Genomic DNA, 47294 nt, shown 5'->3' on the forward strand with positions numbered 1-47294 from the left:
ATGGCTAGACATGGTACTCTGGGATTGGGTCATGAAGGCACCTACTCTCTTATTTTCTTGGCGATTATAAGAATAGGTCTTCATGGCCTTTTTGTCTATAGTTGGTCTAGTTCATTGGGTGTTGCACTTCAATTGTAAACTCGGCTAAATATAATGTTCGCATTTTTTACTCCTATTACAGAATTAAGATTATTTATTGGCCAAGTGCACTAATAAATTTTTGATGCTTACAAATGATTGATCATACTAGCCGAATAAGCAGCACCAAACCCATTATCCACATTGACCACCGTGATCCCAGAAGCGCAACTATTCAACATGGTCAATAATGCGGTCAGTCCTTGAAAATTAGTCCCATAGCCAATACTCGTCGGTACGGCGATCAATGGTTTATCGATCAAGCCACCAACCACACTGGCTAAGGCCCCTTCCATACCGGCGATCACGATCACCACTTTGGCACCGCGGATCACATCAAGTCGGTTAAATAAACGCTGAATACCGGCCACACCAACATCATAGATTCGTTCCACCCGGTTACCATAAGTTTCCGCCGTAACGGCGGCTTCCTCGGCAACTGGTATATCAGACGTTCCAGCCGTCACCACCGCAATATAGCTATCACTTGCTGGTAGCGCCGTACCAATAACGGCACAACGGGCTTCCGGATAGTAAGTTGCCGCTGGTAATGCCGCCTGCACCGCATTAAACTTTTCTACTGACAAGCGGGTGATCAGAATCGGCTGATTTTGCTGTTGCAAGGTTTGCGCAATCCCAATGATCTGCGCTGCCGTTTTACCAGCACCATAGATCACTTCGGGAAAGCCATTGCGTTGCTGCCGACCGAGATCGACTTGGGCATAACCAATATCAGCGATCGGTGACTGACTTAATTGCGCGCCAGCAGCTGTTGGCGTGACTTGGCCGCTAGCGACTTGCTGCAACAATGCCTGCATCTCTGTTTGTTCCATGTTATTGCACGATCACGCCGAGGCCATCAGGGATGACCACAACTTTAGCCGCTTGACCTTCGCGTTTGTAGGCACTAGCTAAGGCCGCATCCAACGAAGTGGCAAGTTCCATATGCATATCGGTGATCAATTGTGGGTCAACTAAGTCAGAAACAAAAATCACGTGATGATGCACTAAAATTCGGGCAAAAATCTGTGCGGTCCATTGATCGGGAATTGTTTTTAACCGTGGCGTGTTGATGGCCTGCTCCAAAAAGTCTTTCGGATCAGCAACATCAGCTAAATTATGATAAAAGCCTTCGCCACCATGACCGTCACGAGAACCAGCGACCATAATGATCGTGCCGCCCTCTTTGTTTGTTGCTTCAGCAGCTGTCATTCCTTTGACCGCCTGATAAATATTTTGATCTAACGGAAAGCCACCATTAGTCGAAATCGCGATATCGCAAGGAATTTTTTTAACGCTGGATAACTTTTTAACAAAATCGCAGCCAACTTTATGGGCAGCTTCCATGTCGCCAGCAAAGGAGCCAATAATTTTTTTATCTTCGTCCAAAACTACATTGATGATAAAAGCTAAATTAGCAGTCCGGGCAGCGTACACCATGTCTTTATGGATCGGATTGTGCATTAAATTACCCGTCCGCGCTTTATTTGAATTAATAAATTCGCCAGAATGGTTGGCCATGATTGTTTTATATGACGCAACCCCTGGTAAAACTGACTTACGACCGCCAGAAAAACCAGCAAAGAAATGTGATTCGATGAAGCCTTCAGAAATCAATAAATCAGCTTCAGCAGCGACTTTATTGATCAGACAATCGCCACCAGATGGGAGTTGACCTATTTTGACCACTGAACTGTCATCAGTGGAAATGTGCATAACGATTTCTTCGTTGGCCACAATATCCGCACCGTATTTGTTAACTAATTCTTCATGCGTTGATGGTCGATGGAAACCAGTGGCCACCAAAATGCGGATCTGTGCGTCTGGCGCAACGCTGCGCAACCGGCGTAACAGGATCGGCGTAATGATATGTGAGGGCACTGGCCGCGTGTGATCCGAACTAATGATAACAATATTTTTCTTACCCTGAGCTAGTTCTTCCAGGCTCGCCGAACCAATTGGGTGGTCTAACGACTTTTCGACGGTCTCCTTTTCGGTAAAGTCGTTATGATATGTTGCCGCCTCTGAAACTAATTTACCAGCAAAATTTTCCGCAGCAATGTTGGCGGTAATTGTTTTTTTATCATATGGTAAGTCAATAGCTACCATTGATGACATCCTCTTCCTCTTATGTGTTTTTATACGCACTCTCAGTTATACGCATCTTTTTTCGGCTTGTCTGCTACGTTTAGCATTTTCAAAGTGGGTTAACAAATGTATACTTTAAATGCTGACGCTAATTTTTGCCAAAAGACTATGATACGTTAAGTAATTGTAATTTTGAGGCGACCATAGCTTAACTTGCATGAAAGCGCGTTCCATTTCTACCTATATAAAGGCCGATTCGACGCTCTCAAAACTTACATGAAAGAAATGAAGACGATATGGTATTGACCGATATTGAATATTTAATTAGTTATCTTGAAGCCCAACACGTTCCGGAGATTCACAAAAAGCGACATACGTATCTCACTTATCACGGGCTTTCTGAGCATTACACCTACATTTTGAAACAAGGGATCATCAAAAACAGTATTATTTTACAGGACGGTCGTGAATTCAACTTATCCTATATTGCCAAGCCTGATGTCATTTCTTTATTGCGCGACGAAGTTTCTAAATTCACATCACAACCGTTTAATGTTCGTGTCGAATCAGATGAAGCCACTTTCTACCAAATTGATCGCGTCACGTTTTGGAAATACGTTAATGCTAATCCTGAATTACAAAATTACATTAAAAATTATTACCGCAAAAAGTTGTCAGAAAATATTTTTCGATTACAACGTATGGTGATGAACGGAAAAAAAGGCGCATTGTGCGCTTTTATTTACAGCTTGATCGATTTATTTGGTCGCCAAATTTCCGAAGGTATTTTGATCGATTTTAGCGTTACTAATGATGATATTGCTGGTTTCTGCGGTATCAGTTCACGTAGTAGCGTTAATCGGATGCTGAACGAGTTGAAACAAGATGGCGCTCTGACCACGAAAAATCGTAAATTCATCATCACCGATATCAGTTATTTGATCGATCATATTGCCAATTAAAACAGTGTTAAGGAGCGAGTTACTTGCATATTCCAGATAATTATTTAAGTCCTGCCACTTGCGGCGTGATGCTCACGGCGATGGCGCCGATTTGGACTGTATCAGTCCTTAAAGTGAAAGCCCAGATCAAAGAAAAAAAAGAGACCGTGCCGTTGATCGGTGTTGCCGCTGCGCTAGCTTTTTTGATCATGATGTTTAATCTGCCGATTCCTGGTGGCACCACTGCCCATGCGGTGGGTGGCACTTTACTGGCGGTACTGTTAGGTCCGTGGGCAGCTTGTTTGGCTTTGTCGCTCACCCTATTACTGCAGGCGTTGCTATTTGGCGACGGCGGTATACTGACGTTCGGCGCCAATGCATTCAATATGGCGGTGATCATGCCCTTTGTTGGCTATGCCTGCTATCAAATCGGCCGCCGGTTGCATCATGAAAAAATCGGCTTAGCTATCGGCGCCTACGTGGGAATTAATTTGGCGGCGTTAACTGCCAGTATCGAGCTAGGCTTACAGCCATTATTAGCACATAGCAGTAATGGTACGCCGCTTTACTGTCCTTATGGGCTTAACATTACGATTCCCGCCATGTTGCTGGCTCATTTATTAGTTGCTGGTTGGGTGGAAGCGTTGTTCAGCGTTTTAGTTTATCAATTTATCAAAAAAGCGGCGCCAGATACGTTGTATCGAGCGCCGGCCACTGCAAAATCATTTAAAGCTTTTTACGGCTTATTAATTGGCTTGATCGTTCTTTCACCGCTGGGCTTACTGGCTTCTGGCACAGCCTGGGGTGAATGGAGTAATCAAGAATTGACGCACCGTTTACATACTGCGGCACCAGTCGGCATGACCCATGGTGTTCATTTCAATGCTTTATTCAGTGACTACGCGATCCACGGCTTAAATTTACCGTTGGGCTATATCTTATCCGCCTTAACTGCAGTTCTGATTTTTGCCGTCTTAATGCGAGTGTTGCAGCATGAGCACTAAGTTACCCAGCTGGTTGACCACCAACACGCCACTACCAACTGCCAGTAGTCGGCATCATTTTTTAGAGCAAAACAGTCACCGGTTAGAAGGTCTATTGGCGCGCTTTAGTCAAGCTGCCGAACAAGCACAACCAGCGTTAAAACATTACCTACCGCCACAAATCAAGTTATTAACCACCTTCGGCAGTGTTTTATTGCTATCGCTTAATCAGAATTTACTATTGTTGTGGCTAATTTTATTAGTTGATCTAGGCTTATTACTGACGCTGCCGCAGTTTTATTTGCGCCGCGTTTTACGCCAAACGCTGACCACCGCTGCGATGGCTTTATTACTGATTCTACCTAGCTTGTTATTAAATGCTAACGTCTGGCTATTCGCCAGTAAAACAGCGTTGATCCTGCTTAACCTCAATTACTACCGTACTACAACAACCTTTAGTCAAGTGATCCAGGCGCTACAGCAACTACACTGCCCCAATGGCTTGATTTTTGTGGTCGATATTACGCTGACTTATTTGAAAATGCTAGGCGAATTTTTGCTGGGCTTTTTGCAGGCGGTCACGCTGCGGACAGTTGGTCAAACTAAGCATCCCTACCGCACGATCGGCTTGCTTTTTGGCACGTTATACTTAAAAACTCGTGACTACGCTTTAGCACTGTATGCCGCCATGGAAGCGCGTGGTTTTATCGGTGAATACCCTAGAGTTCCCCGCACCCGCAAGCCGTGGCGCGATAATTTGTATATAATTCTTGATTTGGCTATTTTCGGCCTATTATTTCTATTTGGGAGGTGAGCGTCACGTTAAAATTAAAACAGCTTAGCTACGACTACCCTAATGGTACTGGATTAGCGAACATTAATTTAGAAATTACCGCTGGCGAATTTGTTTGCTTCATGGGGCCAAATGGTTCCGGAAAATCAACGTTGTTTAATATTTTAAGTGGCTTGAAGGTCGCCACCAGCGGGGCTTATTATTTCCAGCAAACACAGATCGACGCCTCCTATCTAAAAAAACCACAGCAACGGCAACGATTTCATCAGCAAATTGGTTTCGTTTTTCAAAATAGCGATGTGCAACTCTTTAATTTAACCGTTGCCGATGAAGTGGCCTTTGGCTTACGTCAACTGCCATTAAGCCCAGCTGAAATCACCCAGCGGGTCAACGATTGCCTAGAACTAACTGGCTGTAGCCAATTACGCGATCGCGTACCCTATCACTTATCCGGCGGTGAAAAAAAGCGGGTCGCCCTCGCCAGTGTGCTGGCGTTAAATCCCAGCGTACTGATCCTTGATGAACCGCTAAATGGCCTGACCCCCGCTGCACAGCAAGAAATACGCCATTTGCTGACTCAACTGCAGCAAGCTGGCAAAACAATTTTGATTGCTAGCCATGACTACGTGCAGATCAAAGCCACCGCACAGCGCTTTATTGTTTTCAATGAAGCACACCAAATTGCCTATGACGTTGATCAAGCAACACTCGCCGCTAAACCAGAGCTAGAGGCCGAATTAGCTTTACTGTAAAACAAACGTCATTAAAGCAAAATCGCTTAATGACGTTTGTTTACGTATAATCTATTTGTTATTTCGCTATTTTATTATACGATTTTAATAATTATCATTTAATTGGGGGTGGCAAATATGATTTTATTAGGGTCTTTGGTCAATAGCTTAGCAATCATTGGTGGTAGTCTACTCGGAACAGTATTACGAAATATTAGTGAACAAACTAAGGATACCGTGACTAAAGGCATCGGTATTGGTGTGGTTGCCCTTGGCTTACAAATGGCAGTAAAAACAAACGCCTTTACTTTGATCATCATTAGTCTCTGCCTAGGCGCCATGCTTGGTGAAGCGCTAAAAATTGAGGAACGAATGAATCATTTAGGACTTTTTTTGCAGAAACACTTTGCTAAAAATAACGGTAATTTTGCTGAAGGTTTTGTTACCAGTACATTGATTTTTGTCATTGGCTCAATGGGGATCATCGGTGCGATTCAAAGTGGCGTGTCTGGCGATAATCAAACGCTGTACACCAAAGCTGTCATGGACGGCTTTATGGCGATCATGCTAACCGCTTCGCTGGGGCTCGGCGTTCTATTCTCCAGCTTACCGGTTTTTATTTACCAAGGCTTGATCACCCTAGTTGCCAGTGTGCTGATCAGCTATGTCCCACACACGCTGATCACAATTTTAATGGCCGGCATCAGCCAGATCGGCGGCTTGTTGATCATCGCAATTGGCTTGAATGTTATGCGCCTAACCAAGATCCGCGTATCTAATTTTCTACCTAGTTTAGTGCTCATGGTTATTTTTCAGTCGCTTCAATATTTTTATTTCTAACTGTGCATAACACTGACCACCAACGATTTATTTAACTAAGTTTTCCACCTTAAACTCAACTTATCAACATTACTGCCGACTTATCCACCAATAAAAGTGACCACTATCCGTAAACGACAAAAAAAGCAAAGTTATTAACACTAAGTGTGCGTAACTTTGCTTTTTTAATTGTTATCCACAAGTTTAACCTTGCAGTAAGGTCACCACCAAAACCAAGACAGCGCCTAAAAACTGAATAAAATCAAACAAAAAGTGGGTCATAATATTTTGCCAAATATTATGCGACCAATAATAAATCAGCGCGTACCACGCACCCACCGCCATGTACGGCACCATTGCAATAATATTACCGTCAAAATTATTCCAGTGCACTAAACCAAACAAAACTGCAGAGAGAATAAACATTAGCCAAGTCAAGATTCCGCGTTGCTTCCATTGATAAAAAAGCGCATGCCGAAAAATAATTTCTTCGGTAAACGGTGCCAGCAATACGGTCAAGCTAGCTGCAAAACTAACCAATGCGGGTTGAATACTGAGCACATCTGGCCCGCTACCAACCGCTAATGGCTTCAACACCAAACGTACAGCCGCTAAAATAGCGTACGACACGAAGACACCGCCAATTGCCCATAGGCTGTTGCGCAACCAATGTCGTTTAAATCGTGGCCAGTCGGCTTTCAAAACCGAGCCATACAACCAAAGCGCACCGCAAAAACCGAGCAAGAACACGAGATCCATAATGATCACCCGCCCGAGCTGACCATGGACTAATTTGATTGCTAGCGGAACGATCAATAATTCTAACGGCGGAATTAAGCAAACTAACACCGTTTTCCAGGGATCGATCCACAGCCGTCGATTCGAATAATGTGGGCCAAACGATGGCTGATGCTCAGTCACGTGTCGCAATCCCGGCTGCAAACGATTTTTTCTTAACAGATAAACACCTAGTAGCACAAAAAATACGGCGTAAACGCTACTGGTTACTAAGCTTGTTCCAGCCGTATTGCTTAACGTGCCAAAAGCCAACTGATCAAAGCTATCGATCAGTGTGTGACCAATGATCGGTAGCCATAGATTCTTCGTGATCAAATAAATCACCGCAAAGAAGAAGCCGATGCCACAAGCGGCTAGTACCTGCGCCACAGTATTGATCAGGTCACCGTCACTTAGATTAGCGATATGCACAACGGCAAAGGTCAGCGCACTTAAGGTAGCAGTCAGTCCTGCACCCAAACGAAACTCCGTCGCTAAATAATTGACCAACAAACCGCGGAACACATACTCCTCCACCACTCCGATTGCTAGTCCAAGGCCCAGCGCCCATAAAATATGCGCCCAATCAAACGTGAAATGCGGCTTTAAGGTCGCGTCACCTAGCAAAACAACAATAACTGGTAAAACGAGATACCAACGTCTAAAACTAAACCGCCAACTAACCCGTTGCCGTAAATAAAAGTGATTCAGCCCTAACCAGAATAATAAAACAATGACTTCAGTAACGATTTGTTGCGCCGGGACCAATGAAACAGAAAATAAATTAAAAGTTAAATTAGTGATCACACCAGCAATCGTCAATATAAAAAGTGCTAGAAACACGGTACAACCAATAAATAATGGCACGTTTCGTTTCAATTAAATCACCCCACTAAAATTTGCCAATGCGAAAGCGTTCACACTGAACTATAGCAGAACAATTTTATCTTGCCAAATCTGAATAACCTAAATTTGCCTACTGATATTCGAGATTGATAATTTTAGCGACTTCTTTGAAGTTTTCCGCTTCACTCTTTTTTATTCTTCAGCTTATTATTCATGATCATTTCCACGGTTTGGTCCATGTTGGCGCGGTAATGATCATCCTTGAGTAGCATGGTAGTAATAATATCTAAAACATAAGTCAGTGCAAATTGCGAATTAACGAAGCGGCTATTATCAACAAAGTTACTATTTTTAACCACCAGCGCTAAATCGGACTGCTCGACCAACGGACTACGACTAAAACCAGTGATTGCAATAACTTGAGCACCGTTTTTTTTAGCTGCAGTTACTGCTTGGTTAACTTCACTGGTGTTCCCCGAAGTTGACAGCACCAAAATAACATCGCCGCGTTGCATAATGCCACTGGTAATATACATCATGTGGCTATCCGTCATGGCAAAAGCAGTAATGCCCATCCGGATCAAGCGCTGGGCCATTTCATTAGCGGTATAGCCAGAACTACCTAAGCCAAATAAATACAGACGTTGGCTGTGCTGCATTAATTGTACGACTTCAGTTAACGTTTTCGGATCCAATAGCTGCTGCGTCGCCTTCAACACTTTTTGATAAAAGTCATAAACGTCGTCCGCGATCGTCCCTTTGGTTGGAACAGCTGGTTCCGGCGATACACCCACCTTGGCTAATTGAATTTTAAATTCATAAAAATTGGCACACTTCATTTTTTTCACGAAACGTGTGATCGTTGCGTTGCTAACACCAACACTTTCGGCTAAATGGTTAATGCTTAATTGCTGGATTTTTTCTGGCTCTTGTAGCACCTTTAGCGCCACCTTACGCTCCTGCCGGGATAGCTCAACGTATTGCGCTTCCACTAATTGCATAATATTTTCATGTTCTACCATTATTTACCCCCTTGGGCTGTAACGCTGTTCCGCTTCCAAAAATTATTTTACCATATTTGTTGCCCATCGCCATGATACAAGTTGAGCCAGAAAATTTAATATAAAAAGCACTACGATTATTAAGTCACCTTAATAATTATAGTACTTCCTACAATAACTTTTGATCAAAGTGCCGCAATGAACCGACTAGCAATTTCTAATGGCCGCGTAATGGCGCCACCAACGACAACTGCTTGACAGCCAAGTTCCAAGCAACGCTTCATTTTTTCCGGTGTATCGATCTTACCTTCAGCGACTACCGGATGCTTAACTTGCTTCAATACTGCCTTTAAATATTCGAAATCATTATCAGCAACATTCGTGCCCTGCGACTTAGGCGTGTAGCCCCGCATGGTGGTACCGATAATATCAAAACCAAGTTCGTCCGCGATCAAGGCATTTTCCAGAATATCGGTATCCGCCATTAACAACGTATCCGGAAATTCCTGCTTAAATTGCGCCACAATATCCGCCAATTTTTCACCATTAGGCCGTGGTTCACCCGTCACCTGACAAGCAACTACTTCCACGCCAGTTGCTGCTACTGCGCGCATTTCTTTCATCGTCGGCGTGATATAAACTGGTGAATCAGGATAATCTGTTTTGGCAATACCGATCATCGGTAAGTCTGTTTCGTCCTGAATCGCTTGAATATCCACTACCGAATTAGCGCGAATCCCAACTGCGCCTGCCCTTTTAGCTGCCCGTGCCATTCGCGCCATAATAAACGAACTATGCAATGGCTCATCTGGTAGGGCCTGACAGGAAATAATCAATTTTCCTTTTACTGTCTCTAAAAATGTATTTGTCATCATGACGGCTCTTTTCTACTTACTAGAATTTATTTAATATATTGTTCGTAAATCTTTTTAGCACCAGCACGCATTTCTGCCGTTGGTTTGCTCATTGGTGCTTTGCTATAACCAGCATGAACACCCATTTCTTCGAAGACCAACTTAAGACTTGGGTAAATATCATTATCGATCAACGCCAGGATAAACTTATTGCTAACATCCTGTAACTCAAAGACTTTCTTCATGTCGCCGGCTTCATACGCTGCAATTTCTGCCTTAGCCCGAGCAGCGTTTAAGTTGAAGGTTGAACCGATCGCACCATCAATACCCAGTGGTAAAGCGGAGATCAACATTTCGTCAGTCCCAAAGTAGATCTTCTTATCAGGAAAAGCAGAACGTAGACGTTGTAATAATAGGAAGTCGTTATTTGTATATTTAACGCCGATAATTTTAGGATTTTCAAATAATTTAGCAAATTCAGCTAAAGAAAGCGTGACCCCAGACAAAGCTGGAATCGAGTAGATGATCAGTTGAACATCCAAGCCTGCAAGGATTTGATCGTAGTAATCTTTGATCTGCTCAAAAGTGAAATGATAGTAGAATGGCGGTACGGCAGAAATTGTTTTATAACCGAGTTCAACGGCGTATTTCGCTAATTCTTTGGCTTCCTTCAAGTTAACTGACCCCACTTGAGCAATTAAATCCGCTTTGCCCGCAGTTTCATCATAAGCAATTTTGTAAGCTTGTTTGCGTTCCGCAGTACTTAACATGAAGCTTTCCCCAGTACTGCCACCGACGTACAAACCATCAATATGGTTATGATCAATATTGTAGCGAACCATTTCACGGATACCGCTTTCGTTAATAGTATCGTCTTCGTTAAACGCTGTCATTAGTGCAGAATATAGTTTTTTCATAATATAATAGCCTCATTTTTCTAAATTTTGTAATGAATCGCTCAATTCATCCAACCGCTCACCAAGAAGAATACAACAAGGTAAAAAGTATTTCAAGTTAAATATTCGGTAAAAATTATCATAATAGTCCATCATCACTTTCATATCAGTGAAAATATAAATTATTAATATTTTAATTTGAGAAAATAATTATTACATGCTACCATAAAATCAATTCATCCAATAAAAACCGCATCTAATAGAAAATGAGATGATCTGATGAGTAAACTTTTTTTAGCTTTTGATATTGGTGGTACGACGATCAAGTACAGTTTAGTCGATGAACAGCTCCAGCTTAGTGCTGGTGGGCGTTGTTCAACTGAACATAACCGTGCTGGCCACATTCTTAAGCAATTACAGGCGCTGACCGCAACTTACCAGCAACAATATACTTTAAGTGGTATTGGTATCAGCACTGCTGGCATCGTTGGTGACGAAGGTCAGATTCAGTATGCTGGCCCCACCATTCCTGGCTACCAAGGAACGCCATTGAAACAAGCACTAGAACAGCAAAGTGGTCTGCCGGTAGTCGTCGTTAATGACGTTGATGCCGCCTTACTCGGCGAGCAATTAGCTGGTGCAGCACAAGGAAAAGCTGCCGTCTACTGCGTCGCTTTAGGCACTGGCATCGGTGGTGCTTATTTAGATCATGGCCAATTACTAAATGGTGCCCACGCCACGGCTAATTCCTTGGGCTACACGCTTTATGACCCGCAGACACAGACCAATTATGAACAAAGAGCGTCGACTTTAACCTTGGAACATCAATTAATTGATCACAAAACCAGCGTACCCGAAGCCTTTGCTAAGGCGCGGCAGCAGGAAACACCATTTACCACGATCATCAATAACTGGGCGGCGGAAGTCGCCACTGGCCTAGCCAATATAATTTTGCTATTTGATCCTGAAATTCTCTTGATTGGTGGCGCCGTTTCGCAACAAGGTGACTTCTTATTGGCCCTACTTAATCAAGCACTAGACCCACTATTACCGCCTGATTTATGTCAAACTGAGCTGCGTGTCACCCAGTTAGCAGACCAAGCTCAATTATTTGGTGCCGTTGCTGATTTTTATAATTAAGCGTTTACAAATATTTTTTATTGTGCTAAGGTACTGGATGTAATGAATCGCTCATAAATTCAACCGCTAGTAATAACCTCGAGTTAAGCCGAGGGTTATTACTAGCGGTTTTTTGTTCTGCTCATCGCTTATGTCTTACCGAAACGGTTTGAATTATTGTGTAGTAGAAAGGTGGCACAACAATGAAAGTTTCAATTAATACAGCAGTATTCCTAGATGAATTACAAGCGCAGGTTTCACAGTTAACGTGTTTACAACAGTTGACTGCTACAGCAATTGACGCCATCGAAGTTCGTGGTGAATTTTTCCAACCAGCAACTAAAGCAACCGAGTTACAAAAAATCGATCAATTATGCCAACAGCAAAATTGGCAGTTCTACTATTCGGTCCCAGAAGAACTCTTTCAAGGTTCGCAAGTCAATCCCCAGCTGGCAGCTAATCTTGCTATGGCGCAACAAAATCACATTAAATCACTTAAATTCAGCTTAGGTGATTGCCAACAGATCTCGTCGACTGTTTTAGCTAAGCTGCAGCACCAATTAGCGGCAACCACGGTTCAAGTCACCATTGAAAATCAACCCAATGAGTACGGTCGCCTAAGTAATATCGAATCTCAGCTTACCTTGCTCAAAACAGCGCAATCAAGTCTCGGCTATACTTTCGATGCTGGTAATTGGTGTTGGGTCGACACGGTACCGTTAACAGCGTTCAACAAGCTGCAGTCAGCCATTACTGTCTTCCATCTAAAAGCCATTGAAAATCAGGAAACTGTTCTATTGACGAAACCAGCAGCAGATTGGCAGCAAATGTTAGCCCAATTACAGCCAACAATCCCTGTCTTTCTGGAATATGCCATCCCGACTAAACAATTAGCAGCGCAAATCGATTTAGTCAATCAACAATTGCAACAACGGCAGGCAGCATTATGACTTATTTAATGCAATTAGTCATTATCTTGCTGCTGACCAAACTAGGCGCGCATCTCTCCAACCTACTTAAATTACCTAGCGTGATCGGTGAGTTACTGATTGGTGTATTGGCAGGACCGGCAGTTTTTCATTTATTAACGCCAACCAGCTTCATTCAGTATTTTTCTGAGTTTGGCGTCATTATTTTAATGTTCATCGCTGGCTTAGAAGGCGACTTGAATTTACTGATGCGTTACTGGCGCCCTGCACTGACTGTTGCTACTTTAGGCGTTATTTTCCCAACCGTCAGTGCCGCCGCTTTATGTATCTACGTCTTCAACTTTCAGTGGACCACTGCTATTTTCATTGGTTTGGTTCTGAGTGCCACCTCGGTCAGCATCTCAGTTCAAGTATTAAAAGAGATGCACCGCCTAAATAGTCGCGAAGGTGCCATTATTTTAGGTGCTGCCGTGGCCGACGATATCATGTGTGTGATTTTACTCGGTATCTGCGTGGGCCTTTTTGGTAGTGGCGCAGCCGCTAGTAACCAGTCGTTACCAATAATGCTACTCACCAAGCTACTATTCTTTGGCGCCATGTTTGTCTTAGGCAAATGGTTCGTACCGCGCTTCCTGCAATTTTTCAGTAAACTAACTGCCAGCGAGAACGAAACGACAGCTGCACTTATTTTATGTTTTGGCTTTGCGGCACTTGCTGTTGCACTAGGCATGAGTGATGTGCTCGGTGCTTACTTTGCCGGCTTAGCCATTTCCGAAACGACTTTTAAAGAAAAGCTAGCTTTGAAAATCGAACCGATTGGCTACGCGGTTTTCATTCCCGTATTTTTCGTCAGTATCGGCTTGAATATTAGTTTTGCTGGTATGCAACATGATTTAATTTTCATCACCTCCTTGATCATCATTGCCATTATTGGAAAACAAATTGGCGGCGCACTTGGCGTGCGACTATTCCATCTAGATTGGTCGGCCGCAAATGTGGTCGGCGCTGGTATGATCTCACGTGGTGAAATGGCTTTAGTGGTTGCCAATGTCGCTTTAAACACCCATTTAATCGACCAAAACCACTACACAGCAATGATCATCGTGACTGTGGTGACCACAATCATAGCACCATTCATTCTAAAAATATTTATTCAACAATCTGATCAGCAACAAGTAAATTCTATGAAACTTAATGAGGTGAAACAATGAGTAAAGCTGGTTTTGGTACCCTTAATTGGGCCGTATTAATTGTTTATTTGCTTGCAATGCTTGGTGTCGGGGCTTATTTCACGCGTAAAGCGAGTAAAAATACCGATTCATTCTTTAAAGCAGAAGGCAGTGTGCCTGCATGGGCTGCCGGTTTTAGTATTTACGCCACGACCTTAAGCGCCATTACTTTCATGTCGACGCCTGAACAAGCTTTTTTACAAGATTGGTCATACGCCTTCGGTAATCTAAGTATTTTCTTAATGGTGCCATTCTTAATCAAATACTATGTGCCTTTCTTTAGAAAGTTAAAGGTTACCAGTGCTTACGAGTATCTTGAAGAACGTTTTCATCCCGTAATGCGTGTGTTAGGTAGTATCCTATTCATGCTTTATCACCTTGGTCGAGTCGCAATTGTTATTTACTTGCCGATCATTGCGATCACATCGGTTTCTGATATTAACCCAATTATCATCGCCTTTATTGTCGGTGGGTTATGTATCGTTTATACCTTCTTAGGCGGCATCGAAGGCGTTATCTGGAGTGATGTTATCCAAGGCATGCTACTTTTAGGCGGCGCCCTACTGGTTTGTCTTTTAGGTGCACACTATATTTCTGGTGGTTGGGGCACAATTGCCCACGATGCCGTGACCAACCACAAATTAATTTCTGGGTATGATTTCCAGTTTAGCGACGTTTCTCGTTTCATACCTTTAATTTTTGCTGGCCAAATCTTTAACGGTTTGTATCAATATACTGGTAGTCAAGATGTCGTCCAGCGTTATCAAACAACTAGTTCCATGAAAGAAGCTGCCAAATCTTTATGGACGAATGGTTTCTTGGCACTGATCACGATTCCAATTTTCTACGGTATGGGTACAGTCTTATTCAGCTACTATAAACACACTGAGGTCTTGCCAAAAAACTTCAACACTTCAGCACTTGTTCCTTACTTTATCGTTAACGTTTTACCTGCAGGCATTGCTGGCTTAGTAATTGCCGCAATTTTCGCTGCAGCTCAGTCGACTGTTGCTTCAAGTCTAAACGCAATTTCTTCCTGTGCGGTAACAGATTTCAAGCAGCGTTTCTTCGATGATAAATTCAAAAAAATTAGCGATGTTACTTTAGCTCGAATCATCATTATTTGTGCTGGATTAATCAGCTTAGCGTTAGCTGTTTACTTAATGCTAGGTAACACATCACAAACTTGGAATTTATTCTTAGCTATTACTGGGATCTTCGGTGTGCCAATTGCTGGAATCTTCGCTGTTGGTATTTTTACCGAAAAAGCCAACACACCTGGTGTATTAACTGGTCTAATTACAAGTGCCATTATTACCTACTTTGTACAAGCTTCAGCTGCATCACCATTCATTGTTAGCTGTGTTTCCTTTATCTCAGCTTTCGGTATTAGTTATATTGTCAGTCTCTTTACACCTAAATTCCATAAAAATATTGTTGGTTTGACGGTTTCAACCAAGGACCAAGAATATACTGGTAAATAAGCTATCTATTTACGAATTCAACTGACGATAGGAGATTGTAAAATGCGAAGTTTTAGCTATATTGGTCTCAAACATTATTTAGATAATTTAGGTGAATTTAGCGAGATCACCATTAGCGTTTTTGAAAATGCCAGTCGTTGTTACAAAGTTAAATTACATCAATTAAGCGACTTAGAAAAACTAACATCGCAAGCGATCTTCAACGTTGATTGTACGAAAATTAGATGAGCTGAAACACCTAGATGACGGAGTTTAACTGTCATTTAGGTGTTTTTATTTTTTCATTATAAAATATGGTATTAAAAAAAGTCCAATTCCGCATAAACGGAATTGGACTTTTTAAAAGGTTAGATAAGTTAAATTAGATTTCTTCTGGAACCAATTTAACGGGTTTAGTACCCATCCAGCCAACGATTTCTTTAACTGTGTTTTCGATTGCAGTTGTACCTGGTGCTAATAATTTACGAGGGTCAAAGCCTTTACCTTCTTGGTCTTTGCCAGCTTCGATATATTCACGAGTTGCTTTAGCAAAGGCTAATTGGCATTCAGTATTGATGTTCAATTTAGCAACACCCATTGAGATAGCTTTTTCAACTTGGTCTTGAGGAATGCCTGAGCCACCATGTAATACAAGTGGTTGTTCGATAGCGTCAGCTAATTCTTGCAAACGATCGAAATGCAAACCAGTCCAGTTAGCTGGGTATTGGCCATGGATATTACCAATGCCGGCTGCTAAGAAGTCGATGCCAGTTGCAGCTAATTGCTTAGCTTCTTCAACGTCAGCTAATTCGCCTTCACCAACGATACCGTCTTCTTCACCACCAATTGAGCCAACTTCAGCTTCAACGGAGATACCTTTGGCATGTGCCAAAGCAACGATTTCCTTAGTCTTTTCTAAGTTTTCAGCAAATGGTAGATCATGGCCATCAAACATAACGGAGTTGTAGCCAGCAGCAATTGCTTCTTTAGCAGCTTCGTAGTTACCATGGTCTAAATGCATTACAACAGGAACTGTAATGTCCATGCTCTTGATTGTTGCTTCAACAAGTTTTTGGCAAAGTTCATAACCACCCATGTACTTTGCAGCGCCCATTGAAGTTTGAATCAAAACAGGAACGTTCAATTCTTGAGCAGCACCTAAGATAGCGCGTGTCCATTCCAAGTTGTTCGTGTTGAATGCACCGATAGCATAATGACCCTTACGAGCAGCAGCAAACAGTTCAGTACCATGTACTAATGACATAAATATTAGTCCTCCTAAATTGTATTACAACGATTAGCGGATGATCTAAACGACAGTTAGCTTCTGAGTATCGCCTAATTTAATAAATCAGCTAGACAGGAGAAGTTGTCGGTTAAATCACGTTTAATAAGGTTGTACATTTACTGCTTTATTCTACCACATTTTTCAAAATAATGGGAATAATTTTTTCTGAAAAGTTAAGTGGTTTTTCAGAATTATTTTGATAACGCTTCATTGCAATAGAAGGGCGTCGCTAGCATCGCCGGCACTAAGCGATAGGCGCTAAAAATGTAAAATAGTGAGCGCTATATAGCAACCCGATATTATCAATAACCGCGCTGAAGTTCGACTTGATTTTGCACTAATTGACCAGTAGCAAGAAATTCCTGTAAATTAGCGACAAAAATTTGATTAGCGGCGCCCATATAACCGTCAAAAATTCCGGCAATGTGTGGCATCAGCAAAACATTTTCTTGGCGCCACAAAGGATGCTCAGCTGGTAGCGGTTCAGGTGCAACCACGTCTAATGCAGCAAAACCAAGTTGTTGCTGCTGCAACGCATTCAATAATGCATCGGTGTCAACTGAGAGGCCGCGGCCCACATTAACAAAAATGGGTTGCTGTTGCAATTGTTTAAAGAAGTCAGCAGCAAAGAAATTCTCAGTCGTTTTAGTCAGTGGCATCACGTTAACGATCACATCCGCTTGTACTAAAGCTGTCGTTGCGGTATCCATCGTATATGTTGCTGCAAAATGTGCTGCTGGGTGACCACTGCGATTAACGCCACTCGTTTTCATACCAATAGCTTCCGCCAATTCAGCGATTCGCTGACCAATATGCCCAGTCCCATAAACTAATAATTTTTTGCCCTTTAGCGTAGTTAATTGATGATGTTGTAATTTATGCCATTGCGCTTGTGCTTGTTGTGCTACGGATTGCTGTAACCCACGCACATGCATCAATAACATGCCGATAACTGATTCAGCAATCGACTCGGCGTGGATTCCACTGGTATTGGACAATAAAACGTGTTGCTGCTGTAACTGTGCTAACGGCAAGGCATCAACACCAGCCGAGATCGTTTGGATCCATTTCACTTGGTGCTGTGGTTGTGCTAATATTTTTTTACCAACTTCGCCCCAACCATAAATAATATCGACCTGTGCTAATTCAGATGCAGTGGCTTGATCAGCCATGATTAATTTCACGTCGGCTGGTAAATCAGCACGTAATTGCTCCAAGGCACTATTTTGCTTCACTATAGCTAAAATTGTCGTCATCATTGAACACCTCCACTTTAATAAGCTAAGTATACCGCGATTGAATACGATTTATCCGTTTAAAAGTTTCTTTACAGAGTCTTCAAATTTATATGTCGAAACCGTCATAATTTCTTCATACTTTCCCGGTATAGTTAACAACATAGACAAGCGAGCTGCTTTAGCCAATCAAATTTGATTCACTTTAGCGGTCGCGCCTGCCTATACCCAACAACCAGATAACCCTAATTTTTTCATTCTCCTCCAAAGTATGAAAAAAGAGTTTACGCCCTCCCAACGTAAACTCACCCCAACTCCTTTTTTTGCCACCGGTAACCCAGCCGGTGGCTTTTATTATTTCTTGATCAATGCGCCGATCACAATTGCACAAAACATTGCAGCGGCCGCCATATATAATACATAACGGCTCACTAGCGGTCCGCGCTGGCGATCATGGTGTACTAACAGATAGATCCGATAAATAATCAGCCCCACCACTAACACTAAAGCTAAGTAAAATAAAACAACGAATAACGTGGTCATCCTCAGTTCTCCTCTTCTATGTCGTTCAGCTAAATGCTATCTGCTTAAATACTAGTAACTTCATTTCGTCTATTATTACAGAAAAACAAAAAAAGACCAGCAGCAATCGCCACTGATCTAAAAAACTCCGGCTGTCGGACTCGAACCAACGACATTCTGATTAACAGTCAGACGCTCTACCAACTGAGCTAAGCCGGAATAACAAAAACTAGTATAGCTGGTAAAACTTAGAATTCACCTGCAATTAGATTATATTTACGTAAGAAAAATAGCAACTCAAGCTACAAAAGCGACCCTTTAAATGTGCATTGCACAACCGCTTCCTATGTGTTATAAGATATCACGATTAAGCTATTTTATGGTATAATTCGCGTAAGTTCTCATTTTCATGCTTTTTTTCTGAACACATTTTATTTTTCATAACTAAAACAAATATTACTTTGCTATATAGTAAAATCAGCTCTAATTTGGAGGATTAACTTATGGATGCAACTGATCGTAAATTACTTAATCTCTTACAAAATAATGCCCGAACTTCATTAAAGGATTTAGCAAAACAAGCTTTTATTTCGGCACCGACTGCCGCTACTCGCCTAAATCATTTAGAGCAGACTTTGCTCCATGGTTATCAAGCCCAAATTGATTATAAAGCGTTAGGGTATGTAATAAAAGCTTACGTTAGTTTAGACTTACAGCCGACTCAGAAAAAACAGTTTTATCGTTTCGTCGACAGCATCCCTAACGTTTTAGAATGTGACTGTATCACTGGCCAATATTCAATGATCATGCAAGTTATCTATCGCTCAACTGAAGAGTTAGATGATTTCATTAATCATCTACAAGAATTCGGTCGGACAACCACACAAATCGTTTTCTCCAATGTCGTTGCTACACGCGGGATGCAGCTTGAAGACGCGGAGAAATAGGCTATGAATGAATTATGGTCGACCGTCAAACAATTATCACAAAAAGAGCCAAAAACATTAGAACAACAGGCAATCAAGTTAAGCGAAGAAGTTGGTGAAGCTGCTGAAGCGCTTCTGTCAATGGAAGGTGTTTCCGGTGACGGTTACAAACATCTAACTCGAGATGCTGCTAAAGAGGAATACGTCGATGTCCTACTGGTTACCTTGGCGCTATTACAAAAGCTAGAAACAAGCGACGCCGAATTAACTTCGCTACTACAACAAAAATTAGCTAAATGGCAAGCTAAGCAAGATTAACAACGTTGTTGGTCGCGCTAATTTATGCTATGCTTTCCACTAATAAACGACCTTAATCGTGAAGTAGAGCCATGATTCAACTTGGCGTCCTTTGCCGTAGTTGAATGGCCATCGCCCGAAACATCAAAGTTTATTGACGTTCTTAGTCAATAAACAACCCTAATTGTGAAGTAGAGCCATGGTTCAACTTGGCGTCCTTCGCCGTAGTTGAATGGTCATCGCTCGAAACATCAAAGTTTATTGACGTTCTTGGTCAATATATAACCTTAATTGTGAAGTAGAAAGGACGAGTTACATGTCTGAAGTAATTAAAATTGCCTATCTTTATGAAGACTTAATGAATACTTATGGGGACAGCGGCGACGTCAAAATCCTTAGCTACCTATTAAAGCAGCAAGGCTATGAAACTCAGGTCGACGACGTTAGTCTTGATACGCCTGAATTTGATGCCCAGGATTATGATTTTCTCTTTTTTGGCGGCGGTCAAGATTTTGAACAAACAGTAGTCGCCAAGGATTTATTACGTCACGGGCAAACTATTGCCGACTATATTGAAGCTGGCAAACCGCTGTTAGCGATTTGTGGTGGTTATCAATTGCTCGGTGATTACTATAAAACCAGCGATGGAACAGTCATCAAAGGGTTAGGTATCCTACCACTGCATACCGTATTCAAAGCCGACGCGCGAATGATCGGCGATACAGAATTTGAAACTGAATGGGGCACCGTTAAAGCCTTTGAAAATCATAGCGGGCGCACTTATTTTGATGACGCCAGCAAATTAAAACCCCTTGGAAAAATAGTCACTGGCTATGGTAACAATCCAGAAGATGGCGTTGAAGGTATGCGCTACAAAGGTACAATTGGTAGCTATTCTCACGGCCCGCTATTAAAAAATGTTAACTTGGCCAAAGCGCTAGTCAAGCAAATATTAGCCAATCATCAGACACGTTTAGCAGCCGATCCAGCTTAATCCGTCTTTAGACCGAGTACTTTTCACTACGATTTTGACATAATGATCTCACTATCACTCTTGAAAGGTTGTGACCACCTATGTTTTTTTGGGACCCTACCTATATCCTAGTTATCATCGGCTTATTGATTTCGATGGCCGCTTCAACATACGTTAATCGAACATTCCGGCGCTATGATACCGTCCGCAGTCGCAGTAGTATTACGGGCACTGACGCTGCTCGCTATATTCTGCAGCAATCTGGGATCACCGATGTTGCTGTACAAGAAATTGCTGGCGATCTCACCGATAATTATAATGGTCAAATGAAGATCCTTAGTCTATCGGCTTCAACGGCACAATCAACTTCGGTGGCTGCAATTGGCGTAGCTGCCCACGAATGTGGTCACGCAGTCCAAGACCAGCGTAACTATTTACCGATGCGCTTACGCACAGCCATTGTACCTGTGGCTAACATTGGTTCCACCCTGTCATTTCCGTTGATTTTGATCGGTGTTCTCTTTGGGATGAATCAGACTTTGATCAACATTGGTATTGCTGCTTTTTCATTAGCTTTGTTGTTCCAAGTGGTGACCTTACCAGTTGAATTCAACGCTTCACGCCGAGCAATTAAAATCTTAGCGTCTGGCGGGCTACTGGCAGACGATGAGGTGCCCATGGTACGCCGAGTACTAGGTGCAGCCGCCCTAACTTATGTAGCGGCAGCCTTGGCCACTTTCCTACAGCTATTACGTTTAATTATTTTATTCGGTAACAACAATCGCGATTGAGCACACAGTAACTGAGCACCCTGCCAAAATTGGTTAGGGTGCTTTTTTTATGCTAGATTTGGATTAGTGTGCAAGTTCGTCAACTTTATATCACTGTTCGTAAGTGATTTTAACAATTAATAATTCTAAACAAAAATTATTTTTCGTGCGCTTATCAGCAAAGATTAATCCAACCGCCAAAAACGCCTTCGGTCAAAAACAGATAATAATTTTGACCTAATTAGACTGACCAACAACTAATTAAGGGGTTTATTCGCTTTTATGTCATAAAAATATTATTAATTTTATTTAGTTTTGACTGGAATTATTCCGATAAAGTGTTATTATTTTATATATAGTTTACAAATATTTTAGAATATTATTAAAATACACTTGACGATAGTAAAAATTACTTAATCAGTTTAAGTGATTATATATATAGATTGGTTACCCGTTGATCTGATTATTTTTTGGAGGAAATGATTATTATGGATTTTGAACAAATGATGTTAAATGACCGTACTTACCAGTATTTCCGCATTTATAGCACCTTGATTTCAATGCCTGCCGGCGTTTATTCGATCAATGATATTGCCCAACGCGTTGAGCTACCTTATCCTAAGGCTTATAAATTAACACAGGGGTTAGTTGATGAATTAGCCTTGATCGATCCTAAAGCAGCCGCATTGATCGCTGACAATGGTAGTTTAGATACTGCACAATTGACCGTTGATCTGAATACACTTCGCTACCACCTCATCTCCAACCAACTTCCTTATCAAGCTATTTATTATTTGGTAACTGAGGATGAACCTTCGATCGATGATTTTTGCAAGCGTTATGAAACCAGTCGGGCTACGGTTTTCCGTAAAATCAAGCCTTTAAACGATCAGTTGCATAATTTCGGCTTACATTTTACATTTAGTCGGATGAACATTGTTGGCGATGAACGGAAAACGATCCTATTCTTATTCTGTATTTTCCGTTTAGCAACTGAAGGTGTTATCTGGCCTTTTGCTGAACATTTACAAGACTTGGCGCTTAAGGTCCGTGACCAGTTTATGACGCGTTTACAAGTCCCTAGTGAATTCGAAAATTCAGATGTTTTCCCACTGATCCTTGCGTTAACAAGTTTACGGATGCATCAGGGCAATTATGTGGAAGACGATCCTTGTTACGATATTTTGTTAGATGATAATGATAATTATGACGCGCGCCTACTCGATACTGAAGTGATCTCTGATCGGCATTATCCTGAACTGACTTCTGATCGCAAACAAGCAATTCTTCATTTTGGTTATCAATTACTTAATATTTTACCGATTTTCCGTAAAGAAGATGCTTATTTACAGACGACTTTAGATTACTTCTATAGCCGGAACAATATCGTTCAACAATTTGCCACTGAGTTCTTGGATTATATGCAAGAAAATAGTTTCAAAATGTCCAAGCGTTTAGTACTAGATAAAATTCTGTTAGGTAATGTCATTAATGTCGGTTTGACTAGTTATTTATTTGATGGTGTTGTCCCAACCTTATCTATTATTGCAAATTCCGAACGTAATATTTTAACTGGCGGTTATGATTACGCAGATCTTTACCACGAAATTGGTGATTATATCGATCATTTACCAGAAAAATACGCCGATTTCCGTGGTGATCGTGAGCAAACGACTCAGGCTTTATATCACTTACTCTTGCCCATTTATTCTGAATATAAACAGGAATATCACATCCGTGTTGGTTTGATGATCCCTGGCGATAGCATGGTTTATCGTCGCTATCTTGACCTTTATAGCGGCTTTAAATACATTGATATTGAGCCTTATGATGCTACCGATTTTGCTGACTACGATCTAATTTTCACTTCATCAATTTCTTTCTACCTTGATGCCAGCAACAGCACCGATGATCGCGTATTCTATTTCCACCAAGGCTCAGCCGAATCAGAGATTTCACCATTATTGCGCGCTCGTGAATTCTATCTGAAGAAATACCCAACCTTACCAAATATTAGCGCAATTTATTAATAAATCGTGCAACGTAAAGCTAAGGACACAAAAAGCATTTGGAGTGAAAATTACAAATGCTTTTTTGCGTTCTATTAGGGTAGATCATTACCTGCTGCCAGATAAACATCATACCATTCTTGATGGGTCAACTGAATATCGGCACCAGCGGCCATTTGGGCAATTCGTTCTTGATTCATGCTACCGATAATAACTTGCATTTTAGCGGGATGACGCAAAATCCATGCAACCGCAATACCATTTTTAGTGGCTTGATATTTATCAGCTAATTTTTGTAATTCAGCGTTCAATTCAGCAAACTTCGGATTATCGATGAAGACACCTTCAAAGAAACCATATTGGAAAGGACTCCAAGCTTGGATCGTCATATCGTGCAAGCGCGAGTATTCGAGAATGCCGCCATCATGATCAACGCTGCGCTGATCTGACATGTTGACGTGTAATCCAGCATCGACTGGGCCGGTATGCATGATGCCAAATTGCAACTGATTAACGATCAATTTTTGCTGAACACTGTGTTGGAGTAATTCGACCTGACTAGGGTTCATATTACTGACCCCAAATTGGCGTACCTTCCCAGCATTTTGTAGCTCATTAAATACTCCAGCTACTTCCTCTGGTTCAAACAAGGTATCGGGACGATGTAACAATAACGAATCAACATAGTCAACGCCTAATCGTTGTAAGCTACCATCAACGGCTTCAATCAAATGTTGTTTGGAGAAATCATACGCGTGGTCACGGATCCCAACTTTAGTTTGGATCAGAATATCTTCACGCTTAATGTTAGATTGACTTAACGCACGACCAAAACGAGCTTCGCACTCACCTTTGCCGTACATATCCGCATTGTCAAAGAAATTAATTCCGTTATCAACGGCTGTTTCTAAAACTTTCTGGGCTGCCCCATCATCGGCTAAACCATTGATCCGCATGATACCAAGTGCGACTGCAGACGCGTTCAACCCGCTGTGACCAAGATCAACAAATTTCATTTCGTAACCTCCATCTATTTAATAACTTAATTCTAGCATTCCACCTGTATTAACGCACTAAAAGTCGTTGCTGATCAGAAAAAAATTAGCATTTAAATACCACTTTTGCACAAAAATTTGTATAATATATTAAATCTCAAAATAAAGTGGTGAGTATTGTGTCTAATCTATTAACAAACCCGCAGCAGATAGCCTTATTACAGCAAAGTCAATTAGGTGTTGAAGTTGAAGAACACCGTATCACCCAAGCTGGTCGTCTTAGCCGCGCCGCGCATCCGGCCAATTTAGGTAGTCGTAGTTTTCATCCTTATTTTCAATCTGATTTTGCTGAAACACAGGCTGAATTAGTGACTGACCCGCATAGTTCCATCACTGCTTTAAGTAATCAATTAGAAACGCTACAAATAATTTTTACGCAATCGTTGCAACCAGGTGAACTGATCTGGCCATTATCATTGCCGCCAACAGTTAATAAAGCCGATCTCGATTTTATTGCAACACATTTCGAGCGACCGGCAAAACAAAAATACCGCGACTATTTACTTCAAAAATACGGCATTCAGCATGAAATCACTACCGGCGCACACGTCAGCTTTAGCCTGCCACAAGAATTACTTGCCAATAAAAATATTGTACAGCGCAATGAACTTTATTTCCATATTGTTCAGAATTTTATACTTTCACGCTGGCTGTTGACCTACTTATTCGGCGCAACGCCGCAAGCAACCCCAAATTACTTCACTGCGTTACCAGCCGTCTTACAGCAGCCGGTGCGTAGTATTCGTAATAGCCTGTATGGCTTCACCAATACGGCTTCTGAGCGGATACCCTATACTTCTCTAGCCGCTCATTTAAACGCTATTAACACCGCCATTAACGCCGGCGATTTTTACTCTACTCATGAATTCTACGGGCCAGTTCGCCTAAAAAATCAGGCGCAACTTAGCGACTATCTGGATAAAGGAATCGATTATCTGGAATTTCGTATTTTCGATCTCGACCCCTTTAGCTGCAATGGCATCAGCCAAACAACCCTGCGTTTCTTCAAAGTCTTTTTAAGCTATCTCGCGGTAAAACCACTACCAACAGATTTAGCGGCTGCATTAACCGCTGCACAACTAAAAAATCAACAAGTGGCTTGCGAAGTGCCGCAGAACAGTTCCGCTTTTACAGCTGAGATGCAATTATGGCTGCAACAATTACAAAAATTCAGTAAAAGCTGGCCAGCTGACTATCAAAAAGCGGTCGCCACCATTGCCAATCGCGCTACACACCCTGAGCTGACCCCTAGTGCACAGATCATCCAGGCGACAACTCACCGCTCACTGATTGACTTTGCACGCAAACAAGCCCGCGCTTATCAACGCCAACGTTGGCAATATCCATTGCCAGAGGCTGTTGGATTAACGATCGAACAGCGCGAACTATTGATTGCTGCTTACCGCCGCGGATTACGCGTCAAACACGATAAGAATACTATTCTCTTATGCGACAACCAACAGACAGAAGTTCTGCAAGCACTGAAATTAACTGGCTTATCAGCTGACGCCAAGTTAGCCCAGTTGTTCCCTAATTCAACGCAAAAGAGTTCATAAGCGGAACCAAACAAATAGCGGCATACAATCCAATGATGATTTGGATTGTATGCCGCTATTTAAAATTCATAATTACTTCATCAACTTGCTACCATATAAATAAAACTAGTTTGCATTATTATCGGCAGTTTTTTGCTCATTATCACCAAAATCGATCACTTGTAAATTTTTGGTGCTGGTGGTCAGATGGGCACCAGTATAGCTATAAGTCTGGACTCGCGTTTGCAAGCCTGATGTTGCTACATAACTCGTGGTATAAGTTACGTTAAAATTAACCGTCGTCTGATCATCATCGGTCAATACCTGATCAACTTGTACTTTGAAATCAGTTTGCTCAATATTGCTACCAGTAGCGCGAGCTTGGGTGATAAAAGTTGCTAGTTTCTTGTAAGCAGCAGCATCAGTCCCATTTTTGAAAAAGGCAGCTAATGCAGCAGTATCATTATTGTTAGTCGCATTAGTAGCACTACCAGCAGATTGATACAGTCGACTCAACAAATCCTGCGCTTGCGCTTTAGTCGGTACTGCGGTGAAATCAGCCTCAATATTTTGTTTCGCGTCTTTGGTTAACGTCACTGCCTTAGTTTTAACGGTTTTACCAGCAATTTTAGTCTCTAAATGTAACTTTGAATTAGCTTCCCAATTTAAAGCTGGCAGCGTTAACTGGCCATTTTGCAACGTGCCCTTGTTTTGATTATTGACGTATACCGTTGCATTAGCTACATTACTGTGTACCGCCGGCGTCACGGGCTTTAACGTCAAATCGATCGTTTGTGCGTCGGCTGCTAGAAAAGTTGGATGTACCGTTCGTGATAATGTTTTATCATCAGTTTGGGCTTCAACTTTCAAAGTATAAGTTCCGGGAATAAACGGCCCAATTTTTTGAGTCGATGCTGGGGTTTTGGCGGTCACATTTTGCCCATCCAGATAAATTGATGGCTCCGGCAGATCAGTTGTGATCGTTCGATAAGTCGGCGTGATCGTCAATTGATAGGCCGTAAAAATAAAGTGATGCCCATCTTTAATAAAACCCAGCGTGCCATCTTTAGTCGAATTTGACTTAGCTAGCTGAGTCTTACTAGTCTTCAAATATTGCGGATTAGCTTTAGTAAAGCGCACAAAAGGACGGCTATTCCCCGGTGTCAAACGAAGATCATTATTGCTGCTGACCATCACTTGGCTAACTTGGCTAGGATTATTCGTTGCCAAGACAGCGAAAGCCCGATTTAATTGTGCGTCACGACTGAAATACTGGCTACCGAATAAAAAAGCGCCCAGTAAAATAACCACGACAATTAGCGCGATGATCCACCATTTACGTTTACTTTTATGCACACGTACCTTTTCTTCAGGCGCAACCTTTTTACTTGCTGACTTAGTCGTTGTTTCAGGTGCTGCCTCAGACTCAGCTTCTGCAGTATCAGCTTGTAACTTCATTGAAGCCGCTGCTCGCTCTTCCGGTGTGATCGTCCGCGGTGCTGTATATGTCGCATTATCAGCTGTTGATTCAGTTGTTTGCTCATGCCGTGCCATTCGCGTGGCTGGTTTAGCTGTATCATCAGCTGCTGCATCTGATTTAATTTGTAAGTCAGATGGCAAGAGATGCTCCCGTGGCTGTGTGCTATCGGTAGCCGCCCGTACCTGATCAACAATATCACTGATATCTTTAGTCTTATCGGCGATGTGTGCTTCACGCCGACTTGATAATGAAGCACTAGACTGCGGTTGTGCACTATCTGGCTGGCTTAAATTTTCAGGGTCTAACTGTTGGGTCGCGGCCCTTAATTTAGCCATGATCTCTTCTGGATTTTCATCGGCTTGGATCGATGATAAAATAGCTGCCGCTGAAGCCGCACTTTCTATTACCCGCTCATCAACTTCAGGTAGCGCGCTATCTGGCGCGCTCGCTGCTGAAACAACCGCTGATTCAGCAACTGATTCGCTGGTTACTGCGCTGCTAGCCACTGTGGCCGCTGCTGAAGCGGCAGACACTTTAGTCGTCGCTGATGCCGAAGAAGTTGCTGGCTGTGGTCGGCCTTCACGATAAGCAATCAGATCATAGCCACAATTGGCACATTTCTTATCACTAGTCATGATCGGTGCGCCACAATTAGGACAGAAAAACTCTCCGGCACCTAGATCTCCAAGATCCGTCGCAAAAAGATGGGTATGCATTTTTAATTGTGACAATCGATTCATGGACGGAAGGCCCCTTTTCATTTCATAATATTCAGTCTTTAATTAGCTACTATAAGAATAGCATTAATTCCACCGTGCTTCAATTTCACTTTGGTAACAAATTAAGCGCGCTTAACTATTCTTCCGCAGGTGCATCTGCTGCAGCTTGTAATTCGGTTAATTTCTCTGTGATCGCCGCATTAATTTTATCACTAATCAGTTGTGGTGACTGTAAAAATTCAACCACGCTGCTCATTTGATCGATGCGCATCCCTGAGGCATTTAAGTTTTCTGCCGTTGTGATCAAATATAGGTTTAGTGGGCGCTGTTCTTCAGCGTTGGTTAATAGCGCAATTTTATTGACTAGCTCGTATGGTAAATTAATGATACCTGCTTGGAGTTCAATTGTTGCCGGAACCTCAAATGGTAAGTCGATTTTGATTTGACCAATTTTTTGTGCAGCTAATTGCGTTTGTAACTGGCTATAAGCTGTTGTTAGTTTTTTTAGATCCGTTTTTTTAATATCGGTGGCTGTTAATTTAATGTCAGTCGTCGTATATTCTTCCGCGCGGATCGCCGCGATAAATTCTTGGCTTTGCATTTCCATTTGGTAAAACCTCCGCTTCAATATAACGATAGCTGTCGTCGTTATTTACCCGTCTAGTATAACCTACGATGCGACTTCCTACCAGAAAAAAAGTATGCCGTTAGCAAACGGCATACTTTCGTTCGTGATGAAAATCGATAATCAGCACCACAAATAATTAAAAAGCTGTTTCAATTGGCGTGGTGCCGCTGACTAGTTCATAAATTTGTCCGTGCGTTTGCGGCTTGCTTAAAACGGTAACGATCGTAGCGGCAACGTCTGCGCGTGGGATTTGTTTGTTACTAGCCGTTGCTGGCTGTAAGGTGATTTGACCAGTGCCACCAGCGTTAGTTAAAGCGCCTGGCCGCAAAATTGTGTAGTTTAATTGCGTACGATGCTGTAACCACTCATCAGCGTAATATTTAGCCACATAGTAAGGCTCGATCCCAGTCTGTGCCCACTTATCCCGCTGATCCGCATAAAGCGCGCTGACGATCACATAGCGCTTGACGCCAGCTTGTTCTGCAGCGATCATTGTTTTGACGGCACCATCTAAATCAATTTTTAACGTACCTGCACCACCATTAGCGCCACCGGAACCAGCTGTGAATACCACATTGTCGACATCCTTAAAGGCTGTAGCCAATTCCTGTGGCGAACTAGTTAAATCAAATTGTCGTGGTTGCCCACCTAGCGCGCTTAAAGTTGCCGCTTGCTGTTGATCACGAATACCGGCCAATACTGGTTCACCCGTAGCCGCCAACTGTTCAGTTAATAATTGACCAATTTGACCGTGCGCACCTACAATAAATGTTGTCATGAAATTTACCTCCATTTTAATATTAGTTACCAGCAATAATTGCTTCAACTACAGCATTTATGCTATGGTTTACCTTGAAACTAAGTTTAACGCAATATGACTAACAGCACCTAATCTTTTGACTGGAAACTATCAGCAAATCAGCTCATGATCCAATGAGCCAACGCCGATCTAAAACATAAAGCTTTACTACATAAAATTAATCTGATCATTGAGGGAGTATACATTACGATGGACAAAATCAACTATTTTAAACAAGTCATTGAGCCAACTTTGTTACAAGTCGCCACGACCACGGCTAGTAATAGTTCTTTTGAGCAAGAATGGTTGCTAAAACGCCTAAACACTACGCCAGAATGGCAGCAAGTACTCAATAATTTACCATTATTATCACTTCACACTTTAGCCGATATTGGTAAAAATCAGCCGGTCAACGGTACCGAACTAACCGCCCACTTACAAGTTTCTAAAGGCGCAATTTCCAAGACAGTGAATAAGTTGATCAAATTTTCGTTGATCGATAAATTCAAACGTACCGACAACCGCAAAGAAGTTTATTATTCATTAACCGAAAAAGGACAACAATTAAATTATGCGCATCAGCAATTACATCAACAATTGGATCAACAGATGCAACAATTATTAGCTGGCTATCAGCCTGATCAATTAGAATTGGTTGCCCAATTTGTACAGCAGATTCAAGATCTACACAATGCACCGATTATCAGCGAGTAAGTAACTGCTGATCACAAACGCAGTCGTTGATATAGTTTACGCGCTTGTTGTGACAGCGAGACGCCAGTTTTACGATTGCTTAGTAAGATCACACCGGAATAACCATCTCGACTCATTGCCAAGCCAGCTTCGTAACTACTTTCCACGCCATGACTAACAACAAAGTCACGATAATTATAGAGTCCCCCACGGTAACTACCGTCAGTGGCGTTAAACAATGTTGCTACACTGGCCGGTTTCAGCAATTTATTTTGTTGAATCGCCTGTTCTAAACGAAAAAGATCAGTGACCGTGCTGTACATATTGCCTGTACCTAATTTACGATTCAAAGCGATTTTTGACTCATGGTCATGTACAAGATACGGCAAAAATGAATTAACTGCTTTGTAGGCAACGGTGGTCGTTGCTTCTTGTTGATAATCGGCTAGCATAAAACCCGTATGTTGTAATTTCAACGGTCGGATAATGCGTTGCTTAACCAAGGTTTGGTATGACTGCTGGGTGACTCGTTCGATAATTCCGGTCAACAATGTATAATTCACTGGCTCATAATTATGCTGGCCGATTGCTTTAACCTTTACATGCTGTGCGGCAAATTTGATCAATTGCGAATCGGATAACATAGTCTGGGCGTCAGTCATGCTATACAAACCTGAATTCATATCCAACATTTGCCGTAATGTGATTTGCTTACTGTGAGCAATTTGTGGATAGTAACGACTGAGAGGTGCATTTAATTGTACTTTACCGGCTTGCACTAACTGCATGAACAGTACAGCAGTCAATACTTTTTGCGTCGAAGCGAGTTGATAATCAGAAGCCGTTGTGTTGGGTTGTAATTTCATAAAATTAGCGTAACCATAGCTATGCTGTAAGATAGTCCGACCATCACGAATGATTAAAACACTACCAGTGAAATGCTGTTTTTTTAATTGTTGGTTAACCTGCTGAATCTCAGTTGATCGACCAGCTGCTTGCACCGGAATTGAGCTACCCACCAGCACCAAAATCAGGCTGATCAGAATCATTGATCGTCGTTTCATGCACATCACCACTTCCACTACTTCACAAAATAAAAAGATTCGTACCAATAAAGTTACGAACCCGCTTATTCGGAGTTTAAATATTATTTATGACTCATCCTTGACCTGTTGATTGACCTGAGCAGCAGCAACTAGTTCAGCGCTCTCCAACCGACTGGCAACACCCCAACGGTAAAAAATATACGCCACAATACTGATCAAAACAAAATCCCATGGATAATGTAACCAGCCGGTGCCACCAAATGGCCGACTACCTAAGTAAGAAACTAGTGATAGAAAGACTAAATACACGATCAGCCATAAGCTCCCCTTTAACTGCTGCCGTAACTCAGGAAAGCCCTGCCGCCATTCATAATAAATATAAAACGGTACGCCTAGTAAAATAACCAAGATCACTTGGATCGTTGTCGGCCACATCGCCCAGTAAGTCGCCAAGCTAGCTAGAATAAATGCCAGCGGCGCCACAACACGCAGCCATTTAGAGGCTACTGGCCGTTTAAAGTTAGGCCGTAGCTTTCGTAGCGAGATCACGGTCACCGGCCCAGTTAGATAAGCGATCAGCGTTGAGGTCGAAATTACACTAGCAAGCACGCTCCAATTGCGGAAAACGCTGACCATCAGCGCGCTGATCACTAGATTAGCAGCCATCGCTAAACGCGGTATCCCATAATGCCGATTCAAGCGTCCTAACCACTGAGGCATATGTTTATTTTTTGCCATCGCCCACAGCGTCCGACTAGTCACCGCAACAAAGGTCACACCCGTTCCAAATGGCGAGACGAATGCGTCCAAGTACAACAAAATCGACCACCATTGTAGCCCCAATAAAATAGCAAGATCAGCGAATGGTGAAGCAAAATTCAGTCCATGCCAACCGCCTTGCGCTAACAAATGCGGTGGCACGCTGCCAATGAAAGTAACTTGCAATAATGTATAAATAACGGTACTGATCAGCAGTGAAATTGCGATCCCCCGGGCAACATTATGCCGTGAGTCCCGAATTTCACTGCCCATATTGATCACCGTCTGAAAAGCGTTATATGAAAAAATAATTCCTGAAGCAGTTGTTGCTTTAAAAATAGCTGCACTACCACTAGGCGCAAAAGTTTGCCAGCTATGACCAAAATTAGCACGATGAAACCCAGACGCCAATAACAAAACAATCGTCAGCGCCGGTATCACCATTTTAAAAATGGCGATCAGACTGGTGAAACGAGTCAATAATTTAACTGACCAGAAATTAAGCAGGGTAAAAGCGAGCATAAATAAAAAAACGATCAATAAACCAGATGTCGTTACATCACCTTTAGCCACAAATGGGCGCGTCCAATTCGCCCATGCCCATGGCCACGAACTCATATATTGCACAGCTGCCACTGCTTCGATCGGGATGATCGTCACCAGTGAGACCCAGTTGGCCCACGCAGCAATAAAACCGAGTAACGGGCCATGGCTATACTGGGCGTACCGACTCATGCCGCCACTTTCTGGAAACATCGCCCCTAATTCAACATAATTAAAGGCGATCGCCATGATCACAGCTGCACCGATCACCCAAGAAATAATCGCTGCTGGTCCAGCCACGGCGGCAGCTTCACCAGAACCAAAAAGCCAGCCAGAACCAATGATCGAGCTTAGCGCCAGCATTACCAATGAAAACAAACCAATTTTATGATGCTCTTCCATAAATAAATCCCCTTTACTTCACGAAAAATGATTGTTCAACTCAGGCAAAACCAGCGGGCTCAAACGGGGTGCATGTAAATAACTTAAGAGTTAAATTGTCTCATTGATTTTTAATTTAGGCAAATTATTTTTCTGGTCAACTTAACTTAAACTACGATAAAAGTAAAATAGTCCTTTCCAAGGTTTGACTGTAAGCAGAGTCAGTTAGCTTCCATTCCGGCGCTGGCGTATGGAACGCGTGGCGCGTTGGACTTGCCGTACTTCGGCAATAGTCCAATCGACAACGGAAAGCAAGCTCTGTTTAGCAAATAAGTACTAATTGCGATACTTGTAAATAGTGTTATTAAGAACGAGCGACAGTGATACGCCATCGCCTCCATTTCACCTTGGCAATTTTAGAACACTATTCATGAATTGGGTTAAACATTTAGTTAGCTCACTTAGGATTAACCGACAGTTGTTAGTGACTCGTAGTTTTCAAGTAGATTATGTGCGCATAAAATATCGGCAAAACAGTCACTAAACTGTTTTGCCGATATTTTACGTTCTAACTGCCACTAAACTTTGCGGCTTAAACAATCAATAATCGAACATTCAATTATTGCCTGCTGGAATGAAGCTGCCAGTGAACCATTATCACTCGTTCTTAATAACTGAATTAGCAAGCATCAATACTAGCGCTTAATTCCTGAACAGAATCTGCTTCCCGTTGTCAATTGAACTAAGGCGGAAACCGCCAAGTTCAAGTCGCAGATGCATCGTCAGTTCTTGATAACGATTTGTGCTATTTAGAATTATGCGTGGCTGGCGAAATCTTTTTTCGTCCACCTTTGCTTTTATTTAAGAAAAATTAACTCCAATCTCCAGAAAGAGCCAGTAAAATTATGTCGCAGTCTCATTTTTATTGTCGAACATTATAGTTTAACCGTGTGCCATAAGACAGCTTGCTCAGGAGCTAAATACCTTACACCACACCCTCACGTGGTAAATCATCTAATTGCTACTAGATTTATTGAACTGCACTAACGACCGTTTGACTAGGGATATTTACCCGTGGTAATTCACGGTATTGATCGAATAGTTTGTGCTGTAACACAGCCCGTGTTGGATGTGGGTCTATTTGAAAGCCTTGGTAAACTGGCGAAGTATTTAATTGTGCGCGTAGTTGGAAATTGCGCGCCTGTTGCAGGCCGTAATCGATCAAGGATCCTTGATTGATCCGCGGCAATAATTGACCAGCTAAAGTCAGGTGTGGTCGGGCCATTTTTTCAGCTGCTTGTGTGACCACCGCTGCATAGATCGGTGGTAGATCAGCAGCCACCGTTAATCCTTGTAATTTAGTTAATAATTCCAGGCCTGCTTGTTGCTGACTACTTATTTGATGCGGCATTTCTAAGGCAACGCGATCGTTCGTTGCTGCAGCTTGCTGCATGGTGGTTGCATCTAGCTTCGGCGTTAGCATAAAATACAAGGCCAGCAGTTGTACCAACAATAACGTGTCACTGTGGATACCAGTTATGGCCGTAGGGTCAAGATCTAGCATGCGCAATTCGATATGACTCACACCTGCATTTACTAGCGCATCTAGCCCGGCTGGGTTGCGCAACCGAACAGCTTCGTGAAAAGCCGATTCTGACAATAGATCATCAGTAGCAATTGCCGCTTGCATTTTTTCAACGTAAGCTGACACCGATGTATAATCACCTTTAAAATGGCTGGAAAAACCGTAGCCATATTGCTGTGAATTACGCAGCGAACGAACTGGGTGCATTGGCAATTCTGCTAGATAGTTTGCTTCCGCAATTGGGCTAGCACCGTTCAAATACGTAAATAACCAGCGATAGTGCATGAAACCCAACGCTTGTTTAAGCAATAATTCATCGCGTACTTGTCGGTGATCTTGCCGTAATTTCTGAGCGATTGCTTGCGTCCAATTAGTCGTTGGCGCTAAATTAACGTGAATTCCAGAAGGCAAGCCTTCAGTCATTCCGTAGCGACGGCCTAGTTCATGATAATAAGCCAATTTTTCCGGGCCAACGTCAGCGTAGGCTAACTCGCGGTGATCAGCAGTTAACCGCGGCGGAACTGAAAACGGCCACAAATACTCTTGCGGTGCCAATGCTGCGCGTAATGTGTGGTCCAGTGCTGCTAAATAATGGGTGGCTGAACCGATCGAATCCGCTACTGGCGTGATCAATTCACTTTGTGTATTAAAAAAATCATTTTTAATGTAGGGATTAGCGCTTTGTTGCCCTAAAAGTGGTGGATACGGTGCCGCGCTCAAATAACCTTCCACACCAATACGATGCCGCTCTACCTCCAATCCCCAAGTAAAGCCTTGAGTAAAGTCGCTAATACCTATATTTAGCATACATTTGCCTAAATCATCCATCGGCTCAGCCTCCATTTCAGTATAATTTATTGCTTATCTATCTTATAATCGTATACCGAAAGCTAGGTTGAATTCTAGAAATATGCTAGCAAAAATAAAAAAATCGCCTCCTAAGAGTCGATTTTTTGAGTTGAATCTATTTCAATGGTTGCCAGGTCCAGTCAAGTACTTCTTGAATATCTTCGCCATTTTCACGAATATAATCATGATGATACTGTAGTTTATCGTCCATTTGTTGGACAAAAGCAGCACCTTTGTCAGCGTAAGCCGGTAAATGCATGATAATATCTTTAGCTAAATGGAAACGATCAAGCTCGTTGACCACGCGCATATCGAATGAAGTCGTGATGTCGCCTTCTTCACGATAACCATGGAACATAATGTTGCGGTTATGGCGGTCGAAGAAAATATCGCGCGGTAAGTCTTCAAAGCCATGATAAGCGAACAAGACTGGTGTGTCTTTAGTAAAGTAATAATCAAATTCAGCATCGGACAAGCCGCGTGGATCACGTTCAGGACTGCGTAATTTCAACAGATCGATCACGTTAATGAACCGAATCTTTAATTCTGGGAAGTTGTCATGCAAAATATTAATTGCGGCTAAACTCTCCATGTTAGGTTCCGTTCCGGCTGCAGTAATAACGATATCTGGCTTACTGCCTTGGTCAGTTGATGCCCAATCAATGATACCTAAACCATTATTAGCTAATTTAGTTGCTTCTTCAATGTTATAGAACTGTGGCCGTGGTTGTTTTGATGTGATCAAAATATTGACCGTTTGCTTGCTCTTAAATAATAACGGACTAACTGCCAGCAAGGAGTTCGCATCAGCAGGTAAATACTCACGGATATATTCCGGCTTCTTTTCTGCCATATGAGTTAAAATACCAGGATCTTGATGCGTGTAGCCATTATGATCTTGTTGGAAACTAGTCGATGTTGAAACCACATTCAATGACGGGTACTTGTTACGCCAACCTAGTTCGTCAGCTTTACGAATCCACTTAAAGTGCTGCGTCAGCATCGAATCAACAACGCGCAAGAAGGCTTCATAACTAGTAAACAAGCCATGGCGACCAGTTAAAGTATAAGCTTCGTTGAAACCTTCAGCTTGATGTTCAGATAATTGGGAATCAATGATCCGACCAGATGGTGCCAAAAATTCATCTTGTGGTTCCTTGATTGGTTCCAGCCATTGCCGACTAGTCGTTTCAAACAAACCATATAACCGATTAGACATGGTTTCATCAGGGCCAAAGATCCGGAAATTATCAGGATTTAATTTGATCAAATCACGTAAATAATCTGACCAAACCAGCATATCCTGCTTAACTTGCTGACCATGTTTAGTATTATCCAAAGCATATTTACGGTAATCCGGTAAATTCAAGTCTTTCGGGTCAATGCCACCATTTGTAATTGGGTTAGTTGACATTCGTTGTTCGCCCTTAGGTGCCAAAGCGCGCAATTCAGGAATCAGCGTCCCATTTTCATCAAATAGTTCTTCTGGCTTGTACGATTCTAACCATTCAACTAAAGCGTCGACGTGAGTCATATCTTTTTGGTTAACTGGAATTGGAATCTGATGTGCGCGGAAGGAGCCTTCAATCGGTTCGCCAGCCCAAGTTTTAGGACCTGTCCAGCCTTTAGGTGCGCGGAAAATAATCACTGGCCAAGTTGGTTGAGTTGAGTCATTATTTTCACGTGCATTTTTTTGAATTGCTTTGATCGATTCAATTGCTTCATCCATTGCTTTAGCTAAAGCCGGATGCATCACTTTAGGATCGTCACCTTCAACAAAAATTGGCGCCCAGCCCATACCCTCAAAATACTTACGCAAATCAGCATCCGACTTCCGCGCTAAAATTGTCGGGTTAGAGATCTTGAATCCATTCATGTTGACTATCGGTAAAATCGCGCCATCATGAATTGGGTTAATAAACGTGTTAGAGAACCACGAAGCTGCTAAAGGTCCCGTTTCGGTTTCACCGTCACCAGTTACAGCGGCAGCAATAACGTCAGGATTATCTAAAATTGCACCAGTCGCATGCGATAAGGTATAACCCAACTCGCCACCTTCATGAATTGAGCCTGGAGTTTCTGCAGCCGCATGGGAAGCCACACCGCCAGGAAATGAGAATTGCTTGAATAATTTCTGCATCCCTTGCTCATCCTGCGTGATTGCTGGATAAATGTCACTGTAGGAACCATCTAAATAAGAGTTAGAGACCATAACTTGACCACCATGGCCTGGACCTTCAACGTAGAACATGTTCAAATTATATTTGTTGATCACCCGATTTAAATGCGCATATAAGAAGTTCTGACCGGCAATAGTCCCCCAGTGACCAATCGGATAAACTTTAAGATCACTAGCTTTTAGTGGCCGCCGCAATAATGGATTGTCCTTCAAATAAAGCTGGCCTACGGAAAGGTAATTGGCCGCACGCCAATAAGCATCTACTTTTTCAAGGTATTCTGGTGATGAATAATCTACGGTTTGTGTTTCCGTCATGATTGATTCTCCTTTTCATATTTAATGTTTGTTTTCAACTACGGATGTCCTTCCTCACTACGTTACAAAAAGCGTAACTAGTCGGACAGATGTTTAATGTCTAGGATAACCTGTTTGATAACGAATCAATTAACAAAAAATCAACCAGTAGCAAGTACCGCTACTTCACTTATAAAGATAACCAATCATAAAACTAAAGTCAACCTTTTTGATAATTGGGTCGTACCAATGATAAAAAAACGTTAAATAAAAAGGCCATTATTCCGTTGCCTAAGGCTTATCAATGGCCACAAATGAATTAAATTTTAAATATTGATAGTGCATTCGCATAAGTGAATATTCAATTGGCGTACCATCATCCAAAAAGAAGATACCCGCCATTGTTCCAACTGGCTCGTTGGCTTTTAGCTTCAATAGTGCCTGGTCTTCTGCGGTCGCTGGCGCCGCACCAATCGTTAAAAACGACTTCGTGACTGCTTGTTTTTTGGTCGTTTGTAAATAATTAAAAATAGATTGCTCCGCGATCTGACGATTTAATTCTGGCACTACTTTGATTGGAATAAAACTTTCCTCGATCATAAATGGCCGATCATCTAGCAACCGCAGCCGCTTGATCTGATAAACGAACTCACCACTTTGTAAAAATAAATCACGTTGCAAAGTAGCGCTGGCTGGAATCACCGCAAACTCCAGCAATTGGATCCCTGGCTTTTTTCCAGCCATTTGCAAATTATCAGTAATTCCTAAATTACTGCCTTCATAGTTAAATAATGATTGATTTTCTAAATACAATGGGTTAATAAAAGTACCTGAACCTCGTTTTTTAAATACGACGCCATCATTTGCCAACAATGCCAAAGCACGCTTGATTGAGCTACGACTCACCCCGTACTCAGTACTCAAATGCCGCTCGTCCGGCAGTTTCATTTCCGCAGCAAACTCGCCGGCAAAAATTCGCCGGGTTAGATCCTTGATTACGCGTTGATAAACTAAATCTGTCATCCGTTTTTCTCCTAATATTTCAGTGAATAGGTCTTAATCATATCACATTACCACTGATAAACTGCATTACCCATTTAATTTATATACCTCTAAATAAAGCGAATAAAAAAACTAGCCACCACTAAGCAACTCAATAAAGTCACTCAACGATAACTAGCCGTTCATCTGCAAAAGACTATGCACCGACCGCTTTCAAACGAATTGCTTTAGCAACCTGTCGTTTAGGAAACAGAACTAACTTGCCTTCTAAAACACTTAAAGTTACTGCACTACCGACAACTAAAAAAATCAAGAAAATATAGCCATGAACAGAATAATTTGTAATTCCTGAATATAACGCGCCAATGTTACAACCTTTAGCCAAACGAGCACCGACACCCATAAATAAGCCGCCTAAGGCATATGTGGCGCTATCTTTAAAATGAAAATTAAATTTGAACTTGAAACGACCTGCTAATAAGAAGGCGACCAGCGAACCTAGAACAATGCCTAAGTTGCGGATAGAAGAACCGTCAGCAAGAAAACCACCTTGACTGATCTGTAAGTTAACTTTAGCAAAAACAGGATCCGTTAACGGGACACCAAGCAAATGTAACAATTGCGAACCTTGCAAGCTAAATGCCGAAGTAACACCCCATGAATTACCAGTTGTGATAATGATAAAAGCGGCAATAATTGCCGTCAGCAACGCCGTCGTCGTAAATGACCAGCGTTGGATAAACAAACGATGATATAACGCTACTGGTGCCGTCGCATCGCTTAATGGTTTTTCAAAAGACGTATAATCATTCTGCTCAGTGTTACTTAATCCGACGTTTTGCCGATGATTTTGATAAGCACGAATGACTAGGTACAAGACGATTAAGAAAACCAGTAAGAAAACGAACGATCCAAGATAGCCAAAGTATTGTGGCAAATAGAAACTTCCGCCAACTTGGCCAATTGCGGAATTATCTAGTTTACCACTTAACCATAAGCCAAGTGGTGAGCCAAGAATAAAGAATGGCAAGGCGATAATTGCGTGACCTTCACCTTCGCCAAAATCAGTTAGGGTCCCCGAAGCACAGCCCCCAGCTAGTAGCATGCCACTGCCAAACAGCGCACCACCGAGTACCGTACCAATATTAGTTAGCTCAACCGATGCTGATCCAGGAATAATAGTTTGTTTGGCAGTTGCTAAGTAAGCTGGGACAGCACCCTGGCTAGCGGCTTGCCACTGAATTCCTGTGGTCAAAAATGCCGTAGCTCCTAATAAGATAAGTAAGGCAATCGCTAATTGGCTATTGCCAGCATAGAAAAGTTGTTTCAATCCACCAGCAAAGCCAAAACGCGCTCGTGTAAAAACATAGCCAATGGCCAAGCCTGCAATCAAGAAAACAGGTAAATTAACTGCCTCATTTAGCGTAAAAATACCAATTCCGATAATAAGAATCAATACAATGACGGCATACAATGGTTGTCGCCGATCCAATTGATTATCAACAAAGTAATCTTTTAACATATAAAAGCCCCCTATAATTTGTTTTAAGCCAATAAAAAAAGTACCTCCACCGCAACCCATAACTGGGTCTAAGGACGAAGGTACTCACTCCGTGTTACCACCTTAATTCAAATAACTCTCACAAGTCATTCCTTTTCGGGTACATCAATACCCTAGTTCTGTAACGGGAACGCCCGTTATTGTTTCGCCTTAGCTTAACAATAATCACCATCCAAGACCATCTTCAGCCGATCCATAATATCGTCTTTCACCACCAACGACTCTCTTTAATTACGAAATCGAATTACTCATCTTTTCATCTTTATTTAATAATATGTTAATCAAATTATTAATCAAAACCAACAAACTGTCAAGTAAATATTTTTAATATCGTATATACGACACACTAACATTACGATAAATGACTAAATTGTATTACTCGATCAGTGCTAATAACGCACGACGAAAATCAAAATAAGCCATATTACTAGTCATATCGTCGAAGTTACTTTTAAAGTACGGATTGACCACAGTTTGCTTAATTGTTCCTGGATCACCGTTCATAACAATGATTTTTTGCCCAAGAAATAAAGCTTCATCAATATCATGGGTGATGACGATCACACAATTCCCACTACTCGTCCATAAATCTAACAAAATTTGGTGCATTTCTTTGCGGATGTGGTTATCCAGTGCGCTAAATGATTCATCTAGCATTAATATAGCAGGCTGATTAATAAATTCTCGTGCCAATGCGACCCGCTGACGCAGGCCACCGGATAACTCATACACATATTTATTCTTAAAATCAAGTAACCCTGTTTGCGTTAATAAAGACGTTAGGCGCTGTTCAATTTGTGTCGCTGGTAATTTACGCATTCGCGGACCAAAAGTAATATTTTGGCTGACGTTAAGCCACGGGTATAAGGCCATATCCTGAAAAACAATTCCGCGCTGCCAACTAGCTTGGGTGATTCTGGCTCCATTCATTAACAGTTCGCCCGCTTGTGGCATTGCATAGCCAGCAATCAAATTAAGTAACGTGCTCTTACCAATACCAGATGGACCAATGATCACATTAAGCGAATTAGAATTAAGCGCCAAACTAACCTGGCTGATCGATTGGTCATCACTGCGAGGATATTTGTAGCCCACGTTTCTTGCTTCCAGTAACACCATCAGTCGGAACCACCTCCTTTAATGAAATTTATATCAATAAATTGGCGACATTGCTGCCGGCTAACATACTTATTTAACGTTTGTTGGCGCCACATAAACTGGCTTGTTCCATATAACTGATTTAAAAATGTAGTGGTCATAAATTTAGGCATCTGTGCCGCAGTCAACCATTTTGACGACCCAATTTGTTTTTTAGCAGCCCTTGACGTGATACTCATTTGCTGTGCGGTCACATGATAGATCTGTGACGGATTTGTTTGATAAAGACTATGTGTCGCACTAAGGGCCGCAATGATCTGACGCAAAACCCGGCGATGGTGTTGTCTAAATTTATTTGTTGCCAGCGTTACATTAGCCGTTAACGCGCCTTGATCCGCCATCGCTGCACTGTCCACAACTGCTGTTTGACCAGTTAAATGGTCTAGGCTAGGCTGCCAAGTATACGCACCGTCAATGTCGCCACGCTGCCAGGCAGCTACAATTTCTGGTGTTTGCATATCGACAAGTTGCACTTTACCCGTTAAATGGTGCTGCTCTAAATACATCATTAAACTATAATGGGAAGTTGAAGCAAACGGTGTAGCAATTTTTTTACCCGCCAGATCTTGGGGCCGCTGGATATGCTGCCCTTTTTTTACCACTAGTGCTTCATTGCTGCCAATTATATCGTTGATCCAAACTAATTTGGCGGGTATTTTTGCAGCTAGTGCGACCACTGCATTCGTATCACCCATAGTTGCCAAATCAACGCTACCTGACAGTAGCGCCTTATTTGCGTCGACCCCAGAATCAAACGAAATATACTTAACTAAATAGCCTAATTTAGCGCAGGCCTGCCGCAAAGTCTGCCTTTGCCGTGCTGCCGCCACATCGTTTGGTACTTGCAAAATACCGATTCGTACCACTTTTTTTGGCTGCTGGTGTGCCGCTGCTGAACAACTCGTCAAGGTTAGCGCACAAAATAGTAGCGTCATTAGCGTCAGCAACTTTTTTACCATTATTTTTTACCTTCCCAATGTACAAAATGTAGCTCCAGTCGCTTCAACAACTGATCGATCAAAACGCCGGTAACGCCCAATAAAATAATGCCGATAAACATCACATCGCTTTTTAAATAATGTGACGAATCAATGATCATCCATCCGATCCCCGAACTAGCGGCAATCATTTCTGCTGAAACAATTGTAGTGTAAGCCACCCCCACTGCTGAACGTAGACCTGTGAAAATATCTGGTACAGCTGCCGGAAACACAATATTACAAAAAATCTGCCAGCGACTGGCCCCTAATGATGAGGCACTTTGTAAATATTCAAGATCAATTCGTGTAACTGAATCAAAGCACGCAATATAGATCGGTGGTAACGCCGCTAAAAAAAGTAAGGTGATCTTAGAAGTTTCACCGATCCCCAGCCATAAAATCAATAATGTATAGTACGCAAGCGGCGGAATCGGTCGGATAAATTGAATCAACGGATCCACTATCGCTTTAATGAGTGGCACATAGCCACTCATTAATCCTAGCGGAATGCCAAGTACGATCGCACAGAGAACCGCAATCAACAGACGCTGCATTGTGATCAAATAATGCGTGTATAGCGCTACGCCACCATAACCAAAGTGCCATAACTTAACAAAAGTATTACCGATTTTTCCTAACGAGGGCAGTAACACTTCAGGAAGCAGATCCAGTCCAGTGACCAGCGTCCAAATCATTATCAGTACAGTAATGGTTAGTAAGCTAATTGATAGGTATTTAAGCTTCCCTGTTTTTTTCACATGAATTCTCCTAGTAAGCTTTTACCACATTAACGTAGATCAAAACGATAATCAGTTACAATTGGTTGCCGTCCGGAAACAGTATCTTGATAATATTCATACTCACTAATGCCTAAAAATGACCCTGTGATATTGTAGATGTTCGTATAACCAAGATTGCCTAGGGCACGAACGACGTTATAACTACGTTGACTACTTAAACAGTGAACGTAGACTGGCTGCTCCGTTGGAATTTCATCTAAGCGTTGCCGAAACTCGCTCATTGGAATATTGATAGCATTAATAATATGACCTTCGTTATACTCAACTTTTTCACGGACATCAATGATCACAGCGTCCTTTTCCACTAAACCGCGAACTGCACTTAACGGCACTTGTTTATACTCACCATTTAAAATGTTGGTTGCCACTAAACCGGCCATATTAACTGCATTTTTCGCAGTACTAAACATTGGCTGATAACACAATTCCAACGTTTCTAAATCTTCCACGTAACCATTCTGGGTGATCATGGCGGCAATAATGTCGATTTGTTTATCGACCGAGCTTTCACCGATAGCTTGTGCACCTAGAATTTTTCCAGACGGATAGCCGAAAATTAATTTGAAATACAGTGGCTTCGCATGTGGCATCAACGGCACCTTGTCTTTGGGAATAACCATAGCAACACGATGATCCAACTTATTTTGTTGGCAATCAGATTCAGTCAGACCAGTCGAAGCCACGTTTATTTCAAATATTGGGATACATTGTGAGCCGATCACACCACGATTTCGTGTTTGGCGGCCATAGATATGATCTGTCGCCTGCCGCGCTTGAATTTGTGCTGAAAATGCTAGATCAAGCCGCTGTTTCTGGCCGGTTTGGCGATTAGTAACTTCAATGGCATCCCCAACAGCATGAATATGCGGTAAGTTAGTCTGGAAATTTTGATCAACGCTTATGGCACCAGTAGCGCCAATTGCAATACCTGTTTTCTCAGCTAAGTGCGTTTCTGGCGCTACACCAATTGCTGCGATCACGACTTCGCTGTTCAACTTACGACCTGACTTTAAAGTAACTGCTGTTTTAGTAATTTCAGTGACAGAGTCGTTTGTAATTAAATTAACTTTATTATCCAACAGTGTTTTTTGCACGATTTGTGCCATATCATAATCAATAGCACCTAAAACATGGTCACAGCCTTCAACTAAATTAACGTTGTAGCCACCCTTAACTAAATTTTCTGCAGTCTCTACACCAATAAAGCCACCGCCAACTACCGTTACAGTTTTAGTTTTATGTTCTATCAAGAATGTCTCCAGTGTCTTGATATCGACAACATTGCGAATGGTAAAAACATTTTCATCGTTAATGCCTTTGATCGATTGTGGCCGCACCGGCACAGCACCCGGTGATAAAACTAGCTCATCATAAGCAACAGTTTGTATAGTCCCATCTAGCACATTGCGCACATTTACCGTTTTTGCTTCGGCATTAATGGCAATAACTTCGTGATTGACGATGGCATCAATGTTGTACTGCAATTTAAATTCACTCGGCTGCATCAGAACAATATCATCAGCATCTGCGACTACTTTTGATAAATGATATGGCAACGAACAATTGGAGAATGATACATCTGGTCCTTTTTCATAAATCGTGATCGTAGCACTTTCATCTAATCGACGACATCGTGCTGCAGCTGATGCGCCACCAGCCACACCGCCTACAATAACAATATTTTTACCCATTATTAGATCAGTCCTTTCGCGAATAAACTTACCAAACAAAAAAATCCCAAGCCAAAAAGTTTACCTTTTCAGCTTGGGACATTATTTATACTAATGTGTTACCACCCATGTTTAACGATGCTTCACAACATCATCCTTGTCGAGTACCTGTCTGTACTCAGATTCGATAACGTGAATTAAACGTGTTGACCTTACTTTTCACAGAAAGCTCGGCCAATAGTTACTCCAAGACCATCTTCATTTTCTACCGCTATCGCTTTTCAGAATCCGCGACTCTCTGGAAGTCAGTATAAAAATTACTCATCTTTTCTCAGCAAATATTAATCTATTTATCATAATGATATGGGATTTGCGAAAAAAGTCAAGCTTAATTTTATTTTTATTTTGATACTCGTAAATACCATATTGCGACGCTAAATAGTAGTACCCCACAGACAGTAAAAATCAAGACCAGCGGTACACTATCTGCGAGTGGTCCTAGCGTTAAGCTGCCGAGCAACAACATTAAATTGCTGATCATCTGATTGGCCGCAAATGTTCGCCCCATAAAATCTGGTTCAGCAGTTGTTTGAATAATGACTGCTTGTGTTGTCATCATGAATGGTGTGCACCATCCGGCAAGAAACATAGTCACTAGGTACAGAGCTAAGTTAGGCATCGATCCCATTAACATCATCGCAATGGCAAAGCCGCCAACTGACAACGCCAATACATGTGCATTATTTTTAAACTGCTTTTGTTTAGCCACGATCAAACCGCTTATGATCGAACCGCCGGCCCAGATGATCTCTTGAAGGGTCAAATTAGTCACACTGGCACCAAATTGTCGCTGAATCAGCAACAAACTCAGTACTGTCGCCGGCGTCATCAATAAATAAGCTAAGCCATTGATCGTAAATAAACGTCTTAACGCTAAATTGTTAAATAAATATTTTAGTCCTGCGATTAAAACACGTTCGTTTTTTAGTGCTGAATTTGCAATAACACTAACTGGTTGCAATTTGATTTTCGTCATACAGAGTAATTCAATCACTGCCGTAATGACATCGATCATCAGCGCCCAGTATAAATTAAAATTCGCCAGGATCAAACCACCTAATAGTGGCGATAGTAGTGTTGATAGTGACATTAAGGTCTGATTCAGACCGTTGATCCGCGTTAGCTCATTTTCAGGTACTAATTGTGGATAAGCCGAACTGACGGCTGGTTGCTGAATTCCTTGCCCAATTGAACGTAGTGCTGCAAACAGTAGCAACCACCACAACGAACGTAAACCAGAACTCCATAAAATCGCTAAACCAAGTGTGAGTAACGCGATTGCGCCATCCGCACCCATGATCAACCATTTACGTGAATACCGATCAGCCCACGCACCACCAAATAAGCTAATTAAAACTTGTGGCAGTAGCGTACTTACCGTTGCTAACGCCAACCATAGACCTGAATTAGTGGTTAAACTGATATACCACGTAATCGCGTAGCCAGTAACCAATGTCCCAAATTAATGAAATATTTTGACTAAATAAAAATAAATAACCTTGTTTTTGCCAATGCTTTTGCATGCGTAGAACTCCCTTGTTCCGCAACGCAGCCATCGACAGCGCTGCGGATTATTTTATATTTAATGTTTCGTCTACGTATTTCACAACAAAAATTTTCGTCATCATAAAGCTCCTTTTGGGTTGTAATTTACAACCATTTAATATTATTAATACTCTACCGAAATCATTCAAATATAGCAATAAATAATTCAATTTATGTAAGCCATTTTGCTTGATAAAAGAGAGTGTCAAATTTTATGTGTAAATAGAAAAGCCTCTCGTCCTTTTTTTAAAACATAGATTCTAATGTGTCTTCAACCATGTTGAATCCCTTATGCACCCGCTGATCAAACTTGTCATTGTAATCCAGAATAACCGTCATCAAGGTT

At 41.9% G+C, this 47294-nt stretch carries 41 protein-coding genes, 1 tRNA gene and 1 other annotated feature; of the genes, 17 read left to right on the forward strand and 25 right to left on the reverse strand.

What is annotated here, in order from left to right:
- Window positions 1-227 precede the first annotated feature (227 nt).
- Together larB and larA are read right to left on the reverse strand one after the other, a co-directional pair.
- On the reverse strand, window positions 228-971 hold the full coding sequence (gene larB / locus EKM76_RS04860) for a nickel pincer cofactor biosynthesis protein LarB (protein WP_125549577.1): 744 nt from the start codon (window positions 969-971) through the stop codon (window positions 228-230).
- 1 nt (window position 972) lies between these two features.
- Complete coding sequence (larA, locus tag EKM76_RS04865) at window positions 973-2247, reverse strand: nickel-dependent lactate racemase (protein WP_125549578.1); 1275 nt, start codon at window positions 2245-2247, stop codon at window positions 973-975.
- Window positions 2248-2522: 275 nt separating this feature from the next.
- Here larA and EKM76_RS04870 point away from each other — a divergent pair, with 275 nt between their 5' ends.
- The 5 genes from EKM76_RS04870 to EKM76_RS04890 all read left to right on the forward strand — a co-directional run bounded on the left by EKM76_RS04870 (window position 2523) and on the right by EKM76_RS04890 (window position 6514).
- Complete coding sequence (locus EKM76_RS04870; protein WP_125549579.1) at window positions 2523-3188, forward strand: Crp/Fnr family transcriptional regulator; 666 nt, start codon at window positions 2523-2525, stop codon at window positions 3186-3188.
- A gap of 23 nt (window positions 3189-3211) precedes the next feature.
- Entirely contained in the window at window positions 3212-4171 is a 960-nt protein-coding gene (cbiM, locus tag EKM76_RS04875; RefSeq protein WP_125549580.1) for a cobalt transporter CbiM, read from the forward strand.
- A complete protein-coding gene (locus EKM76_RS04880) occupies window positions 4161-4964 on the forward strand; it encodes an energy-coupling factor transporter transmembrane component T (protein WP_125549581.1) in 804 nt (267 codons plus the stop codon). Before cbiM ends, EKM76_RS04880 begins: the two co-directional genes overlap by 11 nt.
- Entirely contained in the window at window positions 4961-5695 is a 735-nt protein-coding gene (locus EKM76_RS04885; RefSeq protein WP_125549582.1) for an energy-coupling factor ABC transporter ATP-binding protein, read from the forward strand. The genes EKM76_RS04880 and EKM76_RS04885 overlap by 4 nt, the downstream gene beginning before the upstream one ends.
- A 117-nt stretch (window positions 5696-5812) precedes the next feature.
- Window positions 5813-6514 (forward strand): DUF554 domain-containing protein, encoded by a 702-nt coding sequence (locus tag EKM76_RS04890; protein WP_125549583.1) that lies wholly within the window; start codon window positions 5813-5815, stop codon window positions 6512-6514.
- A gap of 183 nt (window positions 6515-6697) precedes the next feature.
- Here EKM76_RS04890 and EKM76_RS04895 read toward each other — a convergent pair whose 3' ends face one another.
- From EKM76_RS04895 to EKM76_RS04910, 4 genes are all read right to left on the reverse strand, one after another.
- Complete coding sequence (locus EKM76_RS04895) at window positions 6698-8149, reverse strand: CPBP family intramembrane glutamic endopeptidase (protein WP_125549584.1); 1452 nt, start codon at window positions 8147-8149, stop codon at window positions 6698-6700.
- 149 nt (window positions 8150-8298) lie between these two features.
- On the reverse strand, window positions 8299-9138 hold the full coding sequence (locus EKM76_RS04900) for a MurR/RpiR family transcriptional regulator (protein ID WP_125549585.1): 840 nt from the start codon (window positions 9136-9138) through the stop codon (window positions 8299-8301).
- Window positions 9139-9302: 164 nt separating this feature from the next.
- The gene (locus EKM76_RS04905) at window positions 9303-9989 is read right to left on the reverse strand and encodes an N-acetylmannosamine-6-phosphate 2-epimerase (protein ID WP_125549586.1); all 687 of its coding nucleotides are present in this window, start codon (window positions 9987-9989) and stop codon (window positions 9303-9305) included.
- A 29-nt stretch (window positions 9990-10018) separates the two neighbouring features.
- Window positions 10019-10888, reverse strand: a complete 870-nt coding sequence (locus EKM76_RS04910) for an N-acetylneuraminate lyase (RefSeq protein ID WP_125549587.1) — start codon at window positions 10886-10888, stop codon at window positions 10019-10021.
- A 258-nt stretch (window positions 10889-11146) separates the two neighbouring features.
- On the opposite strand from EKM76_RS04910, the gene EKM76_RS04915 reads away from it, so the two are divergent.
- The 5 genes from EKM76_RS04915 to EKM76_RS04935 all read left to right on the forward strand — a co-directional run bounded on the left by EKM76_RS04915 (window position 11147) and on the right by EKM76_RS04935 (window position 15856).
- On the forward strand, window positions 11147-12007 hold the full coding sequence (locus EKM76_RS04915) for an ROK family protein (protein ID WP_125549588.1): 861 nt from the start codon (window positions 11147-11149) through the stop codon (window positions 12005-12007).
- Between the two features lie 182 nt (window positions 12008-12189).
- A complete protein-coding gene (locus tag EKM76_RS04920) occupies window positions 12190-12936 on the forward strand; it encodes a sugar phosphate isomerase/epimerase (RefSeq protein ID WP_125549589.1) in 747 nt (248 codons plus the stop codon).
- A complete protein-coding gene (locus EKM76_RS04925) occupies window positions 12933-14126 on the forward strand; it encodes a cation:proton antiporter (RefSeq protein WP_125549590.1) in 1194 nt (397 codons plus the stop codon). Before EKM76_RS04920 ends, EKM76_RS04925 begins: the two co-directional genes overlap by 4 nt.
- A complete protein-coding gene (locus tag EKM76_RS04930) occupies window positions 14123-15628 on the forward strand; it encodes a sodium:solute symporter (protein ID WP_125549591.1) in 1506 nt (501 codons plus the stop codon). The genes EKM76_RS04925 and EKM76_RS04930 overlap by 4 nt, the downstream gene beginning before the upstream one ends.
- Before the next feature lie 42 nt (window positions 15629-15670).
- Window positions 15671-15856: a hypothetical protein gene (locus tag EKM76_RS04935; RefSeq protein WP_125549592.1), complete on the forward strand. Its 186-nt coding sequence runs from the start codon at window positions 15671-15673 to the stop codon at window positions 15854-15856.
- A 133-nt stretch (window positions 15857-15989) separates the two neighbouring features.
- Here the strand turns inward: EKM76_RS04935 and fba are convergent, their stop codons facing one another.
- From fba to EKM76_RS04955, 4 genes are all read right to left on the reverse strand, one after another.
- Window positions 15990-16871, reverse strand: coding sequence for a class II fructose-1,6-bisphosphate aldolase (fba, locus tag EKM76_RS04940; RefSeq protein WP_125549593.1), 882 nt, complete (start codon window positions 16869-16871; stop codon window positions 15990-15992).
- A 326-nt stretch (window positions 16872-17197) separates the two neighbouring features.
- Window positions 17198-18154: an NAD(P)-dependent oxidoreductase gene (locus tag EKM76_RS04945; RefSeq protein WP_225417877.1), complete on the reverse strand. Its 957-nt coding sequence runs from the start codon at window positions 18152-18154 to the stop codon at window positions 17198-17200.
- 330 nt (window positions 18155-18484) lie between these two features.
- The gene (locus tag EKM76_RS04950; RefSeq protein WP_125549594.1) at window positions 18485-18673 is read right to left on the reverse strand and encodes a hypothetical protein; all 189 of its coding nucleotides are present in this window, start codon (window positions 18671-18673) and stop codon (window positions 18485-18487) included.
- Between the two features lie 125 nt (window positions 18674-18798).
- Window positions 18799-18871 (reverse strand) — tRNA-Asn (locus tag EKM76_RS04955).
- A gap of 284 nt (window positions 18872-19155) precedes the next feature.
- Between EKM76_RS04955 and EKM76_RS04960 the strand changes: the two genes are divergently transcribed.
- The 5 genes from EKM76_RS04960 (at window position 19156) to EKM76_RS04980 (ending at window position 23648) form a co-directional block, all read left to right on the forward strand.
- Window positions 19156-19599, forward strand: coding sequence for an Lrp/AsnC family transcriptional regulator (locus EKM76_RS04960; RefSeq protein ID WP_125549595.1), 444 nt, complete (start codon window positions 19156-19158; stop codon window positions 19597-19599).
- Window positions 19600-19602: 3 nt separating this feature from the next.
- Window positions 19603-19896 carry a MazG-like family protein gene (locus EKM76_RS04965; protein ID WP_125549596.1) on the forward strand — a complete coding sequence of 98 codons (294 nt, stop codon included), beginning with the start codon at window positions 19603-19605 and terminating at the stop codon, window positions 19894-19896.
- 295 nt (window positions 19897-20191) lie between these two features.
- Window positions 20192-20869, forward strand: a complete 678-nt coding sequence (locus EKM76_RS04970) for a type 1 glutamine amidotransferase (RefSeq protein ID WP_125549597.1) — start codon at window positions 20192-20194, stop codon at window positions 20867-20869.
- An 80-nt stretch (window positions 20870-20949) separates the two neighbouring features.
- A complete protein-coding gene (locus EKM76_RS04975) occupies window positions 20950-21639 on the forward strand; it encodes a zinc metallopeptidase (RefSeq protein ID WP_125549598.1) in 690 nt (229 codons plus the stop codon).
- Window positions 21640-22106: 467 nt separating this feature from the next.
- On the forward strand, window positions 22107-23648 hold the full coding sequence (locus EKM76_RS04980) for a helix-turn-helix domain-containing protein (RefSeq protein WP_125549599.1): 1542 nt from the start codon (window positions 22107-22109) through the stop codon (window positions 23646-23648).
- A gap of 74 nt (window positions 23649-23722) precedes the next feature.
- Here the strand turns inward: EKM76_RS04980 and EKM76_RS04985 are convergent, their stop codons facing one another.
- Window positions 23723-24643, reverse strand: coding sequence for an aldo/keto reductase (locus EKM76_RS04985; protein ID WP_125549600.1), 921 nt, complete (start codon window positions 24641-24643; stop codon window positions 23723-23725).
- A 158-nt stretch (window positions 24644-24801) separates the two neighbouring features.
- Here EKM76_RS04985 and EKM76_RS04990 point away from each other — a divergent pair, with 158 nt between their 5' ends.
- Window positions 24802-26238 carry a gamma-glutamylcysteine synthetase gene (locus EKM76_RS04990; protein WP_125549601.1) on the forward strand — a complete coding sequence of 479 codons (1437 nt, stop codon included), beginning with the start codon at window positions 24802-24804 and terminating at the stop codon, window positions 26236-26238.
- A gap of 105 nt (window positions 26239-26343) precedes the next feature.
- Here EKM76_RS04990 and EKM76_RS04995 read toward each other — a convergent pair whose 3' ends face one another.
- The 3 genes from EKM76_RS04995 to EKM76_RS05005 all read right to left on the reverse strand — a co-directional run bounded on the left by EKM76_RS04995 (window position 26344) and on the right by EKM76_RS05005 (window position 29822).
- On the reverse strand, window positions 26344-28437 hold the full coding sequence (locus EKM76_RS04995) for a TcaA 3rd/4th domain-containing protein (RefSeq protein WP_125549602.1): 2094 nt from the start codon (window positions 28435-28437) through the stop codon (window positions 26344-26346).
- A 115-nt stretch (window positions 28438-28552) separates the two neighbouring features.
- Window positions 28553-29023 carry a hypothetical protein gene (locus EKM76_RS05000; RefSeq protein ID WP_125549603.1) on the reverse strand — a complete coding sequence of 157 codons (471 nt, stop codon included), beginning with the start codon at window positions 29021-29023 and terminating at the stop codon, window positions 28553-28555.
- A gap of 157 nt (window positions 29024-29180) precedes the next feature.
- Window positions 29181-29822 carry an SDR family oxidoreductase gene (locus EKM76_RS05005; RefSeq protein WP_125549604.1) on the reverse strand — a complete coding sequence of 214 codons (642 nt, stop codon included), beginning with the start codon at window positions 29820-29822 and terminating at the stop codon, window positions 29181-29183.
- 231 nt (window positions 29823-30053) lie between these two features.
- On the opposite strand from EKM76_RS05005, the gene EKM76_RS05010 reads away from it, so the two are divergent.
- Window positions 30054-30557, forward strand: a complete 504-nt coding sequence (locus tag EKM76_RS05010; protein ID WP_125549605.1) for a MarR family transcriptional regulator — start codon at window positions 30054-30056, stop codon at window positions 30555-30557.
- A gap of 11 nt (window positions 30558-30568) precedes the next feature.
- Here the strand turns inward: EKM76_RS05010 and EKM76_RS05015 are convergent, their stop codons facing one another.
- The 11 genes from EKM76_RS05015 to EKM76_RS05065 form a co-directional block, all read right to left on the reverse strand.
- Window positions 30569-31600: a serine hydrolase domain-containing protein gene (locus tag EKM76_RS05015; protein WP_125549606.1), complete on the reverse strand. Its 1032-nt coding sequence runs from the start codon at window positions 31598-31600 to the stop codon at window positions 30569-30571.
- A gap of 87 nt (window positions 31601-31687) precedes the next feature.
- Complete coding sequence (locus EKM76_RS05020) at window positions 31688-33286, reverse strand: APC family permease (protein ID WP_125549607.1); 1599 nt, start codon at window positions 33284-33286, stop codon at window positions 31688-31690.
- A 1009-nt stretch (window positions 33287-34295) separates the two neighbouring features.
- Window positions 34296-35678: a glutathione synthase gene (locus EKM76_RS05025; protein WP_125549608.1), complete on the reverse strand. Its 1383-nt coding sequence runs from the start codon at window positions 35676-35678 to the stop codon at window positions 34296-34298.
- A gap of 136 nt (window positions 35679-35814) precedes the next feature.
- Window positions 35815-38193, reverse strand: coding sequence for a phosphoketolase family protein (locus EKM76_RS05030; protein ID WP_164507597.1), 2379 nt, complete (start codon window positions 38191-38193; stop codon window positions 35815-35817).
- 270 nt (window positions 38194-38463) lie between these two features.
- Window positions 38464-39195, reverse strand: a complete 732-nt coding sequence (locus tag EKM76_RS05035) for a GntR family transcriptional regulator (protein WP_125549610.1) — start codon at window positions 39193-39195, stop codon at window positions 38464-38466.
- Between the two features lie 175 nt (window positions 39196-39370).
- Window positions 39371-40696: a YeeE/YedE family protein gene (locus tag EKM76_RS05040; RefSeq protein WP_164507598.1), complete on the reverse strand. Its 1326-nt coding sequence runs from the start codon at window positions 40694-40696 to the stop codon at window positions 39371-39373.
- A gap of 67 nt (window positions 40697-40763) precedes the next feature.
- Window positions 40764-41004, reverse strand: a binding site (T-box leader).
- A 106-nt stretch (window positions 41005-41110) separates the two neighbouring features.
- Window positions 41111-41854, reverse strand: a complete 744-nt coding sequence (locus tag EKM76_RS05045) for an ABC transporter ATP-binding protein (RefSeq protein ID WP_125549612.1) — start codon at window positions 41852-41854, stop codon at window positions 41111-41113.
- Window positions 41854-42852, reverse strand: coding sequence for a taurine ABC transporter substrate-binding protein (locus EKM76_RS05050; RefSeq protein WP_125549613.1), 999 nt, complete (start codon window positions 42850-42852; stop codon window positions 41854-41856). Before EKM76_RS05050 ends, EKM76_RS05045 begins: the two co-directional genes overlap by 1 nt.
- The gene (locus tag EKM76_RS05055) at window positions 42852-43568 is read right to left on the reverse strand and encodes an ABC transporter permease (protein WP_125549617.1); all 717 of its coding nucleotides are present in this window, start codon (window positions 43566-43568) and stop codon (window positions 42852-42854) included. Before EKM76_RS05055 ends, EKM76_RS05050 begins: the two co-directional genes overlap by 1 nt.
- A gap of 92 nt (window positions 43569-43660) precedes the next feature.
- Window positions 43661-45364, reverse strand: coding sequence for an FAD-dependent oxidoreductase (locus EKM76_RS05060; protein WP_125549614.1), 1704 nt, complete (start codon window positions 45362-45364; stop codon window positions 43661-43663).
- 379 nt (window positions 45365-45743) lie between these two features.
- A complete protein-coding gene (locus tag EKM76_RS05065; RefSeq protein WP_225417878.1) occupies window positions 45744-46856 on the reverse strand; it encodes an MFS transporter in 1113 nt (370 codons plus the stop codon).
- Window positions 46857-47294 lie beyond the last annotated feature (438 nt).

Origin of the sequence: Loigolactobacillus zhaoyuanensis, from assembly GCF_003946385.1 — a bacterium.
In the GTDB taxonomy this organism is placed as follows: domain Bacteria; phylum Bacillota; class Bacilli; order Lactobacillales; family Lactobacillaceae; genus Loigolactobacillus; species Loigolactobacillus zhaoyuanensis.

Coding starts and splice junctions, on each gene's coding strand:
- EKM76_RS05005 (WP_125549604.1), bottom strand. CDS start 29,822: ATGACAACATTTATTGTAGGTGCGCACGGTCAAATTGGTCAATTATTA.
- EKM76_RS04925 (WP_125549590.1), top strand. CDS start 12,933: ATGACTTATTTAATGCAATTAGTCATTATCTTGCTGCTGACCAAACTA.
- EKM76_RS04980 (WP_125549599.1), top strand. CDS start 22,107: ATGGATTTTGAACAAATGATGTTAAATGACCGTACTTACCAGTATTTC.
- EKM76_RS04985 (WP_125549600.1), bottom strand. CDS start 24,643: ATGAAATTTGTTGATCTTGGTCACAGCGGGTTGAACGCGTCTGCAGTC.
- larB (WP_125549577.1), bottom strand. CDS start 971: ATGGAACAAACAGAGATGCAGGCATTGTTGCAGCAAGTCGCTAGCGGC.
- EKM76_RS04950 (WP_125549594.1), bottom strand. CDS start 18,673: ATGACCACGTTATTCGTTGTTTTATTTTACTTAGCTTTAGTGTTAGTG.
- EKM76_RS05025 (WP_125549608.1), bottom strand. CDS start 35,678: ATGGATGATTTAGGCAAATGTATGCTAAATATAGGTATTAGCGACTTT.
- EKM76_RS04995 (WP_125549602.1), bottom strand. CDS start 28,437: ATGAATCGATTGTCACAATTAAAAATGCATACCCATCTTTTTGCGACG.
- EKM76_RS05045 (WP_125549612.1), bottom strand. CDS start 41,854: ATGGTGTTACTGGAAGCAAGAAACGTGGGCTACAAATATCCTCGCAGT.
- EKM76_RS04975 (WP_125549598.1), top strand. CDS start 20,950: ATGTTTTTTTGGGACCCTACCTATATCCTAGTTATCATCGGCTTATTG.
- EKM76_RS05060 (WP_125549614.1), bottom strand. CDS start 45,364: ATGGGTAAAAATATTGTTATTGTAGGCGGTGTGGCTGGTGGCGCATCA.
- EKM76_RS04970 (WP_125549597.1), top strand. CDS start 20,192: ATGTCTGAAGTAATTAAAATTGCCTATCTTTATGAAGACTTAATGAAT.
- EKM76_RS04905 (WP_125549586.1), bottom strand. CDS start 9,989: ATGACAAATACATTTTTAGAGACAGTAAAAGGAAAATTGATTATTTCC.
- EKM76_RS04960 (WP_125549595.1), top strand. CDS start 19,156: ATGGATGCAACTGATCGTAAATTACTTAATCTCTTACAAAATAATGCC.
- EKM76_RS05030 (WP_164507597.1), bottom strand. CDS start 38,193: ATGACGGAAACACAAACCGTAGATTATTCATCACCAGAATACCTTGAA.
- EKM76_RS04900 (WP_125549585.1), bottom strand. CDS start 9,138: ATGGTAGAACATGAAAATATTATGCAATTAGTGGAAGCGCAATACGTT.
- EKM76_RS04930 (WP_125549591.1), top strand. CDS start 14,123: ATGAGTAAAGCTGGTTTTGGTACCCTTAATTGGGCCGTATTAATTGTT.
- EKM76_RS05000 (WP_125549603.1), bottom strand. CDS start 29,023: ATGGAAATGCAAAGCCAAGAATTTATCGCGGCGATCCGCGCGGAAGAA.
- EKM76_RS04915 (WP_125549588.1), top strand. CDS start 11,147: ATGAGTAAACTTTTTTTAGCTTTTGATATTGGTGGTACGACGATCAAG.
- EKM76_RS05010 (WP_125549605.1), top strand. CDS start 30,054: ATGGACAAAATCAACTATTTTAAACAAGTCATTGAGCCAACTTTGTTA.
- EKM76_RS04870 (WP_125549579.1), top strand. CDS start 2,523: ATGGTATTGACCGATATTGAATATTTAATTAGTTATCTTGAAGCCCAA.
- EKM76_RS04880 (WP_125549581.1), top strand. CDS start 4,161: ATGAGCACTAAGTTACCCAGCTGGTTGACCACCAACACGCCACTACCA.
- larA (WP_125549578.1), bottom strand. CDS start 2,247: ATGGTAGCTATTGACTTACCATATGATAAAAAAACAATTACCGCCAAC.
- EKM76_RS04910 (WP_125549587.1), bottom strand. CDS start 10,888: ATGAAAAAACTATATTCTGCACTAATGACAGCGTTTAACGAAGACGAT.
- fba (WP_125549593.1), bottom strand. CDS start 16,871: ATGTCATTAGTACATGGTACTGAACTGTTTGCTGCTGCTCGTAAGGGT.
- EKM76_RS05020 (WP_125549607.1), bottom strand. CDS start 33,286: ATGGAAGAGCATCATAAAATTGGTTTGTTTTCATTGGTAATGCTGGCG.
- EKM76_RS04945 (WP_225417877.1), bottom strand. CDS start 18,154: ATGATGACGACAATTTTAGCTATAGTGAAGCAAAATAGTGCCTTGGAG.
- EKM76_RS05015 (WP_125549606.1), bottom strand. CDS start 31,600: ATGAAACGACGATCAATGATTCTGATCAGCCTGATTTTGGTGCTGGTG.
- EKM76_RS05035 (WP_125549610.1), bottom strand. CDS start 39,195: ATGACAGATTTAGTTTATCAACGCGTAATCAAGGATCTAACCCGGCGA.
- EKM76_RS05055 (WP_125549617.1), bottom strand. CDS start 43,568: ATGATTTGGACGCTGGTCACTGGACTGGATCTGCTTCCTGAAGTGTTA.
- EKM76_RS04890 (WP_125549583.1), top strand. CDS start 5,813: ATGATTTTATTAGGGTCTTTGGTCAATAGCTTAGCAATCATTGGTGGT.
- EKM76_RS04965 (WP_125549596.1), top strand. CDS start 19,603: ATGAATGAATTATGGTCGACCGTCAAACAATTATCACAAAAAGAGCCA.
- EKM76_RS05040 (WP_164507598.1), bottom strand. CDS start 40,696: ATGTTAAAAGATTACTTTGTTGATAATCAATTGGATCGGCGACAACCA.
- EKM76_RS04935 (WP_125549592.1), top strand. CDS start 15,671: ATGCGAAGTTTTAGCTATATTGGTCTCAAACATTATTTAGATAATTTA.
- EKM76_RS05050 (WP_125549613.1), bottom strand. CDS start 42,852: ATGGTAAAAAAGTTGCTGACGCTAATGACGCTACTATTTTGTGCGCTA.
- EKM76_RS04920 (WP_125549589.1), top strand. CDS start 12,190: ATGAAAGTTTCAATTAATACAGCAGTATTCCTAGATGAATTACAAGCG.